Origin of the sequence: Pseudomonas laurylsulfativorans, from assembly GCF_002906155.1 — a bacterium.
Classification (GTDB): Bacteria; Pseudomonadota; Gammaproteobacteria; order Pseudomonadales; family Pseudomonadaceae; genus Aquipseudomonas; species Aquipseudomonas laurylsulfativorans.
Genome location: NZ_MUJK01000004.1, coordinates 284309 through 340059 on the forward strand (window position 1 = coordinate 284309; position 55751 = coordinate 340059).

Consider the following 55751-nt stretch of genomic DNA (forward strand, 5'->3'; position numbering starts at 1 on the left):
ACAGAATTGCTATGAAAACGAGAGCTTCGACGAATCCGGTCCAGCCGCTTTCGCGGACGGACACAGACCATGCAAAGAGAAAGAGGGCTTCGATATCGAAGATCACGAAGAGCATCGCGACCAGATAGAATTTGGCTGAGAGCCGCAAGCGGGCGCCACCTGTAGGTAGCATGCCGGACTCGAACGGTTCGTTTTTGCTGCGGCCCCAGGCTTTTGACCCGAGGAGGCTGGAAACGCCCAGCATGAAGGCGCAGAGGCCGACGACGCCTAGAAGGAAAATGGCAAAGCCCCAGTTGTGGGCCATGAGTCCTGTCGCTTCGGGCATGCTGGTAATCCTTAACAGAGAGCAAGGGTCTCTGAGCTTGAAAAGAAACAAAAGCAGTGACGATATGTCGCAGCAATCAATCCCGCTGATTTTATGGCTAAACACCCGGCAAGTAAAATTCCTATAGCGAAATTATTTATAGGAATAAGGACGTGGCGCGCGTGAAAACCCCTGCAGGCCTTGCGCCTTGGGCGTTAGCCGGCATTTCGTCAATTATGTTTTGTAGGGAATGTAATGAACATAGTTGCAGCTAAATGATAATCAATATTGTTTGCCGTGGTTTTTAAACTGCTTATCCTTCGGATGCTCGGGAAGTTGTCTTATTTGTGCGTTACAGCAAGTAGCGGCGGTGAGCGTTTTAGCGGATTTTCGGACGGTGGATGACGCGCTGGATCAATGTTTTTGTCGAGGCTGCCGCCTATCCTTGTAGGAGCGAGCTTGCTCGCGATGGTCGCGAACGATAACGCGCAAAACCTGACTCCCAGTGGTGCTCTTGAGTTTTTCGCGAGCAAGCTCGCTCCTACAGAGGGGCGTTCATTGAATCGCGCGCAAAAAAAACGCCCCGAACCAGGCGGTCGGGGCGTCAGATGTGCGGCGTTGCAGTTTCTAATCGGTCCGCAGCGGCCGTTTACTCAGGCGAAGCAGATCAGTGGAACTGTTCTTCTTCGGTCGAACCGGTCAGCGCGGTAACCGAAGACGAGCCACCCTGGATCACGGTGGTCATGTCGTCGAAGTAGCCGGTGCCCACTTCCTGCTGGTGAGCCACGAAGGTGTAACCCTTGGCGGCGTCAGCGAATTCCTGCTCTTGCAGCTTCACGTAGGCAGTCATGTCGTTACGGGCGTAGTCGTGCGCCAGGTTGAACATGCTGTGCCACATGTTGTGAATGCCGGCCAGGGTGATGAACTGGTGCTTGTAGCCCATGGCGGACAGTTCGCGCTGGAACTTGGCGATAGTCGCGTCGTCCAGGTTTTTCTTCCAGTTGAAGGAAGGCGAGCAGTTGTAGGACAGCAGTTGGTCCGGGTATTCCTTTTTGATCGCTTCAGCGAAGCGACGAGCCTCGTCCAGGTCTGGCTTGGCGGTTTCGCACCAGATCAGGTCGGCGTATGGGGCGTAGGCCAGGCCGCGAGCGATGGCCTGGTCCAGACCGGCGCGCACTTTGTAGAAGCCTTCCTGGGTACGTTCGCCAGTCACGAATGGCTGGTCGTACGGGTCGCAGTCGGAAGTCAGCAGGTCAGCGGCGTTGGCGTCGGTACGGGCCAGGATGATGGTCGGCGTGCCGGCGACGTCAGCTGCCAGACGGGCAGCGGTCAGCTTCTGTACGGCTTCCTGGGTAGGAACCAGTACTTTACCGCCCATGTGGCCGCATTTCTTCACGGAGGCCAGTTGGTCTTCGAAGTGAACGCCGGCGGCGCCTGCTTCGATCATGCTCTTCATCAGCTCGTAAGCGTTCAGTACGCCGCCGAAACCGGCTTCAGCGTCAGCCACGATTGGCGCGAAGTAGTCGATGTAACCAGCGTCGCCCGGGTTCTTGCCGGCTTTCCACTGGATCTGGTCGGCACGACGGAACGAGTTGTTGATGCGCTTGACCACGGTTGGAACCGAGTCCACCGGGTACAGCGATTGGTCCGGGTACATCGATTCGGCGGAGTTGTTGTCCGCAGCCACTTGCCAGCCCGACAGGTAGATCGCCTGGATACCGGCTTTGACTTGTTGAACAGCCTGGCCGCCAGTCAGGGCACCCATGCAGTTGACGAAATCTTTCTCAGGACGGAAGGCCGGCTTGGCACCCTGGGTGACCAGGTTCCACAGCTTCTCGGCGCCCATTTTTGCAAAGGTGTGCTCAGGTTGAACCGAGCCACGCAGGCGGACGACGTCAGCAGCGGAGTAAGTGCGTGTCACGCCTTTCCAGCGCGGGTTTTCAGCCCAGTCTTTTTCGAGGGCTGCAATTTGCTGTTCGCGTGTCAGTGCCATGGGAGATAAACCTCGTCGCGTCTTTATGAAAAGTTGTTCTGCGGTGGAAAATTCCTGCGCTCGCTGACCAGAAGCTTTGATGGTCAAGTCGGATTCGGCGGGGAGGGCGACGGGATGAACGATGGGCTCGAGGGGAAGTGAGCAGGTAAAGGCGAACTGCGGGCGCATTCGGGCGTCGTGGGCCTTGGTACGAACATCAGTGTGCTGCCGGGTTACCTAATTACGCTTCCGTCCCTCGGGACAACTTCGTTCCAGTCGACAACCTCGTCAAACACACCTTGTGGGCGGTACAGACACGAAGCGGTTCGCGGGGGTAGGTTGCGAACATCGCCTCGAAGGCCCTTGCCAGGGCCCCTGATTAGCGGGAGCGAGGCCATCATGCCTTCGCTTTTTTGGCTCGTCAAACGTTTTGTAGTGCTTTTTTTCAGGCACTACATCTTTGGTCTAATACGACTCGTCAGTCAGTTTTTGGTGCTTTAGTCCAAGGTGTCGACTTTCACACGCAAAGTCATGTCGTTGCGGCTCTGGGTTGAGTAGCTGCGGGTCTGGCTCTGTTTGTCGGCCTGGGTCTGGCCATTCACCCCGGCCAGCAGGATCCACTCGCCAAGGTGGCCAGTGACAGTTGTGTCGGTACTTTGTACGTTCACTACATCGGGACGTTCCTGGCTCATGCGGTCACGGTTAGTGCTGATCGACAGGTGAACGATATCGCCGGTGACGTTTGCGGTGACGTAGAAACCCTGGGTGACATTGCGGTATTCAGTCTGGCTGCGCAGGTCGCCGTAGGAGTCGGTTTGCGAACTGGTCAAAGGCACGCTCTGGCCAACCTGGATCAGCGCCGGTGCGCCTTCGCTGGCCTGTACCTGCTGGATGCCGCCGTCACGACTGTCGGTGCTGTAGTTGATGATGCGGGTCTGGCTGGGCTTGGCGCCGTTCACCGAATAACCCTGGTCGCCCTGGAAGTTATTGTCGCTGGTATCGACAGTGATCAGCAGGCGCTTGGGTGCTGTATCGAGTTGCGAAAGAAGAGCTTTAAGTTCGTCGATCTTGCGTTGATCGGCGTTGACGATCAATTGATTGCCGTAGGCGCTGACCTGTCCGTCCTTGCCGATGAAGTCCTGCGCTACCGGCAGCAGGTCGGCACTGGTGTGGTAGTTCAGGGTCACGATTTCGGTGGCTGCCATGGCCGAAAAGCTGCAGGCCACCAGCAGGGTGCTGAGCAGGGTGCTGAGCAGGGTGCGTAGGGACATATCCGTTATCTCCGGCATTATGATTTGTGTAGGAGCGAGCTTGCTCGCGATGGTCGTCAACGATAATGCGTGAAGTCTGACACCCCGCGTCGCCCTCAAGTCCATCGCGAACAAGCTCGCTCCTACAGGTGTTGATAGTGCCAGTTTGTCGGCCCAGGGTGGCACTAGTTGAATCGTAGACAGCAAAACGCCCCGGCATCCGAAAATGGCGGGGCGTTTTGTGGTGTTTGCATGCAGCTTTTGTGGTGAAGGAGCAAGCTCCTTTACCACAAAATCTCAAGCGGAATGGCGAACCATGTCCACATGCGGAATCCCGGCTTCCAGGAACTCCTCACTGACCATGTTGAAGCCCAGGCGCTCATAGAACGCCGTGGCTTGTACCTGGGCGCTGAGCATCTGCTGCTTGAGTCCGCGCTCTTCGGCTTCGCCGATGACCGCTTGCATCAGTGCATCGCCGACCTTCAGGCCGCGCCAATCCTTGAGCACCGACACTCGGCCAACGTGGCCGTCGGGCAGCAGGCGGGCGGTGCCAATCGGAAAGTCACCTTCGTAAGCGAGGAAATGCACTGCATCAATGTCATCGGCATCCCATTCCAGTTCAGGTGGAACTGACTGTTCGGCGACGAACACCGCTTCACGAATGCGCCGGATTTCGGCGTTGTCCTTTTGCCAGTCTGCGACACATACGTGAATCTTATTCATCGGCAAACCCCAGGCTTCCTTGCTTGACCAGTTCGCACAGCAGGCCGCGGCCGTCTTCATCTTTCAGCCATTCGCCGAGGTTGTCGGCGTGCAGCGCGTCGGCGGCGCAGATCATCTTCAACAGTTCGCGCAGTTTGCCAGGCAGATAACGGCTCTGGCCGCTGGCAAATAGCAGCAGGTCGTCGTCGACTTCGGACCACGCCAGGCGTGCACTCGGGTTGCGAATCAGGATCGCGCCTTGCTCCAGCTCGTTCATGAAGTCTTCTTCTTCGACTTCTTCCGGGCCCACCACCAGTTCCGGGTAGCGTGGCTCGGTCATGAACTGGCCGAACCAGGTCAGCAGCAGGCGTTCGTCGCTCATATGCTCGGCCAGCAGGCCTTTCAAGCGGTCGAGTGCGTCGCGCTGGATCTGGTGAGGATCGGCTGTCGGCACCGCGTCGGCGTCGGTGTAGCGTTCTTCGTCCGACAGGAACTGGCTGAGGAAGTCAGTGAAGTGGGTCAGCACTTCAGCAGCGCTCGGCGCACGGAAACCGACGGAGTAGGTCATGCAGTCATCGACGGCGACGCCGCAATGAGCCAGGCGCGGTGGCAGGTACAGCATGTCGCCCGGTTCCAGCACCCATTCGTCAGTCGCTTCGAATTCGGCGAGGATGCGCAGGTCGGCGTGAGCCAGCAGCGGGCTTTCGGTGTTGCACATCTGGCCGATCTTCCAGTTGCGCTTGCCGTGGCCTTGCAGCAGGAACACGTCGTAGTTGTCGAAGTGCGGACCGACGCTGCCACCTGGCGCTGCGTAGCTGATCATCACGTCGTCAATGCGCCAGCTCGGCAGAAAGCGGAAGTTTTCCAGCAGTTCGCTGACTTCCGGTACGAACTGATCCACGGCTTGAACCAGCAGGGTCCAATCACGTTCAGGCAATTTGCTGAATTCATCTTCGGCGAACGGGCCGCGACGCAATTCCCATGGGCGCTCGCCATTCTCGATGATCAGGCGCGATTCGACTTCTTCTTCCAGCGCCAGGCCGGCCAGTTCGTCGGCGTCGATCGGGCTTTCGAAATCAGGAATTGCCTGACGGATCAGCAGCGGCTTTTTCTGCCAGTAGTCGCGCAGGAATTCCCGTGCCGTGATGCCGCCCAGAAGTTGAAGAGGAGTGTCAGGATTCATGTGTAACCTATTGAAAAAATGCACTTTTCATACGGGAATAAAAACGCCCGGCGCTGCCGGGCGTCTTAAAAGGGTCTAGCGGTCGATCAGATGCGTTTGGCTTGCGCTACAGCGTTGCCGATGTAGTTGGCCGGGGTGAGCAGCTTCAGCTCGGCCTTGGCGGCGGCTGGCATGTCCAGGCCGTCGATGAAAGTCTGCAGCGCTTCTGGGCTGATGCCCTTGCCGCGGGTCAGTTCTTTCAGCTTTTCGTACGGGTTTTCGATGTTGTAGCGACGCATCACGGTCTGGATCGGCTCGGCCAATACTTCCCAGCAGGCGTCCAGGTCAGCGGCAATCTTCTGCTCGTTGAGCTCAAGTTTGCTGATGCCCTTGAGGCTGGCTTCGTACGCGATCACGCTGTGGGCGAAGCCGACACCGAGGTTGCGCAGTACGGTGGAGTCGGTCAGGTCGCGCTGCCAGCGGGAGATCGGTAGCTTGCTCGCCAGGTGCTGGAACAGTGCGTTGGCGATGCCCAGGTTGCCTTCGGAGTTTTCGAAGTCGATCGGGTTGACCTTGTGCGGCATGGTCGACGAACCGATTTCGCCAGCGATGGTGCGCTGCTTGAAATAACCCAGGGAGATGTAGCCCCAGATGTCGCGGTCGAAGTCGATCAGGATGGTGTTGAAGCGCGCGATCGCGTCGAACAGCTCGGCGATGTAGTCGTGCGGCTCGATCTGCGTGGTGTACGGGTTGAAGCCCAGGCCTAGCTCGTCTTCGATGAAGGCGCGGGCGTTGGCTTCCCAGTCGATCTCGGGGTAGGCCGACAGGTGTGCGTTGTAGTTGCCAACAGCGCCGTTGATCTTGCCCAACAGCGGCACGGCAGCGACTTGGGCGATTTGACGCTCCAGACGGTAAACCACGTTCGCCAGTTCTTTGCCCAGGGTGGTCGGCGAGGCCGGTTGACCGTGGGTGCGCGACAGCATTGGCACGTCGGCGAAGCGGATGGCCAGCTCACGGATGGCGTTGGCGGTCTGGCGCATTAGCGGCAGCATCACGTCATCACGGCCTTCGCGCAGCATCAGGGCGTGGGACAGGTTGTTGATGTCTTCGCTGGTGCAGGCAAAGTGGATGAATTCGCTGACCTTGGCCAGTTCCGGCAGCTTGGCCGCCTGCTCTTTGAGCAGGTATTCAATGGCTTTGACGTCGTGGTTGGTGGTGCGCTCGATCTCTTTGACGCGCTCGGCGTGCTCCAGAGAGAAGTTTTCCGCCAGGGCGTTCAGCACGGCGTTGGCTTCGGCGGAGAACGCCGGCACTTCGCTGATGGCAGGGTGAGCGGCCAGGCGCTGGAGCCAGCGCACTTCAACCAGGACGCGGGCACGGATCAGGCCGTACTCGCTGAAAATTGGGCGCAGGGCCTGGGTTTTGCCGGCGTAGCGGCCGTCAACAGGGGAAACCGCAGTGAGCGAAGAGAGCTGCATGGGGTGTTCTCGGACAGTCGGGCAACGAAATGGGGCGCGTATCATACATGAAAAAATCCGCCGGTCCGTCGCCAACTGACCGGCGTATTACGCGTATTGCAAAGTTCGGTGCTGTCGATGCGGGTTATTCGTTACGCATCAATGGGTAAAGCTCTTTCAGCAATTTGCGGCGGCTGATCACCAACTGCCAGCGATGACCGCCCAATTGCCGCCACAGGCGTGCCGAACGGATGCCGGCCAGCAGCAGGGCGCGAATTTTCGAGGCGTTGCTCGGTTGTTGCAGGTTGCGCATGTCACCGTGCACCTGGATGCGTTGGCGCAGGGTGCTCAGGGTGTCCTGATACAGCGCGCCGCAGGCGGCGATCACGTTTTCGTGGGCCGGGCCGAAGTGTTCGACCTGGGACTGGATTTGCGGCAGGCGCTTGCCAATTACGTCCAGCATGTCGCTACGCTTGGCCAGTTGGCGCTCAAGGCCGAGCATGGCCAGGGCATAGCGCAGCGGTTCGCGTTGCAGGGCGCTTGGGTCGCGTTCGAGGGCGCCGATCAATGCGCGATAGCCTTCGCGCAGATTGATGTCGTCGCCACCGTAGACTTCCAGCGTGTCCTTGGGGTCGCGAATCAGCAGGCTGCCGAGCATGCAGGTCAGGCCGGCCTCGTGGGTCTGGCCGGTCTTGGCGATCCTGTCCACCAGCACGGCGGCGAGAAACACGCCACCCAGTGCTGTCAATTGCTCCTGGATCGGGCTCATGGGTGCTCGCCTTCGGGAATGTCCTTGCTGGTCCATGGTTCGGCCACTTCGATCACGCCGCCGCCGAGGCAGATTTCACCGTCGTAGAACACCACGGACTGTCCCGGAGTGACCGCGCGCTGCGGATCATCGAAGGTTGCGCGATAACCGGTGGCGGTTTTTTCCAGGGTGCAGGGCTGGTCGCTCTGGCGATACCGCACTTTCGCGGTCAGCTTGCGTGGCTGGCTCAGGTCGACCGGGTTGACCCAGTAGATATCCGAAGCGAGCAGGGCGCGGGAGAACAGCCATGGGTGATCGTTGCCCTGGCCAACGATCAGCTCGTTGTGTTCCAGGTCCTTGATCAACACGTACCACGGCTCGTCGCTGGCGTCTTTCAGCCCGCCGATGCCCAGGCCCTGGCGCTGGCCGATGGTGTGGTACATCAGGCCGTGGTGACGGCCGATGATTTCGCCTTCGGTGGTCTTGATCTCGCCCGGTTGCGCCGGCAGGTACTGCTTGAGGAAGTCGCTGAAGCGGCGCTCGCCGATAAAGCAGATCCCGGTGGAATCCTTCTTCTTTGCGGTCGCCAGCTCGTATTTCTCGGCGATGGCACGCACTTGTGGCTTTTCCAGTTCGCCAACCGGGAACAGGGTCTTGGCGATCTGTTCGCCGCCGACGGCGTGCAGGAAATAGCTCTGGTCCTTGTTTGGGTCCAGGCCCTTGAGCAGTTCGGTGCGCCCATCGATGTCGCGGCGACGCACGTAATGACCGGTGGCGATCAAGTCGGCGCCAAGCATCATGGCGTAGTCGAGGAACGCCTTGAACTTGATCTCGCGGTTGCACAGGATATCCGGGTTCGGCGTGCGCCCGGCCTTGTATTCGGCCAGGAAGTGTTCGAATACGTTGTCCCAGTACTCGGCGGCGAAGTTGGCGGTGTGCAGCTTGATGCCAATCTTGTCGCAAACAGCCTGAGCGTCCGCCAGGTCATCCATGGCGGTGCAGTATTCCGTTCCATCGTCTTCTTCCCAGTTCTTCATGAACAGGCCTTCCACCTCATAGCCCTGCTCGATCAGCAGGAGGGCGGAAACGGAAGAGTCCACGCCGCCGGACATGCCGACAATGACGCGCTTCTTTTGTGTGTCAGAAGGAGCTGGATCACGCATAGGAATTCGATGAGTGTCTTGAAAAAGGACGCGATTCTAACAGGGTCAGGCCCGCAAGGCTAAAGAGAAGGACGGATCAATTCGAGGTCGAAGTGAATGCCTGCCAGATAGTCGTCGATGCAACGGATGATCAGCTCGCTGCGCCAGTTGTCGCGCTGCTCGATTAATTCTTCACGGGTCAACCACTTGGCGCCGACGATGCCGTCGTCCAGTTGATAATCCGCGTGGTGTTTGATCGCTTTGGCGATGAAGCAGACCCGTTGGTAGGTCACGCCGTTGCTCGGGGCAGTATAGAGATAAATGCCCAGTACGCCGGTTGGTTCGACGTCCCAGCCGGTTTCCTCGAGGGTCTCGCGCACGGCGGCTTCGGTCAGGGTTTCATGCGGGTCCAGATGGCCGGCGGGCTGGTTGAGCACCACGCGCCCGTGCTTGAGTTCTTCGACCATCAGGAAGCGGCCGTTGTCTTCGACGATGGTGGCGACGGTGATGTGGGGTTTCCAGTCCATAAAATGCCCTCGATGTTGAAATGCGATCCCTGTAGGAGCCGGCTTGCTGGCGATAGCGGCGTATCAGTCAATGAAGATGTTGAATGATAAACCGCATTCGCGAGCAAGCCCGCTCCCACATGGGATTTGTGTAAGGTCTGAAAACACAAACCCCGGCACAGGGCCGGGGTTTGTGATGTTCCCTTACAACCTTAAACCAGCGCAGCGACAGCCGCGTTGAAGGTTGCGCTTGGGCGCATGGCCTTGCTGATCAGTTCGGCGTCGGCGTGGTAGTAACCGCCGATGTCCACTGGCTTGCCCTGAACGGCGTTGAGTTCGGCAACGATGGTCGCCTCGTTCTCGGTCAGGGTTTTGGCCAGGGTCGCGAACTGCGCTTGCAGTGCAGTGTCTTCGGTCTGGGCGGCCAGGGCCTGAGCCCAGTACAGCGCCAGGTAGAAGTGGCTGCCGCGGTTGTCGATGTTGCCGACTTTGCGCGATGGCGACTTGTTGTTGTCCAGGAACTGGCCGGTGGCCTGGTCCAGGGTCTTGGCCAGAACCAGCGCCTTTGGATTGTTGTAGTTCACGCCCAGGTGTTCCAGGGACGCGGCCAGGGCCAGGAATTCACCCAGCGAATCCCAGCGCAGGAAGTTTTCTTCCAGCAGTTGTTGAACGTGCTTGGGTGCCGAACCGCCGGCGCCGGTTTCGAACAGGCCACCGCCGTTCATCAGCGGCACAATCGACAGCATCTTGGCGCTGGTGCCCAGTTCCATGATCGGGAACAGGTCGGTCAGGTAGTCGCGCAGTACGTTGCCGGTTACCGAGATGGTGTCTTTACCTTCGCGGGTGCGCTGCAGGGTGTACTTCATTGCGTCGACAGGCGACATGATCTGGATGTCCAGGCCGGCAGTGTCGTGATCCTTCAGGTAAGCCTGAACTTTCTCGATCACCACGCCATCGTGGGCGCGCATTGGGTCCAGCCAGAAAATCGCCGGGGTCGCGCTTGCACGGGCACGGTTGACGGCCAGTTTGACCCAGTCCTGGATCGGCGCGTCTTTGGTCTGGCACATGCGGAAGATGTCGCCGGCTTCGACCGACTGCTCCAGCAGCAGGTTGCCCTTGCTGTCGGTGACGCGAACAACGCCGTCAGCCTTGATCTGGAAAGTCTTGTCGTGGGAGCCGTACTCTTCGGCTTTCTTCGCCATCAGGCCAACGTTTGGCACGCTGCCCATGGTGGTCGGATCGAACGCCCCGTTGGCCTTGCAGTCTTCGATGACTGCCTGGTAGATGGTGGCGTAGCAGCGATCCGGGATCACGGCCTTGGTGTCGTGCAACTGGCCGTCGGTGCCCCACATCTTGCCGGAGTCACGGATCATCGCCGGCATCGAGGCGTCGACGATTACGTCGCTCGGCACGTGCAGGTTGGTGATGCCTTTGTCGGAGTTGACCATCGCCAGGGAAGGGCGAACGGCGTAGACCGCCTGGATGTCGGCTTCGATCGCAGCTTGCTGCTCGGCAGGCAAGGCCTTGATGCGGGCGTACAGGTCGCCGATGCCGTTGTTCAGGTTAAAACCGATCTGTGCCAGCACGTCAGCATGCTTGGTCAGTGCGTCTTTATAGAACTCGGCAACGATCTGGCCGAACATGATCGGGTCGGAGACCTTCATCATGGTGGCTTTCAAGTGAACCGACAGCAGCACGCCTTGGGCCTTGGCGCTTTCGATTTCAGCGGCAATGAAGGTGCGCAGGGCGTTCTTGCTCATGACTGCGCAATCGAGGATCTCACCGGCTTGTACGCTGGTCTTTTCCTTCAGGACGGTGGCGGTGCCGTCTTGAGCGATCAGTTCGATTTTCACGGCGTCAGCGGCGTCGATCAGGGCAGCTTTTTCGCTGCCGTAGAAATCGCCGGCGCTCATGTGCGCGACGTGGGACTTGGAGTCCTTGGCCCAGGCGCCCATTTTGTGCGGGTGCTTGCGTGCGTAGTTCTTGACCGACAGCGGTGCGCGGCGGTCGGAGTTGCCTTCACGCAGAACCGGGTTCACGGCGCTGCCCTTGACCTTGTCGTAGCGCGCCTTGGCTTCTTTGTCGGCGTCGCAGGTCACGGTTTCAGGGTAGTCCGGCAGGTTGTAGCCCTGGGCTTGCAGCTCTTTGATCGCGGCTTGCAGTTGTGGAACCGAAGCGCTGATGTTTGGCAGCTTGATGATGTTGGCTTCAGGCGTAACGGCCAGCGCGCCCAGTTCGGCGAGGTGGTCGGCTACGGCTTTGTCGCCCAGTTGCTCGGGGAAGCTGGCCAGGATGCGCCCTGCAAGAGAGATATCGCGGGTTTCAACGGCGATATCGGCCGAAGCGGTGTAGGCCTCGATGATAGGCAACAGTGAATAGGTGGCGAGGGCTGGGGCTTCGTCGGTGAAGGTATAGATGATCTTCGAGCGGGTGGGCATATTCGGATTAACTCTCTCTTCTTTGCTAAAGCGTGCGCAGAAACTCGAGGGCGCCGGGTAAGCGCGTTCGTTCAAAGTCATCCATGAGCCGAATATCGAGGTTTCGTTGCTGTGATGTTGGGTGCATCAGTAGGGTGTCAAGTGGCCGGGCTGCGGTAACAGACCGGTCTAACTGGCGGAAATGCTCGTCGTAGAGCTGTTCAACCTGACGTGACCCTTTAGTCAGCGGCGGCATTATACATAGGAAGCTGGCAATCTGCCGATGGTTCATACGCAACGAATGTCGTCCATTGGTCTAAAGGTCGCAGGGGCGAACAGGGCGTAAGGTCATTCGTCGTGCTTGAGTTTGGCGTTTTTCCCTTTGCTTTCAGGCTTGTAGCTCACGACTTTCAGGGCTTTGCGGCAGTTGAGCGGAACATAGGGTTTGCGCGCCGATTCAACTGGGTTACGCTCGAACCAAGCCAGATGTTCAATCCAATCAATGGAGTTCAGCATGGGTTACAAGAAGATTCAGGTTCCAGCCGTCGGCGACAAAATCACCGTCAATGCAGACCATTCTCTCAATGTTCCTAATAACCCGATCATCCCCTTCATCGAAGGCGACGGCATTGGTGTCGACATCAGCCCGGTCATGATCAAGGTTGTCGATGCTGCTGTTAAGAAGGCTTACGGTGGCGAGCGCAAGATTTCCTGGATGGAAGTGTACGCCGGGGAAAAAGCGACTCAGGTTTACGATCAGGACACCTGGCTGCCTCAGGAAACCCTGGATGCAGTCAAGGATTACGTAGTTTCCATCAAGGGCCCGCTGACCACCCCGGTCGGTGGCGGCATCCGTTCCCTGAACGTGGCCCTGCGCCAGCAACTCGACCTTTACGTCTGCCTGCGTCCGGTGCGCTGGTTCGAAGGTGTACCTAGCCCGGTCAAGAAGCCAGGCGATGTCGACATGACCATCTTCCGCGAGAACTCTGAAGACATCTACGCCGGCATCGAGTGGAAGGCGGGTACGCCCGAAGCCACCAAGGTCATCAAGTTCCTTAAAGAAGAAATGGGCGTTACCAAGATCCGTTTCGATGAGAACTGCGGTATCGGCGTCAAACCGGTTTCCCTGCAAGGCACCAAGCGTCTGGCGCGCAAGGCCCTGCAATATGTTGTCGACAATGATCGCGACTCGCTGACTATTGTGCACAAAGGCAACATCATGAAGTTCACCGAAGGTGCCTTCAAGGAATGGGCTTACGAAGTGGCGGCTGAGGAGTTCGGCGCGACCCTGCTCGACGGCGGTCCATGGATGCAGTTCAAGAACCCGAAAACCGGCAAGAACGTTGTCGTCAAGGATGCCATCGCCGACGCCATGCTCCAGCAGATCCTGCTGCGCCCGGCCGAGTACGATGTGATCGCGACCCTGAACCTGAACGGCGACTACCTCTCCGATGCCCTGGCGGCGGAAGTGGGTGGTATCGGTATCGCGCCAGGTGCCAACCTGTCCGACACCGTGGCCATGTTCGAAGCCACCCACGGTACGGCACCGAAGTACGCCGGCAAGGACCAGGTCAACCCCGGTTCGCTTATTCTGTCTGCTGAAATGATGCTGCGCCACATGGGCTGGACCGAGGCAGCCGACCTGATCATCAAGGGCACCAATGGCGCGATTTCCGCCAAGACCGTGACCTATGACTTCGAGCGCCTGATGGAGGGTGCGAAACTGGTTTCGTCTTCCGGCTTCGGTGATGCGCTGATCTCGCACATGTAAAAAACGCGAGCACACAAAAACCGCCTGATTCAACAAGTTGAGTCAGGCGGTTTTTTTATGACTGGATGACGTTGCGGCGTTAAACCGTAACGGTCTGATCAGTGGCGGATGTCGTTGCTTTTGAAGCATCCACTGGGTTGCCGATGTTGACCGCGTGCAGGCCTTTGGGGCCCTGGATGATGTCAAATACGACAGCTTGCCCGGCTTTCAGGGTTTTATAGCCATCCATTTTAATGGCCGAGTAGTGGGCAAACAGGTCTTCTGTCTTGCCTTCCTCATTGATGAATCCGTAACCCTTGGCATTGTTGAACCACTTCACCTTGCCGACTGCCATACCCAACTCCCTCTGCAACAGACTCCATCACTGGAGTATCATCCAGTACATCCGCAGTCGAATCTGTAAATAAGATTGACTCCGCGGACCTTTTTTACCCACTGTGGGCTCTATTGGTTGTAACACCGTTTTGCCGATAGTCAAGCTGACCCGGCAGTCGGAGTTGAAATCGCTGATAGCCGCCCCCACCAATGTATTTGAACAACTGACGAACCTTTCTTTCCATGCATGCAATCAGCCAGATTCGACTAACATTCAATCAGGATCGCCCTGATTTACACGACGACGATTCCGCAGGCATTGCAGTTCAGGAGGCAAAGCCTGCACTTCAGGCGCCGCCGATGTACAAGGTGGTTTTGTTCAACGATGACTACACACCGATGGATTTCGTCGTCGAAGTGCTCGAGGTGTTTTTTAACCTGAATCGCGAGCTGGCGACCAAGGTCATGCTGGCCGTCCATACAGAAGGACGGGCAGTATGTGGAGTGTTTACCCGCGACATCGCCGAGACCAAGGCCATGCAGGTCAACCAGTACGCCAGGGAAAGCCAGCATCCGCTACTCTGTGAAATCGAGAAGGACGGTTAATCGCCGGACACTTGGGTATGAGGTGAAGCTATGTTAAACCGCGAGCTCGAAGTCACCCTCAATCTTGCCTTCAAGGAGGCCCGTTCGAAGCGTCATGAATTCATGACCGTCGAACACCTGCTGTTGGCCCTATTGGACAATGAGGCTGCCGCCACCGTTTTGCGTGCGTGCGGCGCGAACCTCGACAAACTCAAGCATGACCTGCAGGAGTTCATCGACTCCACCACGCCATTGATCCCCGTGCATGACGAGGATCGCGAAACCCAGCCAACCCTGGGCTTCCAGCGTGTCCTGCAACGTGCTGTGTTTCACGTACAGAGCTCGGGCAAGCGCGAAGTGACTGGCGCCAATGTGCTGGTCGCGATCTTCAGTGAGCAAGAGAGTCAGGCGGTGTTCCTGCTGAAACAGCAGAGCGTTGCCCGTATAGATGTCGTCAACTACATCGCCCATGGCATTTCCAAGGTGCCGGGGCATGGCGATCACTCTGAAGGTGAGCAAGATATGCAGGACGACGAGGGCGGTGAGTCTTCTTCCTCAGGCAATCCGCTGGATGCTTATGCCAGCAACCTCAATGAACTCGCGCGCCAGGGTCGTATTGATCCGTTGGTGGGCCGTGAGCTGGAAGTCGAGCGTGTTGCGCAGATCCTGGCGCGTCGTCGCAAAAACAATCCGCTGCTGGTGGGCGAGGCTGGCGTGGGTAAAACCGCGATTGCCGAAGGCCTGGCCAAGCGCATTGTCGACAACCAGGTGCCGGACCTGCTGGCCAACAGCGTGGTTTACTCCCTTGACCTGGGTGCCTTGCTGGCCGGTACCAAGTACCGTGGCGATTTCGAGAAGCGCTTCAAAGCGTTGCTCAATGAGCTGAAAAAACGTCCGCAGGCGATCCTGTTCATCGACGAGATCCACACCATCATTGGTGCGGGTGCCGCATCCGGTGGCGTCATGGATGCTTCGAACCTGCTCAAGCCACTGCTGTCCTCGGGTGATATCCGTTGCATCGGCTCGACTACCTTCCAGGAATTCCGCGGCATCTTCGAGAAGGACCGTGCCTTGGCCCGGCGCTTCCAGAAGGTCGATGTGTCTGAGCCTTCGGTGGAAGACACCATTGGCATTCTGCGCGGCCTGAAGGGGCGTTTCGAAAGCCATCACAATATCGAATACAGTGATGAAGCCCTGCGTGCCGCCGCTGAACTGGCTTCGCGCTATATCAATGACCGGCACATGCCGGACAAGGCGATCGATGTGATCGACGAGGCGGGTGCCTACCAGCGCCTGCAACCGGTCGAGATGCGTGTCAAACGCATCGAAGTGCCTCAGGTCGAGGACATCGTCGCGAAAATCGCGCGGATTCCACCAAAGCACGTCACCAGTTCCGACAAGGAGCTGCTGCGTAACCTTGAACGAGACCTGAAGTTGACCGTGTTTGGTCAGGATGCCGCGATCGATTCGCTGGCCACCGCGATCAAGCTGTCCCGTGCCGGCCTCAAGTCCCCTGACAAACCTGTCGGTTCGTTCCTGTTCGCCGGGCCTACCGGTGTCGGTAAAACCGAAGCGGCGCGCCAGTTGGCCAAGGCGCTGGGTGTCGAGCTGATTCGTTTCGACATGTCCGAGTACATGGAGCGCCACACCGTATCGCGTCTGATCGGTGCGCCTCCGGGTTATGTCGGGTTCGATCAGGGCGGCCTGCTGACCGAGGCCATCACCAAGCAGCCACACTGCGTGCTGTTGCTCGATGAGATCGAGAAGGCGCATCCGGAAGTCTTCAACCTGCTGCTGCAGGTGATGGACCACGGTACGTTGACCGATAACAACGGGCGCAAGGCGGATTTCCGTAACGTGATCGTCATCATGACGACCAACGCCGGTGCCGAGACCGCAGCCCGCGCTTCGATCGGTTTCACCTATCAAGATCATTCGTCCGATGCGATGGAGGTGATCAAGAAGAGCTTCACGCCGGAATTCCGCAACCGTCTGGACACCATCATCCAGTTTGGTCGCCTCAGCCATGAGGTCATCAAAAGCGTGGTGGACAAGTTCCTTACCGAGCTTCAGGCGCAGCTGGAAGACAAGCGAGTGTTGCTGGAAGTCACCGACGCGGCCCGCAGCTGGCTGGCCGAAGGTGGTTACGACGCGGCGATGGGGGCTCGCCCAATGGCTCGCCTGATCCAGGATAAGATCAAGCGTCCGCTGGCGGAGGAGATCCTATTTGGCGAACTGGCCGAGCATGGCGGTGTGGTGCACATCGACATCAAGGACGGCGAACTGACCTTCGAGTTCGAGACCACGGCCGAGATGGCCTGACGTTCAGAAGCAAAACAAAAAGGCGCCGAGAGGCGCCTTTTTGTTGTCTGCAGGTCATGCACAAATCCAGTGTGGGGGGGGGGGCGCGAAAGCGTCGGCATATCCAGCATCCTTGTGTCAGCCGGATCGCATTCGCGAGCAAGCTCGCTCACATTGTCCGAGTGCGGCAGGTAAATCGCAGACAAACAAAAACGCCCGGCATAAGCCGGGCGTTTTGTGTTGACTAGATTAGTGAGCCGGCCCTACGCCTGTAGGAGCGAGCCTGCTCGCGATGTTCGTCAACGATGAAGCGGGGACTCTGACTTGACGCGGTGCTCTCAGGTTTTTCGCGAGCAAGCTCGCTCCTACCTTAGCGGGCGCGGTAAGTGATGCGCCCTTTGCTCAAGTCATAGGGAGTCAGCTCGACGCGCACTTTGTCGCCGGTAAGAATACGGATGTAGTTCTTGCGCATCTTGCCGGAGATGTGCGCGGTTACGACGTGCCCATTTTCCAACTCCACACGAAACATGGTGTTGGGCAGGGTGTCGACGACAGTGCCTTCCATTTCGAAGCTGTCTTCTTTCGACATGCAGTAAAGCCCTCGGTGTCCAATGAATGGCCCGGTGCAACTGCGCCAGGCAAAAGCGGCGTGCATTGTGCCCGAAAAGTGGGGTTTAAGCCAAGGGGTTTAGGGCCGGCTCTAGTTTAGAACCACCCAGCGCTGATTAATCAGCAACTCAATGGGGCGATATTGAGTCTTGTAGTTCATTTTTTTGCAGTTTTTGATCCAGTAGCCGAGGTAGACCGCTTCCAGTCCCAGCCGTCTGGCCTCGGCGATTTGCCAGAGGATTGCGAAACGCCCAAGGCTGCGACGCTCTTCGGCAGGCTCGTAAAAGGTGTAAACCGCCGAAATACCGTTCGGCAGTAAATCGGTGACAGCGACGGCCAGCAACTGGCCGTTCAGGCGGAACTCATAAAAGCGTGAAAACGGCAGGTCCCGCACCAGGAATGTGGAAAACTGGTCGCGACTTGGCGGGTACATATCGCCATCGGCGTGACGCTGCTCGATATAGCGCTGGTAAAGGTCGAAGTACTCTTCGCTGAAGCAGGGCTTGGCCGGACGCACCTGCAGATCCGCGTTGCGCTTGAAGATGCGTTTCTGTTGGCGATTGGGCGTGAACTGCCCCACGGGAATGCGCGCCGGAACGCACGCATTGCAGTTCTGGCAATGCGGCCGGTAGAGATGGTCGCCACTGCGACGAAAACCCATCTCCGACAGGTCTGCATAGACATGCACATCCATGGGCTGGCTAGGGTCGAGGAACAGGGTTGTGGCCTGCTCCTCGGGCAGATAACTGCAAGAGTGCGGCTGAGTGGCATAGAACTTCAAACGCGCCAACTCGGTCATGATCAACCCTCGGGATAATGCTTTTGAATAAGTGTAAGCCACGCGCGCAAATGTCGCTCAGCAAACCCAGGTGGCAGTGTTGGGTTGGTCCAGGTGCCTGGCCAAATAGTTGGCAAACTCGCGGCGGGGTATCGCCCGGGCACCCAGGCTGTGCAGGTGGTCGGTAGGCATCTGGCAATCGATCAGCACAAAACCCGAGTCTTTCAGATGCCGGACCAATGTGGCAAAGCCGAATTTCGAGGCGTTGTCAGCGCGGCTGAACATGGACTCGCCAAAAAACAACTGGCCCATCGCCAGGCCATACAACCCGCCAACCAATTCGTCCCCGTCCCACACTTCCACCGAGTGCGCGTGTCCGCGCCTATGCAGTTCGATGTAGGCATCCTGCATCGCCTCGGTGATCCAGGTGCCGTCGGCGTAATCCCGGGGCGCGGCACAGGCACGGATGACGGCGGCGAAGTCCTCGTCAAAGGTCACTTGATAGCGTTGCTGGCGCAGCAGTTTGTTCAGGCTGCGCGAGACGTGCAATTCGTCGGGAAACAAGACCGTGCGCGGGTCCGGAGACCACCACAAAATTGGCTGGCCTTCGGAAAACCAAGGGAAGCAGCCGTGGCGATAAGCCGAGATCAGCCGATCGGCGGACAGATCACCACCGGCAGCCAGAAGCCCGTTGGGGTCGCGCATGGCCTTTTCCAGCGGTGGGAAATGCAAGGTACTGCGTTGTAACCAAGTCAGCATGGCATCCGGGCTTGCAGAAGGGGAGGGCGGTGGCGGGTGTTGGCCCGCCGTAAAGTTTGCCTTCAAACGGCAGGAATGTCGTCGAGGTATTTTTCGGCGTCCAGTGCCGCCATGCAACCGGCCCCGGCAGATGTAACGGCCTGGCGATAAACGTGGTCGGCCACGTCTCCGGCGGCAAACACGCCTGCAATCTCCGTAGCGGTGGCATCGCCTTCGCTGCCACCCTTGACCAGCAGATACCCGTCGCGCATTTCCAGTTGGCCGGTGAACAGGTCGGTGTTGGGTTTATGGCCGATGGCGATAAACACCCCGGCCAACTGCAGCTCCCTGGTTTCGCCGGTGTGGCTGTCGCGCAGGCGGGCGCCGGTCACGCCGCTGGCATCGCCGAGCACTTCGTCCAGATTCTGGTTCCAGTGAAGACGGACATTGCCGCTGGCGGCTTTTTCGAAGAGCTTGTCCTGGAGGATTTTCTCCGAGCGCAGTTTGTCGCGCCGATGAATCAGGTGCACCTCCTTGGCGATGTTCGACAGGTACAGGGCTTCCTCGACCGCCGTGTTGCCGCCGCCGACCACCGCAACCACCTGATTTCGATAGAAGAACCCGTCACAGGTCGCGCACGCCGAAACCCCTTTGCCCGCGAAGGCTTCTTCCGATGGCAGGCCCAGGTATTGCGCGGAAGCGCCGGTGGCAATGATCAGTGCGTCACAGGTATAAGTTGCGCCATCGCCAATCAGTTCAAATGGCCGTTGTTGCAACTTGGCCGTATGGATGTGGTCGTAAACGATCTCGGTGGCAAAGCGTTCGGCGTGTTTTTGCATGCGCTCCATCAGCACCGGTCCGGTCAGGCCTTCGACGTCACCTGGCCAGTTATCGACTTCGACGGTGGTGGTGAGCTGGCCACCTGCCTGTATGCCGGTAATGACAACGGGCTTGAGGTTGGCGCGGGCGGCATAAACGGCTGCGCTGTAACCGGCAGGGCCGGAGCCCAGGATAATCAGGCGGGAATGCTTCGCTTCGCTCATAAAAACACCTCATAAGCCTTTGTCACAAAAGAGAATGCATGCTCAAATTGAACAGCATGTCATGTGCTGTTGACTATGCTACACCCAAGGGTCTCAAGCATGGCGTCGTGCGCACAAACCCGTACAATGCCCTGCGTGTTACATATATTCAGTGCGCGCCGTGTTTATAAAAACCGAAGCGCAGTGTTAAAAGTAGTCCCGGTTACACGTGTTAACTTTTTTACCTGCCTGGATTGGGCGGTTTTTGGCAGTTTTTATAGACATTCACCAGATGGACGCGCCTATGGCGCAGGAAAAGAAGCGTTTTGAAGAAATCCACCGCAGCACCTAAACCAGCCGTCGTTCCGCTCTGGCGCCAGCACTTGCACTACCGACTCAAGGAAGGTGCGCTGATCGCCATCGGTGCCTTGTGCCTGTTCCTGATGATGGCCTTGTTGACCTATGGCAAGGACGATCCGGGCTGGAGTCATAACAGCAAGATCGACGACGTGCAGAACTTCGGTGGGCCAGCGGGCTCCTACAGCGCCGATATCCTGTTCATGGTGCTGGGTTATTTCGCCTACATCTTCCCGTTGCTGCTGGCGATCAAGGCGTACCAGATCTTCCGCCAGCGTCACGAACCGTGGCAGTGGAGCGGCTGGCTGTTCTCCTGGCGCCTGATCGGCCTGGTGTTCCTGGTGTTGTCGGGTGCGGCCCTGGCCCATATCCATTTCCATGCCGCGACAGGTCTGCCGGCCGGGGCGGGTGGTGCGCTGGGCGAAAGCCTCGGCGAACTGGCCAGGAACGCCCTGAATATCCAGGGCAGCACGCTGTTGTTCATTGCGTTGTTCCTGTTCGGCCTGACTGTGTTTACCGACCTGTCTTGGTTCAAGGTGATGGACATCACCGGCAAGATCACCCTCGACCTGTTCGAACTGTTCCAGGGCGCGGCCAATCGCTGGTGGGCGGCCCGTACCGAGCGTAAACAACTGGTTGCCCAGTTGCGTGAAGTCGACAACCGTATGGATGAAGTGGTCGCGCCGACTGTCACCGACAAGCGCGAGCAGGCCAAGGTCAAGGAGCGGTTGATCGAGCGTGAGCAAGCCCTGAGCAAACACATGTCCGAGCGCGAGAAGCAGGTGCCGCCGGTGATTGCTCCCGCGCCGCCCAAGCCTGCCGCACCGAGCAAGCGCGTCGAAAAAGAGAAGCAGGCGCCGCTGTTCGTCGACAGCGCCGTGGAAGGCACCTTGCCGCCGATCTCGATTCTCGATCCGGCGGAAAAGAAACAGCTCAATTACTCGCCTGAATCCCTGGCTGCGGTTGGCCACTTGCTGGAAATCAAGCTCAAGGAATTCGGCGTTGAAGTCGCGGTCGATTCGATTCACCCAGGTCCGGTGATTACCCGTTACGAGATCCAGCCGGCGGCCGGCGTCAAGGTCAGCCGTATTTCCAACCTGGCCAAGGACCTGGCCCGCTCCCTGGCCGTGACCAGCGTGCGCGTGGTGGAAGTGATTCCGGGCAAGACCACGGTCGGTATCGAGATCCCCAACGAAGACCGGCAGATCGTGCGTTTCTCCGAGGTGTTGTCGACCCCCGAGTACGACAACTTCAAATCCCCGGTTACCCTGGCCCTGGGCCACGACATCGGCGGCAAGCCGGTTATCACCGACCTGGCGAAGATGCCCCACCTGCTGGTGGCCGGTACTACCGGCTCCGGTAAGTCGGTGGGTGTGAACGCGATGATCCTGTCGATCCTGTTCAAGTCCGGCCCGGAAGACGCCAAGCTGATCATGATCGATCCGAAAATGCTGGAACTGTCGATCTACGAAGGCATTCCGCACCTGCTGTGCCCGGTGGTCACCGACATGAAGGACGCCGCCAACGCCCTGCGTTGGAGCGTTGCCGAGATGGAGCGACGCTACAAGCTGATGGCCAAGATGGGTGTGCGAAACCTCTCGGGCTTCAACGCCAAGGTCAAGGAAGCCCAGGACGCCGGCACGCCGTTGAGCGATCCGCTGTACAAGCGCGAGAGCATCCACGACGAAGCACCACTGTTGCAAAAACTGCCAACCATCGTGGTGGTGGTCGACGAATTCGCCGACATGATGATGATCGTCGGCAAGAAGGTTGAAGAACTGATCGCCCGTATCGCGCAAAAGGCTCGTGCCGCCGGTATCCACTTGATCCTTGCAACCCAACGTCCGTCGGTGGATGTGATCACCGGTCTGATCAAGGCCAACATTCCGACCCGTATGGCATTCCAGGTATCGAGCAAGATCGACTCGCGGACCATCATCGACCAGGGCGGTGCCGAACAACTGCTGGGCCACGGTGACATGCTCTACATGCCGCCGGGTACCAGTCTGCCGATTCGTGTTCACGGTGCTTTCGTGTCCGACGATGAGGTTCACCGGGTAGTGGAAGCCTGGAAGCTGCGTGGCGCACCGGAATACAACGACGACATCCTCAATGGCGTCGAAGAGGCCGGCAGCGGCTTCGAAGGCAGCAGCGGTGGTGGCGACGGTGATGATCCTGAGGCCGACGCGCTGTACGACGAAGCGGTCCAGTTCGTCCTGGAAAGCCGTCGCGCCTCCATTTCCGCGGTTCAGCGCAAGCTGAAGATCGGCTATAACCGCGCCGCGCGCATGATCGAAGCCATGGAAATGGCCGGGGTCGTGACGTCCATGAACACCAACGGTTCGCGAGAAGTCCTGGCCCCGGGCCCGGTGCGCGACTGACCCGAGTTTGAAAGGGGTGGCGTCCATTGGCGCCACCCGCACTCCCACGAATGTTATGAGGACTCCCATGCGTCTGATCCGCATGCTGTTGCTGCCGGTACTGGCTCTGACCACGCTCCAGGCTAACGCCGATGACAAGGACGTGGCGCGCTTGACCCAATTGCTGGAAAAATCCCAGACCCTGACCGCACGTTTCTCGCAACTGACCCTTGATGGCACCGGCACCCAGTTGCAGGAAACCGCCGGCGACATGTCCCTGCAGCGTCCGGGCTTGTTCTACTGGCACACCGATGCGCCGGCCGAACAGACCATGGTTTCCGATGGCAAGAAAGTCACCCTGTGGGACCCGGACCTGGAACAGGCCACCATCAAGAACCTCGACCAGCGCCTGACCCAGACGCCGGCCTTGCTGCTGTCCGGTGACGTGTCCAAAATCAGTCAGAGCTTCGACATCAGCGCCAAGGAAGCCGGCGGCGTGATCGACTTCACCCTCAAGCCGAAAACCAAGGACACCTTGTTCGACAGCCTGCGCCTGTCGTTCCGCAACGGTCTGGTCAATGACATGCAACTGATCGACAGCGTCGGCCAGCGCACCAATATCCTGTTCACCGGGGTGAAGGCCAACGAGCCGATCCCGGCGTCCAAGTTCAAGTTCGACATCCCCAAGGGTGCGGACGTGATCCAGGAGTAACACGCAGAACCTGTGGGGGCGGGCTTTTGTGGCGAGGGGGCTTGCCCCCGTTGGGTCGCGAAGCGACCCCAAAACCTGCTATTGCGTTGTATCAGGCATACCGAATGCAGAATTTTACGACTGCTTCGCAGCCGAACGGGGGCAAGCCCCCTCGCCACAGGGTCTTTGCCAGGCTTTGAGATTTAGTTAGTCACCCGAGGTTTTAAACGTACGCCATGGATCTGTTTCGCAGCACCCCGATCGCCCAGCCCTTGGCCGCCCGCCTGCGCGCGGCCAACCTGGACGAGTACGTCGGTCAGGAACACGTGCTCGCTCGCGGCAAGCCCTTGCGCGAAGCGCTGGAGCAGGGTGCCCTGCATTCGATGATTTTCTGGGGGCCGCCGGGTGTGGGCAAAACCACTCTGGCGCGATTGCTCGCGGAAGTCTCTGATGCGCACTTCGAAACGGTCTCGGCGGTGCTGGCCGGGGTCAAGGAGATCCGTCAGGCGGTGGAAATCGCCAAGCAGCAAGCTGCGCAGTATGGTCGTCGCACCATCCTGTTTGTCGATGAAGTGCATCGCTTCAACAAGTCGCAGCAGGATGCGTTCCTGCCCTATGTCGAAGACGGCACGTTGATTTTCATCGGCGCGACCACGGAAAACCCCTCGTTCGAACTCAACAACGCCTTGCTGTCGCGGGCGCGGGTCTATGTGCTCAAAAGCCTCGACGAAGCGGCCCTGCGCAAACTGGTACAGCGCGCGCTGACCGAAGAACGGGGCCTGGGCAAACGCAACCTGACCCTCAGCGACGAAGGTTTCCAGATGCTGCTGTCGGCCGCCGATGGAGACGGCCGGCGCTTGCTCAACCTGCTGGAAAACGCCTCGGACCTTGCCGAGGACAACAGCGAAATCGGCACCGAGCTCCTGCAAAGCCTGCTCGGTGATACCCGGCGGCGTTTCGACAAGGGCGGCGAAGCCTTTTACGATCAGATATCGGCGCTGCACAAATCGGTTCGCGGCTCCAACCCCGACGGCGCGCTGTACTGGTTCGCGCGCATGATCGATGGCGGCTGCGATCCGCTGTACCTGGCCCGCCGCGTGGTGCGCATGGCCAGCGAAGACATCGGCAATGCCGACCCGCGCGCCCTGAGTCTGTGCCTGGCGGCGTGGGAAGTGCAGGAGCGCCTCGGCAGCCCCGAGGGTGAACTGGCGGTGGCCCAGGCCATCACCTATCTGGCTTGTGCGCCAAAGAGCAACGCGGTGTACATGGGCTTCAAGACGGCATTGCGCGCCGCCGCCGAGCACGGTTCGCTGGAAGTGCCGCTGCACCTGCGCAACGCGCCGACCAAGTTGATGAAGCAGTTGGGCTACGGCGACGAATACCGCTATGCCCACGATGAGCCAGACGCCTACGCTGCGGGGGAAGACTATTTCCCGGAGGAGCTGGACCCGATTCCGTTCTATCAGCCTGTGCCCCGTGGGCTGGAATTGAAGATCGGTGAAAAACTCAATCACCTGGCAAAACTCGACCGTTCAAGCCCTCGGCAGCGGAGAAAATAGTGCTTCCTTTGATCGTTGCGGTTTCCGTCGGCGGGATGGCCGGTACGTTATTGCGCTTTGCCACGGGCAACTGGATCAACGCGAATTGGCCTCGGCACTTCTATACCGCGACGCTGGCCGTTAATATCGTGGGCTGTTTGCTGATCGGTGTTCTATACGGTCTGTTTTTGATACGCCCGGAGGTGCCTATTGAGATTCGCGCCGGGTTGATCGTTGGCTTCCTCGGGGGGCTGACGACTTTTTCATCCTTTTCACTGGATACGGTGCGCCTGCTGGAAAGTGGGCAAGTGCCGCTGGCCCTGGGCTATGCGGCGCTCAGCGTATTCGGCGGGCTGCTTGCCACCTGGGCCGGCCTGTCCTTGACCAAACTTTGATAAACGAGAAACCGACATGCTCGATTCCAAACTGTTACGTAGCAACCTTCAGGACGTAGCGGACCGCCTGGCATCCCGTGGCTTTGTGCTGGATGTTGAGCGCATCGAAGCGCTGGAAGAACAGCGCAAGACCGTCCAGACCCGCACCGAAGCACTGCAGGCTGAACGTAACGCGCGCTCCAAATCCATCGGCCAGGCCAAGCAGCGCGGCGAAGACATCGCGCCGTTGATGGCGGACGTCGAGCGCATGGCGAGTGAATTGAGCGCCGGCAAAGTCGAACTTGACGCGATCCAAACCGAACTGGACTCGATCGTGCTGGGTATCCCCAACCTGCCGCATGAATCCGTGCCGGTTGGCGAAAACGAAGACGGCAACGTCGAAGTGCGTCGCTGGGGCACTCCGACGGCCTTCGACTTCCCGGTTCAGGACCACGTGGCCCTGGGCGAGAAGTTCGGCTGGCTGGACTTCGAAACCGCCGCCAAGCTGTCTGGCGCCCGTTTCGCCCTGCTGCGCGGCCCGATCGCCCGTCTGCACCGCGCCCTGGCGCAGTTCATGATCAACCTGCACGTCACCGAGCACGGCTATGAAGAGGCCTACACGCCTTATCTGGTCCAGGCCCCGGCGCTGCAAGGCACCGGTCAACTGCCGAAGTTCGAAGAAGACCTGTTCAAGATCGCGCGCGAAGGCGAAGCCGACCTGTACCTGATCCCGACCGCCGAAGTGTCGCTGACCAACATCGTGGCGGGCGAAATCGTCGATTCGAAACTGCTGCCGATCAAGTTTGTTGCCCACACTCCGTGCTTCCGCAGCGAAGCCGGTGCGTCGGGTCGTGACACCCGCGGCATGATCCGCCAGCACCAATTCGACAAAGTTGAAATGGTACAGATCGTCGAACCGTCGAAATCGATGGAAGCGCTGGAAGGCCTGACCGCCAACGCCGAGAAAGTCCTGCAACTGCTGGAACTGCCTTACCGTACCCTGGCGCTGTGCACCGGCGACATGGGCTTCAGCGCGGTCAAGACCTACGACCTGGAAGTGTGGATCCCGAGCCAGGACAAGTATCGCGAAATTTCGTCGTGCTCCAACTGCGGCGATTTCCAGGCCCGTCGCATGCAAGCGCGCTTCCGCAACCCGGAAACCGGCAAGCCGGAACTGGTGCACACCCTGAACGGCTCCGGCCTGGCAGTGGGCCGTACCCTGGTGGCGGTGCTGGAGAACTATCAGCAGGCCGACGGTTCGATCCGCGTGCCGCAAGTGCTCAAGCCGTACATGGGTGGCCTTGAGGTCATCGGCTAAATGAAATATCTGCCGCTGTTTCACAACCTTCGCGGCAGTCGTGTGTTGGTCGTCGGCGGGGGGGAAATTGCCTTGCGCAAATCCCGCCTGCTGGCCGATGCCGGTGCGCTGCTGCGGGTGGTTGCACCTGAAATCGAAGCGCAACTGCGCGAGCTGGTTACCGGCAGCGGTGGCGAGTGCCTGGTGCGTGGCTACGCCGAAGCGGATCTGGACGGTTGCGGGCTGATCATTGCCGCCACCGACGACGAGGCGCTGAACGCACAAGTCTCCGCCGATGCCCATCGGCGTTGCGTGCCGGTCAACGTGGTGGACGCGCCAGCCCTGTGCAGCGTGATATTCCCGGCCATCGTTGACCGCTCCCCGCTGATCATTGCAGTGTCCAGCGGCGGCGATGCGCCGGTGCTGGCGCGTTTGATCCGCGCCAAGATCGAAACCTGGATTCCTTCCACCTACGGTCACCTGGCTGGTTTGGCGGCGCGTTTTCGTCATCAGGTCAAAGGCCTGTTTCCGGATGTGCAGCAGCGTCGGGCTTTCTGGGAAGACGTTTTCCAGGGGCCGATTGCCGACCGACAATTGGCCGGGCAGGGCGCTGAAGCCGAGCGCTTGTTGCAAGCGAAGATCGATGGCGAAGCGCCAGTGGCGACCGGTGAAGTCTATCTGGTGGGTGCAGGACCAGGTGACCCCGATCTGCTGACGTTCAAGGCATTGCGACTGATGCAGCAAGCCGATGTAGTGCTGTACGACCGTTTGGTGGCGCCGACGATTCTCGAACTGTGCCGTCGCGACGCCGAACGGGTTTACGTCGGTAAGCGCCGTGCCGATCACGCTGTGCCGCAGGACCAGATCAACCAGCAATTGGTGGACCTGGCCAAACAGGGCAAGCGTGTGGTGCGGTTGAAGGGCGGCGATCCGTTCATCTTCGGTCGTGGTGGTGAAGAGATCGAGGAACTGGCGGCCCATGGCATCCCGTTCCAGGTCGTGCCGGGGATCACGGCGGCCAGTGGTTGCGCGGCCTATGCCGGGATTCCGCTGACCCACCGCGATTATGCGCAATCGGTTCGTTTCATCACCGGCCACCTCAAGGACGGCTCCAGCGATTTGCCATGGGCCGACCTGGTCGCGCCAGCGCAAACCCTGGTGTTCTACATGGGGCTGGTGGGCTTGCCGATCATCTGCGAACAGTTGATCAAGCATGGTCGCGCCGCCGATACCCCGGCGGCACTGATCCAGCAGGGCACCACGGTCAATCAGCGGGTGTTTACCGGCACCCTGGCGGACCTGCCACGGCTGGTGGCGGAGCATGAAGTGCATGCGCCGACATTGGTGATCGTCGGTGAAGTGGTGCAGCTGCGCGAGAAACTGGCGTGGTTCGAAGGGGCTCAGGGGCAGGTCTGATTTGTGGCGAGGGGGCTTGCCCCCGTTGGGGCGCGAAGCGGCCCTGAAACCAGAGAATTAGATCTTGTTGAAAGATCGCGTTCGCTGATTTTACGTCTGCTTCGCAGCCGAACGGGGGCAAGCCCCCCTCGCCACCATTGATCTTGGCCACTTTCAAAATTCAGATCATATTCAGGCCTTGCGCCAAACCCCTTTCCCGCTCAACCGCTCCCGATCATGGGGCGCGGTGAAGTCCTGTGCCGGGCCTTTGGGCACCACACCCGTCGGGTTGATGGTGCGGTGGCTGGCGTAGTAGTGGTACTTGATGTGGGTAAAGTCCACCGTCTCGGCAATGCCCGGCCACTGATAGATCTCGCGTAGCCAGTTCGACAGGTTCGGATAATCCGCAATCCGCCGCAGATTGCACTTGAAGTGCCCGTAGTACACCGCGTCAAAACGAATCAGCGTGGTGAACAGGCGGATGTCCGCTTCGGTCAGGTACTCGCCTGCCAGATAGCGATTGGCGCTTAGCAGCAGCTCCAGGCGGTCCAGTTCGGCAAACACCTCATCGAAGGCTTCTTCATAAGCCTGTTGCGACGTGGCAAACCCGGCGCGGTACACGCCGTTGTTCACCGCCGGGTAGATCCGCTCGTTCAGCGCATCAATCTCGCCGCGCAGTGGCGCCGGGTAGAAGTCCAGGTCATTGCCGGTCAAATCATCGAAGGCACCGTTGAACATGCGGATGATTTCCGCTGATTCATTGTTGACGATGCGCTTTTGCTGTTTGTCCCACAGCACCGGTACGGTGACGCGGCCGGTGTAGTCGGCAGTGTCGGCGGTGTAGCGCTGGTGCATGAAGTCAAAATGGTCGAGTTTGTCGCCGGTCGAACCGAGGTTCTGGTCGAAGGTCCAGCCGTTTTCCAGCATCAACCAACTGACCACCGAGACGTCGATCAGGCTCTCGAGGCCTTTGAGTTTGCGCAGGATCAGCGTGCGATGGGCCCATGGACAGGCTAGGGACACGTACAGGTGATAGCGCCCGGGTTCGGCGGCGAAACCACCGACGCCGGTTGGTCCGGGCTTGCCGTCAGCGGTCAACCAGTTGCGGCGTTGCGCCTGTTCACGCTGGAACGCGCCGTCCTTGCTGCTTTCGTACCACTTGTCCTGCCAGCGGCCATCGACTAACAAACCCATGTTCAAGACTCCCGAAAACCAATAATCGTTGGAGTCGAGTCTATTCCGATGAGTTCGAACAAAAAGCGCAAAGATCGGGCGTGAATGATCGGTTAAATCGATTTATTCCGTGCGGCCCAGTATTGCTCGGCGGTTTCGAATGCCTGTTCGCGGCTCTGTCCGAGACCGCGCAGGGCCAGGGCCATGGTCGAAATCAAGGCCATTTGCGGGTAGCTGTCGACCACGTCGCCACGCCATACCGCTTTCAAGTGCTCGGGATCGAGCGCGGCAGGTTTGACATGACGTTGCGCGGACAATTGCGGCCATTCTTCGTCCCAGCTCTCGCCGCCGGTGGTGCCGTACAGGTGGCTGTCGGCATCCGGATTGATCTCGATTTCACCGCCATCGCCCTTGATCACGATGGCCGTATCACCGAGCAGTCCGCTGGCGTCACGGTGCACGGCTTGATAGCCAGGGTGGAAAATACTCTGCAGGCCGCAGCGCGCGCCCAGTGGATTGAGAATCCGCGCCAGCGAGTGGATTGGCGAGCGCAGGCCGAGGGTGTTGCGCAGGTCGATCATCCGTTGCAGCTGCGGCGCCCAGTCCATCAATGGCATGAAGGCCAGCCCGCCGTTATCCAGTGCCGAACCCACTTGTTGCCAGTTGCGGCACAGCGGAATGTTCAATTCGCCCAGCAGTTGCTCGCTGTACAAGCGACCGGCCGTGTGGGCGCCGCCGCCGTGCATGAAAATCCGCACGCCGTTTTGTGCCAGGCACTTGGCCGCCAACAGATACCACGGCAGATGGCGTTTCTTGCCGGCATAGGTCGGCCAATCCAGATCCACCGCCAGTGCCGGAGGGTTCAGGCGTTCGCGCAAGGCCTCGGTGAAGCCCGCCATCTCCTCGAAGCTTTCTTCCTTGTGCCGCAACAACATCAGGAACGCGCCGAGCTGGGTCTGCTCGACCTTTTCATCGAGCACCATGCCCATGGCTTCGCGGGCCTCATCGCGGGTCAGGTCGCGGGCGCCGCGTTTGCCTTTGCCAAGGATCCGCACGAACTGGGCGAACGGATGCTCGGCGGGCGTTTCGAGTGTCAGTGCTGGGTAATCGGTCATAAGCAATTCGTCGGTTTGGGCAGGCCCGCCAGTTTCGCGGCGAGTTTGGCGGGAGTGCCTTTGAACAGTCGGTTCAGGTGCAGGCTGTTGCCTTTTTCCGGGCCGAGTTTCAGGGCGGTGTACTTGATCAATGGGCGGGTGGCCGGCGACAGCTGGAACTCGGCGTAGAAGCTGCGCAGCAGTTCGAGCACTTCCCAATGTTCGGGCGTCAACTCGATCTCTTCGGCAGCCGCCAGGGCACTGGCCACATCGGCAGACCAGTCACTCAGCTCGACCAGGAAACCATCCTTGTCCAGCTCGATGGCGCGGGCGCCGACCGTCAATGCATTCATAGCCAACTGTTGACCTTGTCGTAGTGAATCGACAGTTCGACGAAGGCCGGGTAATCGATGGCCTTGGCCCAATCTGGAACCGCAAGCGCTCGGGCCTGGGCATCTTCGGCCAGGACGAACAGGTTCAGGCCGCGGGTGCTGAGCGCCGTGAACGGCGCGGTGCCTGGCTGCAACGCATAGGCCGCATCACCGGACAGCAGCAAGCCATCGTTGGCGCCGATCACGCGCAGGCAACTGGTCAGGCGTTCGTCGCCGAACGGGGAATGAGACAACACATGCAAAGTCGACATCAGAGGGTGATCACTTGGTCGTAACGGTCAATGAGGGCGGTGATTTCGTGGGCGGCCAACACCCGGGCCTCTTCCAGCGACAGGCCGCTCGGGTCGAGGCCGCGTTGGGTGAGGCTGTCGCCACAGGCGAACAGCTCCTCGACACCGAACATCGGCAGGGCTTGCAGGTTGGCGCTCAGGTCTTTCTGTTGCAGGGCCTTGGCGTTCTGACCGGCGGCCAGCTGGAACACGCCGTCGTCGAGAAACAACAGACCAATCGGCAAGTCGAAGGCGCCGCCGGCCAGCACGATATCCAGCGCTTCCCGCGCGCTCGGGCCGGACCATGGCGACTGGCGGCTGATGATCAACAAGGATTTGGCCATGTCATGCGCCTCCGAAACAGATCAGGCGGTCGGCATCCTGCGCCGCGTCATGCAATTGGCCGAGGCCGGACAGTTCCCACGGCGCACCGACGGCTACCGCCTCGCGTTGATAGCGCTTGGCTTCTTCCTCGTTCAATACGCCACGACGCAGGGCAGCGGCGATGCACACCACGCCATCGAGTTGATGGTCGCTGACGAATGTACGCCATTGTTTGGGCAGGTCCAGTTCATCCTGGGGCGTGACCACGCTGGCGGATGCGTTGTAGACACCGTCCTGATAGAAAAACAGCCGGACAATCTCGTGCCCGCCGGCCAGCGCCGCTTGGGCGAACAGCAGGGCGCGGCGCGAGGAGGGCGCGTGGGCGGCGGAAAACACGGCGATGGCGAATTTCATGGAGCACTCGATCAGCAAAACTGCGGCCATGATAATGCTTTATCGGCGGTGCGGCTAAAGTGATGTTGTCTGGGCGGGCCTCATCGCTGGCAAGCCAGCTCCTACAGGGTATACGTCGGTCACAGAACCTGTAGGCGCTGGCTTGCCAGCGATAGCGGCCGAACAGGCGATGTAAGTCTCAGCGCGGCATATATCCCAACTGCCAGCGCCGCGGGATCTTCAACGACAACACTCCGAGCGCGGCAGCCAGCAGGCCGCTGGCAAACAACGCCTTTAGCCCCAGGTGATGTTCCAGCACGGCACCGAGCACCGCGCCGGCGAACATGCCGGTCCAGGGGATCAATTGCACGCGCCAGCCGTTACGGCGCTCGCCGAGCATCCAGCGTCCCAGTCCGCGGCCGAAACGCGACAAGGCACCGGTGACGTAGGTCAGGCCTACTGGCAGGCCGTTCACTTCTTCCACCGCGGCGTTGAGCATGCCCATTGCAATGATCGCCGCCAGCAGGGCGGGCAGCTGCGCGTCGAAAGGCCAGGCTGCGGCGGCGCACAGCAGGGTGGCGATGCACAGCAACAAGGGCAGGGCCCGACGGCCACCCAGGCGGCTGACGATAATGCCCAGCGCGTTGCCGACGATGAAGGTAGCGACAAGGATCACCAGGCGCAGGGTCAAGCCAAGGTCGCCAGCGCTGATGGCGACAGCCATCCGGGTGGTATTGCCGCTCATGAACGAGACGAAGTCGCCGCTGGCCATGAAGCCGATGGCGTCGGTCATGCCAGCGAGAACCGAGAGCATGGCCACCAGGCTCAGGCCAATGCGCCCGCGCCATTTCTGCGTGTGCAAATGACCGGGGCTGGCGTGGGTCCTGGTGGTGTTGGGCAGCATCGGTGACGGGGTCCTTGAACAGTGCTTACGGTTTTATCCCATACAACTCGCAATATTCCAGCCAGTCCATACCGGCCATTTCTGCCACTTCCCGGTGCACTTCAAGGCGCTGCGCTTCGTAGTCTTCGGCTGTAGCAGCCGTCAGTTGCAGCGTCAGCTCCCAGGCGAACAGTCCGAGGCGCTCGGCTTCGGCTTCGAAAGCCTCATGCAAGCGTTCGTCGCGGTACTGCGCCTGGGTTTCACCCTTGGCCTGGGCCAGCAACGGGTTGAGATTGTCGAGGTCGTGGCGCAACTGGGGGCGTTCGTCGAGAAAACGCTTCAGTGCCTGCTCATGCTGCTGTTCGCTTGCCGCCATGGTCACTCCTTGAGTGGGGATTACGAAGACTGCTTCTTGCTGGCCTTGGCCGCTGCTGCCAGGCATTCGAGAGCAAACTGCTCGGTGTAGGTCATCTGGATCGGCGTGGTTTCACCTTTGACGGTTCTTTCGCCGTCGAGGATGTACTTGATCCGCTTGTCGGTGACGCCGATTCGCTTGGCGATCCAGGACGGCGTCTGACCGATCTGGCTGATCAGCTTGTCGGCATATTCGGTGGTCGGTTTGTAGAACTCGGCGTTGGGTGTCATCAGGTTTCCAGTCATGTGTGCGATGCGCTGCTATTGGCGCGACAGGGTGCGCGAATCGTCGCGTCATGTCGCGGTATAAATGAAGTAAAGCAGAACGATACGGGCTGCCGGGGTGATAAAGTCCGCTTTTTCCTGATGAGTGTATGCAATGCGAATTCTGATGGTGGCGCTGGCCGTGACTTTGCTGGCGGGATGCGCGGGCTCGGCGATGAACGATGCCCGCACCAAGGCCCCGTACAAGACCCTGAACTCGGAAAAACCGGCAAAAGACGTTGCCCAGTGCGTGCAATTTTCCTGGCAGGACGAGGCTGTGTTCGGCGTCGATGCCGCGGCCTATCTGGAGCCTGGCTCGAAGGGCGGCACGACCGTTTATACCCGTTCGGCAGAGTCGTTTGTGGACGTGACCACCGATGCCTCGGGCACAGTGTTGAGCTACTACGCACAAACGGATGATTTCGTGGCCAAGCGCCGGTTGGCGGCGTTGGCGACTTGCCTGTGACCTTGTTGACTGGCGCATAACCCCTGTAGGAGCCCGGCTTGCCGGCGATGGCGTTTACGAATTCGCCATCGCCGGCAAGCCGGGCTCCTACAATGTCATGCGATGTAGCTCAGGCGCTTCTGGAAAAAGAAGTGCTTGTGCCCCGGCGGGTAATCGGCAATGTGCCCGATCTCGCTGTAGCCGCATTTCTTGTAGAACTCCGGCGCCTGGAATTCAAAGGTGTCGAGCCACAGCCCGACGCAGCGTCGTTCCCGCGCCAGGTCCTCGGCCATCTGCATCAATTTCGAACCCAGACCCTGTCCCCGCGCCTGTTCCGGCACCACCAGCAAGTCGATGTACAGCCACTGGTAAAACAATCGGCCATGCAGGCCGCCGAGGATCTCGTCGTTGTCATCGCGCACCAGCAAGGCGATGTGCTCAGGCACGTTACCTTCGGCCTTCGAGCCGTTATAGGCGCGCAAGGGTTTGAGGATGGCCTGGCGTTGTTCATCCGTGGGGTTTTGCGACAGTTCGATACGCAGGTTCATGGCTATATCCATATGGCATTGAAGCCGCAGCCTATCCCGGTTGCAGCGATTGTTCCATCCCCGGAAAAGTTGAACCGTCGCCAATACGCAGCTGTCATTCCTTAAGACGCGTCACTCCAGGACGCAGCTGATGAGGAGAACGCCCGGTGAACATTTTTGAAGCCTTGCGTGAAAGCCACGAACGCCAACGGACCTATGCCAAAGCCCTGATCCACACCAGCGGGGACAGCCCTGAACGCGTCGAGGCCTACAAACAACTCAAATCTGAATTGCAGGCTCACGCCACGGCCGAAGAGCGGCATTTCTACATCCCGCTGATGGAGTTCGACAACGGGGTCGACCTCAGTCGCCATGCCATCTCCGAACATCACGAAATGGACGAAATGATGGAGGAGCTGGACAGCACCGAGATGTCCAGCCCGGCTTGGCTGGCGACCGCGAAGAAACTCTCGGAGAAGGTGCATCACCATCTCAAGGAAGAGGAGCAGAAGTTCTTCCAGATGGCCGGCAAACTGCTCGACGACGAACAGAAAGAGACGCTGGCCGGGCAGTATGAGAAGGAGTTCAAGGCGCAGCTTGCTTGAGGGGGCCTTTATTCACCTAACATGTGCACCCTCTGACAAAAAACAGGATGCGTTGTCATGTCGAACACGGCCGAGCGGGTCAACATCGTCGAGTCTCAGGTGTTGTCCCACGACTGGTACCTGCTCAAGAAAATCACCTTCGATTACCAACGCAACAACGGCGAGTGGCAACGCCAGACCCGCGAAGTCTACGACCGGGGCAATGGCGCGGCGATTCTCTTGTACAACCGCGAAAAGAGAACCGTGGTACTGACCCGGCAATTTCGCCTGCCGGTGTTCGTCAACGGACACGATGGTCTGTTGATCGAAGTGGCGGCGGGGCTGCTGGAAGGCGCGGCACCTGAAGACCGCATCCGCGATGAAGCGGAGGAGGAGACCGGTTATCGCGTGCACCATGCGCAAAAGGTATTCGAGGCGTACATGAGCCCCGGTTCAGTGACGGAAAAACTGCATTTCTTCATTGCCGAATACGACGCCAGGTCGAAAGTCAGCGCCGGTGGTGGGCTGGAGGCGGAAACCGAGGAACTGGAAGTGCTGGAGTGGGCGTTCGAGGACGCGCTCCAAGCGTTCGACCGTGGCGAAATCTGCGACGCCAAGACCATCATGCTGTTGCAGTATGCGGCGATGAAAAACCTCTTCGCCCAATCCTGACAAACACGAACCTGTAGGAGCCGGCTTGCCGGCGATGGCGTCCTCAATTGCGATGCTGCACTCAAGACCGCCATCGCTGGCAAGCCAGCTCCTACAGGATCACAAGCCTGGCAGTCGTGCGGTGCCAGGCCAGTGCCCGCCCTCCAGTGTCAGCAACAACTCCTTCGCCTCAAGCCCCCCGGCAAACCCGGTGAGCTTGCCCGAAGCACCAATCACCCGGTGACACGGCGCCACGATCGAAATCGGATTCTTGCCATTCGCCGCACCCACCGCCCTGACCGCTGCCGGGTTGCCGATCTGCTCGGCGATCTGGCTATAGCTGCGGGTCTCGCCGAACGGGATGGTCAGCAGCGCCGCCCAGACCTTCTTCTGAAATTCCGTGCCGGCAAAATCCAGTTCCAGTTCGAAGCGATCGCGGGTACCGGAAAAATATTCGCGCAACTGCGCGGCGGTACGCACCAGGATCGGGTTATCCGGCGCCTCGCTCATCGGGCCGAGGCGCACTCGCCCGAGTTTGTCGTTTTCCCAGAGGATGGCTGCCAGTCGTGAACCGTTCGCCACCAGCTTCAGCTGGCCCACGGGTGAAGCCACGGTGGTGCAGGTATAGGTCATGTCAGGGCACGCGTGAAATTGCTGAACAGGTGTTAAGGATACTGTCTCGACAGGGAGGCGCAATACGTAATCCCGACCATACTTGGCTACGGCTTTTGAAGCGTTTTCCTACGTAATAACAAGAAGAGACCGACTCATGAAGTACGAACCTTTTGCCAAATCGCTGATTGCGACCGCATTGGCACTCAGCTGCCTGACTGCTCACGCCGCCTCTGTGGCCCCGGCGACGGGGGAAAACGGCATGGTGGTCACGGCCCAGCACCTGGCCAGTCATGTGGGCGTGGATGTGCTCAAAAATGGCGGCAACGCCGTGGATGCGGCGGTCGCGGTCGGCTATGCGCTGGCGGTTGTATACCCCGCGGCAGGCAACCTCGGCGGCGGCGGTTTCATGACCATTCAGCTGGCGGACGGGCGCAAGACCTTCCTCGACTTCCGCGAAAAAGCACCGCTGGCCGCCACCGCCAACATGTATCTGGACAAGGAAGGTAACGTCGTTCCTGACTTGAGTACCCGTGGCCACCTGGCCGTGGGCGTGCCGGGCACCGTTTCGGGCATGGAACTGGCGTTGTCCAAATACGGCACCAAGCCGCGCAAGGAAATCATCGCCCCGGCCATCAAGCTGGCTGAAGACGGTTTTGTGCTGGAGCAGGGCGACGTCGATCTGCTGGACTACGCCACCGACATGTTCAAGAAGGACATGAAGGATTCCGGTTCGATTTTTTTGAGTAACGGCGAGCCGATGCAGGTCGGCCAGAAACTGGTGCAAAAAGACCTGAGCAAGACCTTGCGGGAAATCTCCGAGAAGGGCACCGACGGTTTCTATAAAGGTTGGGTGGCCGATGCCATCGTCACCTCCAGCCAGGCCAACAAGGGCATCATCACCCAGGCCGACCTCGACAAATACAAGACCCGCGAACTGGCGCCCATCGAGTGCGACTACCGTGGCTACCACGTGGTCTCGGCGCCGCCACCGAGCTCCGGCGGTGTGGTGATCTGCGAGATCATGAACATCCTCGAAGGCTATCCGATGAAGGACCTGGGCTACCACTCGGCCCAGGGCATGCACTATCAGATCGAGGCGATGCGCCACGCCTATGTGGACCGCAACAGCTACCTGGGCGACCCGGATTTCGTGAAGAACCCGATCGCCCACCTGCTGGATAAAAACTACGCGACCAAGCTGCGCGCAGCCATCAATCCACAGAAGGCCGCGGTATCCAGCGAACTCAAGCCCGGTGTAGCGCCCCATGAAGGCAACAACACCACCCATTACTCCATCGTCGACAAGTGGGGCAACGCGGTGTCGGTGACCTACACCCTCAACGACTGGTTCGGTGCCGGCGTGATGGCGAGCAAGACCGGGGTCATCCTCAACGATGAAATGGACGACTTCACCTCGAAAATCGGCGTGCCGAACATGTACGGCCTGGTACAGGGCGAGGCCAACGCCATCGCACCCGGCAAGGCACCGCTGTCGTCCATGAGCCCGACCATCGTCACCAAGGACGGCAAAGTGGTGATGGTGGTCGGTACGCCGGGTGGCAGCCGCATCATCACCGCGACCTTGCTGACCATGCTCAACGTGATCGACTACGGCATGAACATCCAGGAAGCGGTCGATGCGCCGCGTTTCCACCAGCAGTGGCTGCCGGAGGAAACCAACCTGGAAGCCTTCACCACCAGCCCGGACACGGTGAAAATCCTCGAAAGTTGGGGCCACAAGTTCGCCGGTCCCCAGGACGCCAACCACCTGGCGGCGATCCTGGTCGGCGCGCCGTCCCTGGGTGGCAAACCGGTGGGCAACAACCGTTTCTACGGGGCGAACGACCCACGGCGCAATACCGGGTTGTCGCTGGGTTATTGAAGGTTGTGTCCGAAGGGGGACGGGCTTATGTTCGTCCCCTGATCCCTCGACATTTCAAGGAAGGAAATCATGACCACTGCGTTGTTAATCATCGACGTCCAACAGGCCTTGTGTTCTGGTGAGTACGAGTGCTTCGATATCGTACGGGTCATCAACACCATCAATGACCTTTCTGCCCGGGCGCGCCGGGCCGGCATTCCCGTGGTGCTGATCCAGCATGAAGAAGCGGGCAGTCCGCTGGCCCACGACGCTGCCGGCTGGCAACTGGCCGAAGGGCTGGAAACCTCGCCCAAGGACCTGCGCGTGCGCAAGACCACGCCGGATTCGTTCTACCAGACCAACCTGCAGAAGCTATTGCCGAAAGAGGACTTCGAACGCCTGGTCATCTGCGGCCTGCAGACCGACTATTGCGTCAATGCCACCGTGCGCCAGGCGCTGAAACTGGGCTACGACGTGGTGCTGGCAGGCGACGCACATTCCACCGTCGACAACGGCAACCTCAGCGCCGAAGACATCATTGCCGAGCACAACAAGGACCTGGCGCACCTGACAGGTTCCGTGGCGCGGATCGATGTGGTCCCGGCTGCTGAAATCTGCTTCTGATAACACCATTGCGCCCCCTTGTAGGAGCGAGCCTGCTCGCGATGGACGTTGACGATAACGCGGGGGGCCAGATACCCAGCGGTGCCCGGAAGTCCATCGCGAGCAGGCTCGCTCCTACAAGGGTGAACCGAAAATCTCGATCAGTTCGTTCAGAAACGCACTCACCAGGTCCCGCTGGCGTGAGGAATGCCGCACGGCGGCATGAAAGCTGACCTCATAACGCAGCAGGTCCGGGTTCAGCGGGTGCAACTGCCCCAGCTGTTCATGCCGGGTTGCGTAGTGCTGTGGCAGAAACCCCAGGTGCTGGCCGGACAGGATCAGCAGGGCTGCGCCGTCCATGCTGTCGGTGAGTACGGTCAGGCGTTCGATGGACGTGGGGGCCGGCATTTCCGGCAGCGGATGGCTCGGCCAGACCCAGTCAAACCCGCTGACATCTTCACGGGTCAGCGCGCCGACCTGGTCGAACAGCGGATGGGAAGGCGCGCAATAGGCAATCTGGGTTTCCGGGAACAGCGGGAAGTAATCGATGTTGGGCAAGCGGTGCCAGAAGTAACCGATGGCCAGGTCGATATGGCCGTTGATGATTTTTTCTTCCAGCAGCGACGACGACAGCTCGGTGAAATGGAAGTACAGCCCCTCGTGCCGGGCCCGCAAGCGGGCAATGGCCTGGCCGATTTTCTTGTTCGCCACCGGATCGATTTGCCCCAGCAATCCGATGTTGATACTGCCCGAGACCTTGCGGTTGATGTGCTGCACTTCGACCCGGAAACCCTCGGCCGCCGCCAGCAAGCGCCGGGCTGCCTCGATGAACTGAGTGCCTTTGGGCGTCACCGAAAATCCGCCGCGCCCGCGCTCGCACAAGCGGAAACCGACCCGGGCTTCCAGCGTCGCCAGTTGCGCGCTGATCGTGGGTTGCGTGGTGTTGAGGGCGGTTTGTGCCGCCGAGATACCGCCCGCTTCGACGACGGTCAGAAATACCCGGATCAGACGCAGATCCAGCTCCGTTACAGTTCCCAGCATGGGGGCTCCCGATTCTCGCTTACATAGATACCGGTCTATGTGAACAGTGTGCCTGCGATATTTTACTGCCCGGACTCACGCCCTACATTGCCGTGAAACCAGCGTCATCGTCAGCTTTTTATGGAGTTTCACCTGATCTGGACATCGTAGCGAGCGCTGCACCTACAAAAACAACAAACAACAGCATAGGAACAATCGTATGTCAGGTTCCCCAGTGTCTGCGCACGCCGCCGAGGCGAGCGGCGGGTTGGCCATCGAAGGCCATTCCATCGACTACATCCCGGAAAACGAACGCCACGCCAAACTCAGCAGCCAGGGGCCATTCTGGTTCCTCGGCAATTTCCACTTCTTCACCATCTCCATCGGCTTTGTCGGCCCCAGCCTCGGCTTGTCCGCGCTGTGGACCCTGCTCGCCGGGGCCCTGGGCATCATGTTCGGCACCCTCTTCATGGCGTTTCACGGCTCCCAGGGTCCGGAAATGGGCCTGCCGCAGATGATCCAGTCCCGCGCCCAGTTCGGCTATCGCGGGGTGATCCTGGCGTTGATGGCGACGATGTTTGTGTTCGTCGGCTTCAACGTGGTCAACATCTCGTTGATCATGAACGGCCTTGAGCATGTGTTCGGCATCGACCCGACCATCGTCGCCGTGGCCGTGGTGCTGATCGGCGCGCTGTTGTCGATCTACGGCCACGACCTGATGCACAAGGCCTTCAAGTGGGCCTTGCTGGCGACCTTGCCGCTGTATGCACTGGTGACCATCGCCCTGATGTTCGGCGCGGGTTCCGAAGGCGTCACCCCGGCGACCGACCTGGGCTTCAACTGGGTGGCCTTCGCCACGTTGTTCGCCATCGGTGCCAGCTACAACATTTCCTATGCGCCCTATGTGTCTGACTATTCCCGTTACCTGCCGAAAAACACCAGCCGGGCGAAACTGATTGCGGCGGTGTTCATCGGCGCCTCGTTGTCCGGCAGCTGGATGATCGGCCTTGGCGCCTGGCTGGCGCAGGAGTTGAAAGCGGCGGATGCGCTGGTGGCATTGAACCAGGTCGGCTCCTCGATGGTGCCGGGGCTGGGCAATCTGCTGGTGATTGTCTCGGTGGCGGGTTTCCTGCCGATCATCGCGCTCAACACCTACAGCGCCATGTTGACGCTGCTGACCGGTGTCGACTCGATCAAGAAAATCACTCCGACACCCCGTGCCCGTGTGCTGTCTATCAGTGTGATCAGCGTCATTCTGTTGACCTGCGTGCTGTCGATCAAAGGTGACGGCATCGCGCTGTTGAACACTTTCCTGGTGTTGTTGCTGTACTTCCTCGTGCCCTGGACCGCCGTCAACCTGGTGGACTACTTCTTCGTGCGCAAGGGCCGTTACGCGATCCCGCATTTCTTCACGCCGAAGGGCATCTACGGCGCCTGGCAATTTCGCGGCATCGTTTCGTACCTGATCGGCTTCGCTTCGATGGTGCCGTTCTTCTACATCTTCGATGCCGCTGCCGGCAAAGAGGTGTTCGTCGGCCCGCTGGCGCGGGTGCTGGAAGGCGTGGACATCGCCTGGCTGGTGGGCCTGGTGGTTTCGGGGCTGACCTACTACCTGCTGAGCCGCTCGATCGATCTGGCTGCCGAACGCCGGGTGATCGACGCGCTGAGCGAAAGCGACATCGTCGCCATGACCCATTCATCTGCGGAGGCAGGGCGTTGAGCAGCGTTAAAAATACCGTGGTCGCCTGTTGCCAACTGGCGCCGAAAATCGGTGACCTGGCCCACAATCGCACGCTCACCGAGCGCGCGATTCGCCAGGCAGCCTTTCAGGGCGCGCAAGTCATCGTGTTGCCCGAGCTGGTGCAGAGCGGCTATCTGTTTGCCGACCGCTTTGAGGCGCTGAGCCTGGCGGAAACCGTTGACGGGCCGACCTTGCAACTGTGGCAGGCCCTGGCCCGTGAGCTGAACCTGGTGATCGTCGGCGGCTTCTGCGAGCACCTGCCCGGTGATGAGCTGGCCAACAGCGCGGCGATGATCGACGCCAATGGCCTGCGCGCGGTGTACCGCAAGGCACATCTGTGGGATGCCGAGAAGGACATTTTCACCGCCGGCGATGCTCCACCGCCCGTGGTCGAGACGGTGCACGGACGGCTTGGCATGCTGATTTGCTACGACCTGGAGTTTCCCGAGTGGGTGCGTCTTCCAGCGCTGGCCGGGGCCGATCTGCTGTGTGCGCCGGTCAATTGGCCCGACGGCCCGCGGCCGCAAACCGAGCGCCCGGCCGAAGTGCTGCGGGTGCAGGCCAACGCTTCGGTAAACCGCATGTTTATCGCCGCCTGTGATCGCTATGGCCATGAACGCGGAGTCGGCTGGGTCCAGGGCTCGATCATCGTCGATGCCGACGGCTACCCGTTGGCCGGGCCGGCGGAGCAGGGTGGCGAGCAGATGTTGCTGGCCACGCTGAACCTTGCCGAGGCGCGCAACAAGCGCATCAGTGCCCGCAATGACCTGCATCAGGACCGCAGGCCGCAGTTGTACGGGCTGCACAGCACTTTGTAACCGATGATGTCATTGCGTGCTGGACGCCCATCACGGGCCTATGGCATCGTCGAAACGAAAGGCCATGCAGTGAACGGGATCGCCATGATGGAGGAGGGGAACAAGATAGGCGACGACGGGTCGTTGGCCACGCTGAAGGCGTTCAATCATTGCGTATTGCACCTTGGGCGGCTGGCGCGGGAGAGCGGGGCGTCGCGGTTCATCGCCGAGGGTCTGCAGGCATTCGGTCAACTGGTGCCCTTCGCATCTGCCTGGTGGGGCGAAATGTCTGCACCAGGTCCTGAGGTGCCCATGCAAAGCTGGATGCATGGCAGCATCAATCTTCCTGAATCCTTTGCCGCCGAATGGCATCCGGTGGCGGCCAACGATCAGTTCTCCTACGCCACGCTCAATCGTCCCGGTGAGGTGGTGTGCGACACGGGTTTCAACGACCCTTGCGAGGCGGTCAATGATTTCGCCCGGCGCTTCGATCTCTATCACTTGATGAGCATCACCTACGAATTGCCCGAAAGCGGCCTGATGTTTTTCGTCTGCCTCTACCGGGGGCAGGATGAACAGGCGTTCGAGGAGAACGAAGCCGGGCTGTTTTCGGCGTTCTGCGATCACCTGTTCCAGCTGTGGCGGTTTCAGGTGCAGGACATGATTCGCTTCGACAGCGAAAACGGGGCGAGTGATTTTGGCGTCGCGCGCATGGACGGTAGCCTGCTCTATGTGGGGGCCAGGTTGTGCGTCGCCATCCAGCGCGAACTGCCCGGCTGGAGCGGTTCCACGCTGCCACCAGAGGTGATCACGCAATTGTCCAAGGCTCCCTGCGTGATCCGTCTGGGCCGCTGCGCTCTGACCCTGAGCCCCAACGCCGAACACGTCATCCTGTCCCTCGAAGCCCCCTCGGGCGGGGACGGCCTGGCACCGCGGGAGCGCACGGCGGCGATGCTGTTCGCCGCTGGCCACTCCTACAAGGAAATCGCCAGAATGCTCGCCTTGAGCCCGTCGACCGTGCGCACCTACCTGCGCAATTGCTACTTGCAACTCGGTGTGAAAAGCAAGGTGGAGCTGGGTTCGGTCCTGCGTACGCCGGGCGCGCTGGCGGAGTCCGTGCGCCGGGATTAATCCCCGCCGTTTCAACTATTTGCCTGACCCCTCCTCATTTGCAGAGGTCCAATCGAGCGCCGCGCCCTATAGGGTAGGCCCTGTCTATACAAGGGCTTGTGCAGCCGCTCGGGCCGCTTCAAAACAATAAGAACAGGGGTGAGGCATTTGAGACTTTCCAGGTTGTTCATCGCCGTTGCATCGGCAACGGCATTTTCCTGCGTTGCATTGGGCGCGACACCCGCCGACACGGTCATGCGCAATGGCTACGTCTACACGGTCGATGGCCAGAATTCCGTGCAGCAGGCCATCGCCATTTCGGCCGGCAAGATCGTTTATGTCGGCAGCGATGCCGGGGTCGACGGCTACATCGGCAAGCAAACACAACTGATCGACCTCGCCGGGCGCATGCTGATGCCGGGCTTCGTCGACGCGCACATGCACCCGGGGGATGGCGGTCGCGCCATGACGTTGTGCGACCTGAAATACCAGACCATGACCCGCGCGCAGTTTCAGGCAAGCATCCAGGCCTGCCTCGATGCCGAAAAGGACAAGGGCCCGGACGTCTGGCTGGAAGTCGGCAGTTGGGATCGCATGGGCATGACCGGGCTCGACGGCGATGCCGACAAGTCGACCCTGGACGCGCTCAAGACCAAGCGCCCGATCCAGGTGCGCTCCACCGACTTCCACACCGTGCTGACCAACTCTCGCGGCCTGGAACTGGCCGGGATCAACAAGAACACCGCCGATCCCGAAGACGGCAAATACCGCCGCGACAGCGCCGGCAACCCGAACGGTATCTGTGAAGATGGCGCCGCCGAGTCGCTGGCCGCCGTGGTGCCGCCTGCGACCGACGCAGAAAAACTCAACCAGATGCGAGCGGCCCTCGACGCCATGCGCCAGCAAGGCATCACCAGTTTCTTCGATGCGCTGGCGGGGCCGGAAAACGGCAAGGCCTTCACCACTCTGCAAAAGTCCGGCGAACTGACTGCCCGGGCCTTGCTGGCGATCAAGCTGGACCCGGCCGCCGCTGCCGCCGACCCGGTGAAAACCATCGCCGAGGCCAAGGCCCTGGCCAGCACCTACGACCAGGGTGAAGTGAAGGTCGCGCCCGGCGTGAACATGCGCCACGTCAAACTGTTCATGGACGGCATCATCAACGCCCCGGCGGACACCGGCGCCATGTTGACCCCGTACCTGCACAACAGCGGCACCGACCAGGCGCCGAAGTGGACGCCGGGCAAGAACCTGGGCGAACTGTACTTCCCGCCACAAGTGCTCAATCCGCTGGTGCTGCAAGCGGTCAAGGCCGGTCTCGATCCGCACCTGCACGCCACTGGCGAACGCGCGGTGCGCGATGCACTGGACAGTGTCGCCTACGTGCGCAAGGAGCTGCCCGGACAAGACTTCCGCCCGGCCATCGCTCACGCCGAATCAGTCGACCCTGCCGACTATTCACGCTTCAAGGCGCTGGACGTCACGGCCACCATGTCGTTCCAGTGGGCGCAGCAGGCACCGTCCACGGTTGACGGCACCAGTGATCACCTCGGTGCCGAGCGATTCGAGCGCATGGAACCCTCGGGCAGCATCGCCCGTGCCGGTGGTCGCGTGGCGTTTGGCAGCGACTGGCCGGTCGATCCGCTGGATGAGTTCCTCGCGTTGAAAGTCGGCGTCACTCGTTCGGGCGATCCGACCAATCCGCACAGCTATGGGCCCAAGTATGCCGGGCGACTCAACACCGATCCGGCGCTGTCGCGAGCCGAGGTGCTGCGCAGCATCACCCTCAGTTCCGCCGAACAGCTGAAGCTGGACGCGGTGCTGGGCTCGGTCGAAGTCGGCAAGTTGGCTGACCTGATCGTGCTCGACAAGAACTTCATGCAGGTGCCCGAGGAGGAACTGGGTCGCAATGACGTGCTGCTGACGTTGGTTGGCGGCAAGGTCGTGTGGGCCAAAACGCCGTTCCTCGGTTTTGCGCCAAACGTGGTTTCCCAGGCAGTTACTTCCCGATCCGCCCAATAAAAACTAGAGAGCGTTCCGATGCGATTCATTCCAAACCTGTTGGCCGCCGCGCTGGCATTGTCCTCGGTACAAGCGATGGCCGCCGCTGACCTGGTGTTGTTCAACGGCAAAGTGTTCACCGCCGAACCCGGCCAGGCGCTGGTGCAGGCTGTTGCGGTGCAAGACGGCAAGATCCTGAAAGTGGGCAGCGATGCCGAAATCAATGCCCTGGCCGACGCCAAGACCCAGCGAATCGACCTGGCGGGCAAGGTATTGATGCCAGGCATGATCGACACCCACAGCCACCCGGTGGTGGGTGCGTTCGACAGCATGAAGGCCAACCTGCTGGACGAGGTCAAACCCTTGCCGGAACTGGAGCAATGGTTGATCGAAGAAGACAACGCCGGGCGTGCCCGGGCCGGTGATGTGATCAGCGTGGCCGGGGTCAGTTCGGCCTACTGGGAGAAAAGCCGTGAGCTGGGCAAGGTGTTCAACCAGGGCCGCTGGGCGGATCAACCAATTGTCTTCAGCGGCATCGACGGCCACACCGGTTGGGCCAACAACGCGATGCTCAAACGCTTGAACATCGACTCGGCACTGGTGAAAAGCCTGCCGGAAAAAGAGCGCGGCTACATCGGCCATGAAGCGGACTTCACCCCTAACGGCTACTTTGCCGAGTCCCGCTGGGACGTGGTGCGCAACGGTATTCCGGCGCCGAGCCCGGAGGCCATGCTCAAGGCCGCTCGCGAGGCGGTGAAGATCAACAATCAATTCGGCGTCACCGCCTGGATGGACGCGGCGGCGAACGGCGGCAGCGAAGATTCGCTGTTCGATTTCCATGCCACTGCGGAAAGTGTCGGCGTGCTGCCGCTGTACAAGGAACTGGCGCAGAACGGCGAACTCAGTGCCCACGTCGCCGCGTTGATGGTCACCAATCCGAAGAGCAAACCCGCCGACCTGGAAGTGATCGCCACGGTGATGAAGCAATTCGAGGGCGTGCCCAACCTGACGTTCCCCGGCATCAAGGTGTTTGTCGACGGCATTCTCGAATTCCCCGGGCAAACAGCGGCGGTTGTCGTGCCGTACAAGAACAGCCACAAGAACGGCCAATTGCTGACCGACCCGGCGCACTTCGGCGAACTGGTGGTGGCGGCGGAAAAACGCGGCTGGATCGTGCATATGCATGCCGTCGGCGACCGCGCGGTGCGTGAAGCGCTCAATGGCGTGGCCTATGCGCGCAAGCTCAGCCCGACGCCCGTGCCGCACAGCATCGCGCACTTGCAACTGGTCAATCCCAAGGAGTTTCCGCGCTTCAAGCAACTGGGCGTGATCGCCTCGATGCAACTGCTGTGGGCCACCGGCGAGTCCTACACCGTCGAGCTGGTCAAGCCTTACATCAGTGCCTTTGCCTACGGTTACCAGTATCCCGCGCGGTCCTTGCATAACGCCGGCGCGACAATTGCCGGTGGCAGCGACTGGCCGGTGTCGAGCGCCAATCCGTTCAACGCCATTGCCCAGGCCAGCACGCGCAAAGGCCCCTTGGGCGTGCTCAATGCCAAGGAAAGCATCGACCGCCAGACCATGTTCTATGCCTACACCCTCAACGCGGCGAAAACCCTGCGCCTGGACAAGCAGATCGGTTCGCTGGCACCGGGCAAGCAGGCTGACCTGATCATCCTCGACCGCGATGTGTTCAAGGTCAGCGATGACGAACTGTTCGAAACCAAAGTCCTGAACACCTTCTTCGCCGGCAAGCAGGTCTACGCCCCCGCGTCCTGACCTGCGTACATCCGACCCACGTAATCAACGGCCAGCCCCTCGTAACGCGAGGGGTGTGGCATCGCCATGCCTGAAATTCCCCCGTACGCCATAACAACAAGAGAACTGTATGAACGCATTTTCAGCATTGACCCTCGCCGCACTGGCACTGGCCCCCCTGACCAGCCAGGCCCTGACCCTCAACGATGATTTCAGCCTGGACATGACCCTGGGCGTCGTCAGCGATTACCGCACCCGGGGCATCTCGCAGACCCTGGGCGATCCGGCGGTGCAGGGCGGCGCAACGCTGTTGCACAGCAGCGGCCTGTACATCGGTGCCTGGACCTCCAACGTCGATTTCGGCGGCGGCTTTGACACCCGGCAGGAGCTTGAGTACTACGCCGGTTACTACTGGCAGGCCACGGACGCGATCAGCCTGGACCTGGGCTACATCAAGTACGACTACCCGAAAAATTCCGAATTCAACCTGAGCGAAATCTACGCCGTTCTCGACCTGTACGGCGTGAAGCTGGGTGCCTCTTACTCCAAGGACACGCCGAACTTCTTCGGCGAGGACCAGGACACCCTTTACACCTACCTGGGCTACACAATCGATTTGCCGGCCGAAGTCGGCCTGGACCTGCGCTTTGGGCGCAACGATGTGAATGACCCCGCGTTCTGGTCCGCCAGTGGTGATAACCGCGAGTCTTACTACGAGTGGGAAGCCAAGCTGACTCGTGACTTCGTCGGCGTGACCTGGGGGCTGAGCTATGTCGACACCGACTTGTCGAAAAGCGAGTGCAGCAGTTGGTACGGCTATGACGACCTCTGCTCGGCGACGGTTGTAGCCAGCGCCACCAAGACCTTTTAATTTCCGTCCCTGACAACAAAAACAGTTCCTCAAAGGAAACAACGCCATGAGTGCGCAACGCAGTCCCCTGATCGAGACTCGCTCGATCGATTTCATTCCCGAGTCTGAGCGTCACGGTAGTCTCTATAGCCAGTTCACCCTGTGGCTCGGCGCCAACCTGCAGATCACCGCCATCGTCACCGGCGCCCTTGCCGTGGTACTGGGCGGCGATGTGTTCTGGTCGCTGATTGGCTTACTGATCGGGCAGGTGCTGGGCGGTGCCGTGGTGGCGCTGCACGCGGCGCAAGGGCCGAAGCTCGGGCTGCCGCAAATGATCTCCAGCCGAGTGCAATTCGGGGTGTATGGCGCGGCAATCCCGATTGTCCTGGTGTGCCTGATGTACCTCGGTTTCAGCGCCACCGGCGCGGTGCTGTCGGGGCAGGCGATTGCGCAATTGATCAGCGTCAGCGACAGCGCCGGCATCCTGATTTTCGCCGCGTGCATCGCGTTCCTGACGATCTTCGGTTATCGGGTGATTCACCTGGTCGGGCGGGTGACCAGCGTGCTGGGCATCATCGCGTTCGCGTACTTGTTCACCCGGTTGATGACCCTCAACGACATCGGCCTGCTGCTCGACAATCGTCATTTCGCCTGGAGCACCTTCCTGCTGGCAGTGTCCCTTTCCGCGTCTTGGCAGATCGCCTTCGGCCCTTACGTGGCGGACTACTCGCGCTACCTGCCGAGCAAGACCTCATCGTGGAAAACCTTCGCCGCCGTGGGCCTGGGCACAGTGCTGGGGGCTCAGGCATCGATGGTGCTGGGCGTGTTCGCCGCCGCACTGGCCGGGGCGAATTTCCGAGGTCATGAAGTGGCGACCATTGTTGGCCTGGGCAGCACCGGGGTGATTGCGTCCTTGCTGTACCTGAGCATTGTCTTCGGCAAGGTCACGGTGTCCACCCTCAACGCCTACGGCAGTTTCATGTGCATCGCCACCATCATCAGTGGCTTTCGTCGTCGCCTGGAAATCACCGCCCGCCAGCGCATGCTGTTTGTGCTGCTGATTGTCGCGGCGTCCACCACGCTGGCGTTGCTGGGGCAGTACTCGTTCCTCAACTCGTTCAAGTACTTCATCCTGTTTTTGCTGACGTTTTTCACCCCGTGGAGCGCGATCAACCTGGTGGATTACTACTTCATCAACAAGGAGCGCTATGACATCCCGGCACTGTCCGACCCGAGCGGGCGCTACGGTCGCTGGAACGTGCTGGGGATCAGCGTCTATGTGATCGGCGTGCTGATCCAATTGCCATTTGTCGACACCCATTTCTACTCCGGGCCGATGGTTGCGCAACTGGGCGGGGTAGATATTTCCTGGATCGTCGGGCTGCTGGTGCCGGGGGTGATCTATTACGCGCTGGCCAAGCCGTCGATGAGTGGCGTGGTGGTTGAGCGGGGTTAATGCCCGCACCTGTGGCGAGCGAGCTTTTGTGGCGAGGGAGCTTGCCCCCGTTGGGGCGCGAAGCGGCCCTAAAAGATGGGCCTGCTGCGCAGTCCAACGGGGCGATGCGGCGTTCCGGCAAGCCCCCTCGCCACAGGGTTAGCGCTCAGGCAACTTCCAACGCTCACGCAACTGCTCGTACTGCGCTTGCGGCAGTTGCACCAGCACCGGGGATTTGCCCGGGTCCAGCCAGTTGAACAGCCGTGCGATGTTCGCCGGTTCCATGGCCGTACAGCCACGGGTCGGCGCGGTGGGGCCGCGCCAGATGTGGAAGAAAATGCACGAGCCGGCAGATGGAGAGGCCGGTGTGTTGTGCTGAATGACAATGCCTTGGCGGTACAGCTCATCCGTGCGGCGCATCCGTTCGGAGCTGCTCCAGTCTTTGTCGACGACGGCTCCGTCGACCAGTTCGTTGTAGCGTGCCGAGTCGCTGTCATCCACGCATTCGATGGTCGGCGTCAACGGTAGATAAGGCAGGAGGGTTTCGGCCGAAGGCTCATAACCGAACGCCGTTCCCAGCTTGAACATCCCGGCCGGCGCCTTGCCATCGCCTTCCTGTTTGACCGGTCCTTCAGGTTGCCCGATATCGAGCAGCCCCTTGCCCCAACCCATGCCGTTCTTGCCCAGCACCACGGCAAACGGCGCTTCGAATTTTTCAAAGGTCTTGCCGCGCCGTTCATAGCGCTGGGCTGTGGCCTGAATGGCATCCCAACTGTTGCTGGTGACCACGATCAGTTGGTCGCTGCCGTCGAGTCCCTGGGCCATTGCGACCAGTGGAAAAAACGCGACCAACAGGGTCTTGAGCAGAATGTTCATGGCGCCGACGGTGTAACGGGGAAATCCATGACGTCCGGCTTCTGCGCATTCCCGCTGTACGTGAAGTGCCACCACTCGGCCGAATAACCTACAAAGCCTTCCTTGGCCATGGCATGGGTAAGCCGCTGGCGATTGGCTTTGGCCGTGGCGTTGATCAGCGCCGAGTCGGTGTGCGCCCGCTCATCGAAGCAATCGAAACCGGTGCCCATGTCGAGGGCACCGTCGCGCCAGCGCTGGCCGTAAGGGGCGGTGCAATCCACTGGCGTGGCCGAAGGTGTCCAGGTGTCGGCGGGCAGGGCGTCGGGGCTGGTCAGGGTCAGGTCGACGGTGTTGCCCCGGGAATGATTGGACACCCGGGCCACATAACCCAGGCGCCAGAAGTCCTGCTTGTCGACCCGTGGATAGAACTCGGTCTTGAGCGGGTCGCCGGGTTCGCTGGCGAATCGGCCCATGTCCGCCACCGCGCGGGTCGGGCGATAGCAATCGAATACCTTCAAACCGTAGCCCTCGGCCTTGAGTGCCATTTGCACCCGGGCCAGGGCGCTGGCTGCATCCGCCGACAGCAGACATTCTGCCGCCTTGTAGCCGTCGAGCGGGTGCCCGGTGAAGTTGTGGGCGCTGGCGTAGCGGATGTCCTGCTCGATGCCCGGGTCGACGCTGCGCACATACACCATGTGCCCGGGTTTCGACTCGGCGGCCATGCACGGCAGGGCAAGACTCAGGTACAGCATCAACAGGCAGGGTGAACGCGACATCGGGAACGGCTCCATGCATGACCAGTCGACTCATGATGGCTTGAAACCGTCCGTACCTCCATGAAGTTGTTGATCGGCGTGATAGGACGAACGCACCAGTGGGCCGGATGCCACGTTCTTGAAGCCCATGCGCGTACCTTCCTCGGCGAACCAGGCAAAGGTGTCCGGGTGCACGAAGCGCTGCACCGGCAAGTGACTGCGCGAGGGTTGCAGGTATTGGCCGAGGGTCAGCATGTCGATGTCGTGCTCGCGCATGCGCTGCATGACCTCGATGACTTCCTCGTTGGTTTCGCCCAGGCCCAGCATCAGGCCGGATTTGGTCGGCACACGGGGCACCGATTGCTTGAATTTCTGCAGCAGGTCCAGCGACCACTCGAAGTCCGACCCCGGCCGCGCGGCCTTGTACAGGCGCGGTACGGTTTCCAGGTTGTGGTTGAACACATCGGGCGGTTCAGTGGCGGTGATCGCCAGGGCCACGTCCATGCGTCCGCGATAATCCGGCACCAGGGTTTCCAGTTGAATGCCGGGGGACAGCTTGCGGATCTCACGCAAGCAATCGACAAAGTGTTGGGCGCCACCGTCGCGCAAATCGTCGCGGTCTACCGAGGTGATCACCACGTATTTCAGGCGCAGCTCGGCGATGGCCACGGCGAGGTTCATCGGCTCGTTTGCGTCCAGCGGTTTGGGCCGGCCATGGCCGACATCGCAGAACGGACAGCGCCGGGTGCAGATGTCGCCCATGATCATGAAGGTCGCCGTGCCACCGGAAAAACATTCACCAAGGTTCGGGCACGAGGCTTCTTCACAGACGCTGTGCAGCTTGTGCTTGCGCAGCAGTTGCTTGATCCGCTCGACCTCGGGAGAGATCGGCATGCGCACGCGAATCCAGTCGGGTTTGCGCGGGAATTCATCCGTGGGAATGATCTTCACCGGAATCCGCGCGACTTTTTCCGCGCCGCGCAGTTTGGTGCCGACCTCTACTTTGGCCGGGTTAATGGCATTCATCGTTATTTCCTTGTGCACAGACCTGTAGGAGCGAGCTTGCTCGCGATGGTCGCCAACGATTACGCGCGCATTCAGGATTAACGCGGTGTCTTTGGGTTCTTCGCGAGCAAGCTCGCTCCTACAGGGGGTTTGTGTTGTGTGGTCAGTCGCGGTAGACCGGGAAGTCGGCACACAGGGCGGCCGCTTGTCGTGCGACATTGGCCTCGATGTCGGCATCGCCGAGGTGATCGAGGATGTCGCAAATCCAGCCGGCCAGGGCAATGCTTTGCGCTTCCTTGAAGCCACGGCTGGTGATTGCCGGCGTGCCGATGCGCAGGCCAGAGGTCACGAACGGCGACTGCGGATCGTTGGGCACCGCGTTCTTGTTCACGGTGATGCCGGCGCGACCGAGTGCGGCGTCGGCGTCCTTGCCGGTCAGGCCCTGGCGGATCAGGCTGACAAGGAACAGGTGGTTGTCGGTGCCACCGGACACCACGTCATAACCGCGCTCGATAAACACCTGCGCCATGGCCTGGGCATTGCGGATCACCTGCGCTTGATAAGTCTTGAATGCCGGCTCCAGCGCTTCCTTGAAGCACACGGCCTTGGCGGCGATCACGTGCATCAGCGGGCCGCCCTGACCACCGGGGAACACTGCGGCGTTGAGCTTTTTCTCCAGCTCCGGGTTGGCCTTGGCCAGAATCAATCCGCCACGCGGGCCGCGCAAGGTCTTGTGCGTGGTCGTGGTGACCACGTCGGCGTAGGGCAGGGGGTTGGGGTACAGACCGGTCGCTACCAGCCCGGCGACGTGGGCCATGTCGACGAAAAAGTATGCGCCGACCTTGTCCGCAATCTGCCGGAAGCGCGGGAAGTCCAGGGTTTTCGAATAGGCCGAGAACCCGGCGATGATCATCTTTGGCTTGTGCTCGAGCGCCAGGCGCTCGACTTCGTCGTAGTCGATCAGGCCGGTGGTGGTGTCGATGCCGTACTGCACGGCGTTGTACAGCTTGCCGGAAAAGCTGACTTTGGCGCCGTGGGTCAGGTGCCCGCCGTGGGCCAGGCTCATGCCGAGCACGGTGTCGCCGGCCTGCAGCAGGGCCAGGTAAACCGCTGCGTTGGCCTGGCTGCCGGAGTGCGGCTGGACGTTGGCGTAGTCGGCACCGAACAGCTGTTTGGCGCGATCGATGGCCAGTTGCTCGACCACATCGACGTGTTCGCAGCCGCCGTAGTAACGCTTGCCCGGATAACCTTCGGCGTACTTGTTGGTCAGGCCGCTGCCTTGGGCTTGCATGACCCGCTGGCTGGTGTAGTTTTCCGAGGCGATCAGCTCGATATGGTGTTCCTGCCGCGCATCCTCGGCGTTCATCGCCGCCAGCAGTTCGTCGTCATAGCCTTTGATCTGGTCGTGCTTGCTGAACATGGTGTGGTCCTTGTGTGGAAGGGTTGGGCTTCAAGCGTCGGCGTGTTCTGCGGTCAGGCGTTCATAGGCGTCTTGATCCAGTAGATCGCTCAGCGCCTCGATGTCGACCGGTTTGAAGCGAAAGAACCAGCCTTCGCCCAATGGGTCTTCGTTGACCCGTTCCGGGGTGCTCTCCAGCGTCGCGTTGATCTCGACCACTTCACCGTCCAGCGGCATGCCGATACTGCTGGCGGCCTTCACCGATTCCAGCACCGACACTTCAGCGCCTGCATCGAAGGCACCCAGTTCAGGCACCTGAACAAACACCACATCCCCCAGCGCTTGCTGGGCAAACGCCGTGATGCCGACGGTGACCAGGCCATTGCTCTCAAGGCGCAACCATTCGTGATCGACGGTAAAACGCAATTGGCTCATCTCAACTCCTTATTGTTTTAAGGCTCGTGGCGGGGCGACGAGCGGGGTTGGAGGAGTGATAGCAAGGGCGGTGCCAATGTTTTTTATTTGTTTTAAATCAATGGTTTGGAGTTACTTTATTAAGTGCGAGAGATTCTAGCTGTATTGAAATCAATACAGGCAAGCAGGGCTTTGGGCGCAGACGCCGTGATTGCAGGTGGGAAAGGTTTTGTCTTGATTTCGCTACGCTGTATCGATTTACGAACGGTGATCTCGCGCATGACTCAGTCCCACACGGGGGGCAGTATTGCCAGGTAGGATTGGGTCACAGCAAGTTCAGGGCTTGCCGGGAATCCCATACTTGCGCAACCGAATCGCAATCGCGCTATGGGACGTCTGCAACCGCGCCGCCAGCAAGCGGCTGGACGGATAGCTGCGATACAGCTGTTCCAGCAGGTTCTTCTCAAAGTCGCCCACAGCCTCTTCCAGGCTGCCGACTTCGCCGTCGTTTTGCCGCTCCACGGCGGTGCGGGCGATGTCCAGGTCGTCGATGTCCACCAGCGGATTTTCACAGATCGCCGCCGCGCGAAAGATCACGTTCTGCAGTTGCCGCACATTGCCCGGCCAACGGTTGCCGAGCAGGGCGCTGAAGGTGCTTGGCGCCAAGCGACACGTCGGTCGCTGGATCTGCGCGCAGGCCTGTTGCATGAAGTGATTGGCCATTAGCAGGATATCGTGGCCGCGCTCGCGCAGCGGCGGCACTTGCAGGTTGAGCACGTTGAGGCGGTAGAACAGGTCTTCACGAAAACGCCCTTCGGCGACCATTTTTTCCAGGTCGCGGTGGGTCGCGCTGAGCACCCGCACGTTGACCCGCACTTCCTTGTCGCCACCGACCCGTCGGAAGCAACCATCGCTCAAAAACCTCAGCAGTTTGGCTTGCAGATAGGGCGACATTTCCCCCACTTCATCGAGGAACACCGTGCCCTGATCCGCCAGTTCCAGCAGGCCCAATTTGCCGCCCCGTTGCGCGCCGGTGAAGGCGCCGGGGGCGTAGCCGAACAGTTCGCTTTCGGCGAGGCTCTCCGGCAGGGCCGCGCAGTTCAGGGCCAGAAACGGCGCGTCGTGCCGTGGGCTGATGGCATGACAGGCGCGGGCCACCAGCTCCTTGCCGGTGCCGGTTTCACCCTGGATCAACAACGGCGCATCAAGGGCTGCCACCCGTTGCGCGCGCGCCTTGAGTGCGCGGATCGGCGCTGATTCGCCAAGCAATGCATCGAAGCCTTCGGCGTGGTCATGGTGCAGCGCCGACAGGCGTTCACCGATGCGATTGGGTTGGTACAGGGTGAGCAGAGCGCCGGCGTCGGTGATCGGCATCGCGTCGAGGAGCAAGGTCTGGCCGCCGAGGCTGACCTCGTGCATCGGCAGGCGGAAATGGTGAGCGATCAGGGTGCGCTGCAAATCGGCATCGTCGAACAGCGCGGTCAGCGATTCGCCGGCCGGTTCGCGACCGCACAGGGCGATCAGCGCCGGGTTGGCCAGCAGCACATGACCTCGGTCATCCACCGCCAGCACCGGATCGGAACTGGCTGCCAGCAACGCATCCAGTTGCAGGCGCCGCCGTTGCCCCGGAAGGATGTCGACCATGGTCACCGCCTGCACACCACGCACGCCGAAAAGTGCCTCGCGCAACTCCTCCAGCACCTCGGCACCGAGGGTCGGCGCATCGATGTAGACATTCGGCGGCACCATCTCCACGGCGTCCAGATTGAAGCTGCGCCCACCGAGCAGGGCCAGCACTTCCTGGGTGATGCCGACGCGGTCGATGAAGGTGACGTGGATGCGCATGACGGGCCTGCAAGGTTGGCGAACTAAAATCAGTATGCCCGGCAAAATTTGAATTTGGCGAGCGTCACATCACGGCGTGCCGGTTTGACGGGCGCTGGCGGCCAGGTCCTCAAGGAACGCCTGCAGGATCGGCGGCGGTGCCGTGCCGCGCCGGGTGATCACGTCGAACGGCGATTTCAGACGCAAGCTCCCCGGGGCCAACTGGTGCATCTCGCCGCTCTTGACCCACTGGGCGGCGAAGTGCTCAGGCAGAAAACCCAGGTAGGCACCGGAGATGATCAGGATCGCGGTGGCTTCGATATTGTCCACGGTGGCGGCCGCCTTGCTGACGCCCAGGTGTTCCAGGTCGTATTGCTGCATGTAGCCGCGCACGACGATCCGCCCCGCAGCGACTTCTTCGAGCAGCTCCTCACCTTCGGCCTGGCTGCCGTACAACGGGTGACGCCGGCCGCAATACAAGCCCAGGGCTTCCTGGTACAGCGGTGA

56 protein-coding genes (2 of these 56 running past the window's edge) are annotated in these 55751 nt (G+C 60.3%); 21 read left to right on the forward strand and 35 right to left on the reverse strand.

From position 1 onward, the window contains the following. From B0D71_RS15145 to B0D71_RS31475, 11 genes are all read right to left on the reverse strand, one after another. On the reverse strand, positions 1–325 hold the 5' portion of the coding sequence (locus B0D71_RS15145) for an NADH-quinone oxidoreductase subunit A (protein WP_003223812.1). Its footprint begins 89 nt before the window's first position; the window shows 325 of its 414 coding nt (coding positions 1–325); it begins with the start codon at positions 323–325; the stop codon falls past the left edge of the window. A gap of 646 nt (positions 326–971) precedes the next feature. Beyond that, positions 972–2297 (reverse strand): isocitrate lyase, encoded by a 1326-nt coding sequence (gene aceA / locus B0D71_RS15155; protein WP_007970439.1) that lies wholly within the window; start codon positions 2295–2297, stop codon positions 972–974. Positions 2298–2773: 476 nt separating this feature from the next. Next, positions 2774–3547, reverse strand: a complete 774-nt coding sequence (locus tag B0D71_RS15160) for a secretin N-terminal domain-containing protein (RefSeq protein WP_103395479.1) — start codon at positions 3545–3547, stop codon at positions 2774–2776. 276 nt (positions 3548–3823) lie between these two features. After that, positions 3824–4249 (reverse strand): GNAT family N-acetyltransferase, encoded by a 426-nt coding sequence (locus B0D71_RS15165; protein ID WP_103395480.1) that lies wholly within the window; start codon positions 4247–4249, stop codon positions 3824–3826. Further along, entirely contained in the window at positions 4242–5411 is a 1170-nt protein-coding gene (locus tag B0D71_RS15170; protein WP_103395481.1) for a ribosomal protein uL16 3-hydroxylase, read from the reverse strand. Before B0D71_RS15170 ends, B0D71_RS15165 begins: the two co-directional genes overlap by 8 nt. 86 nt (positions 5412–5497) lie before the next feature. After that, the gene (purB, locus tag B0D71_RS15175) at positions 5498–6868 is read right to left on the reverse strand and encodes an adenylosuccinate lyase (RefSeq protein WP_103395482.1); all 1371 of its coding nucleotides are present in this window, start codon (positions 6866–6868) and stop codon (positions 5498–5500) included. 124 nt (positions 6869–6992) lie between these two features. Continuing rightward, positions 6993–7616, reverse strand: a complete 624-nt coding sequence (hflD, locus tag B0D71_RS15180; protein WP_103395483.1) for a high frequency lysogenization protein HflD — start codon at positions 7614–7616, stop codon at positions 6993–6995. Further along, on the reverse strand, positions 7613–8758 hold the full coding sequence (gene mnmA / locus B0D71_RS15185; protein ID WP_103395484.1) for a tRNA 2-thiouridine(34) synthase MnmA: 1146 nt from the start codon (positions 8756–8758) through the stop codon (positions 7613–7615). The genes hflD and mnmA overlap by 4 nt, the downstream gene beginning before the upstream one ends. Positions 8759–8817: 59 nt before the next feature. Further along, the gene (locus tag B0D71_RS15190; protein ID WP_103395485.1) at positions 8818–9264 is read right to left on the reverse strand and encodes an NUDIX hydrolase; all 447 of its coding nucleotides are present in this window, start codon (positions 9262–9264) and stop codon (positions 8818–8820) included. A 191-nt stretch (positions 9265–9455) separates the two neighbouring features. Next, positions 9456–11681 (reverse strand): NADP-dependent isocitrate dehydrogenase, encoded by a 2226-nt coding sequence (locus tag B0D71_RS15200; protein WP_103395486.1) that lies wholly within the window; start codon positions 11679–11681, stop codon positions 9456–9458. A 327-nt stretch (positions 11682–12008) separates the two neighbouring features. Continuing rightward, positions 12009–12176 carry a hypothetical protein gene (locus B0D71_RS31475; RefSeq protein WP_165798722.1) on the reverse strand — a complete coding sequence of 56 codons (168 nt, stop codon included), beginning with the start codon at positions 12174–12176 and terminating at the stop codon, positions 12009–12011. Between B0D71_RS31475 and icd the strand changes: the two genes are divergently transcribed. Continuing rightward, positions 12175–13431, forward strand: a complete 1257-nt coding sequence (gene icd / locus B0D71_RS15205; protein WP_057399856.1) for an NADP-dependent isocitrate dehydrogenase — start codon at positions 12175–12177, stop codon at positions 13429–13431. The two genes, B0D71_RS31475 and icd, sit on opposite strands and share 2 nt — an antisense overlap. A gap of 79 nt (positions 13432–13510) precedes the next feature. On the opposite strand, the gene cspD is transcribed toward icd, so the two are convergent. Next, entirely contained in the window at positions 13511–13765 is a 255-nt protein-coding gene (gene cspD, locus B0D71_RS15210) for a cold shock domain-containing protein CspD (RefSeq protein ID WP_103395487.1), read from the reverse strand. A 224-nt stretch (positions 13766–13989) separates the two neighbouring features. On the opposite strand from cspD, the gene clpS reads away from it, so the two are divergent. Both clpS and clpA read left to right on the forward strand, forming a co-directional pair. After that, positions 13990–14352 (forward strand): ATP-dependent Clp protease adapter ClpS, encoded by a 363-nt coding sequence (clpS, locus tag B0D71_RS15215; RefSeq protein WP_015094394.1) that lies wholly within the window; start codon positions 13990–13992, stop codon positions 14350–14352. Between the two features lie 30 nt (positions 14353–14382). After that, positions 14383–16653 carry an ATP-dependent Clp protease ATP-binding subunit ClpA gene (clpA, locus tag B0D71_RS15220; RefSeq protein ID WP_103395488.1) on the forward strand — a complete coding sequence of 757 codons (2271 nt, stop codon included), beginning with the start codon at positions 14383–14385 and terminating at the stop codon, positions 16651–16653. A gap of 349 nt (positions 16654–17002) precedes the next feature. Here the strand turns inward: clpA and infA are convergent, their stop codons facing one another. The 4 genes from infA to trxB all read right to left on the reverse strand — a co-directional run bounded on the left by infA (position 17003) and on the right by trxB (position 19800). After that, entirely contained in the window at positions 17003–17221 is a 219-nt protein-coding gene (gene infA / locus B0D71_RS15225) for a translation initiation factor IF-1 (RefSeq protein WP_002553999.1), read from the reverse strand. Between the two features lie 111 nt (positions 17222–17332). After that, positions 17333–18040 (reverse strand): arginyltransferase, encoded by a 708-nt coding sequence (locus tag B0D71_RS15230; protein ID WP_103395489.1) that lies wholly within the window; start codon positions 18038–18040, stop codon positions 17333–17335. Positions 18041–18097: 57 nt separating this feature from the next. Next, positions 18098–18778 (reverse strand): leucyl/phenylalanyl-tRNA--protein transferase, encoded by a 681-nt coding sequence (aat, locus tag B0D71_RS15235; protein ID WP_103395490.1) that lies wholly within the window; start codon positions 18776–18778, stop codon positions 18098–18100. Between the two features lie 62 nt (positions 18779–18840). After that, positions 18841–19800, reverse strand: a complete 960-nt coding sequence (trxB, locus tag B0D71_RS15240; protein ID WP_103395491.1) for a thioredoxin-disulfide reductase — start codon at positions 19798–19800, stop codon at positions 18841–18843. Positions 19801–20105: 305 nt separating this feature from the next. Here trxB and B0D71_RS15245 point away from each other — a divergent pair, with 305 nt between their 5' ends. From B0D71_RS15245 to cysG, 6 genes are all read left to right on the forward strand, one after another. Beyond that, a complete protein-coding gene (locus B0D71_RS15245) occupies positions 20106–22517 on the forward strand; it encodes a DNA translocase FtsK (protein ID WP_103395492.1) in 2412 nt (803 codons plus the stop codon). Between the two features lie 67 nt (positions 22518–22584). Further along, positions 22585–23208 carry an outer membrane lipoprotein periplasmic chaperone LolA gene (gene lolA / locus B0D71_RS15250; protein ID WP_095966491.1) on the forward strand — a complete coding sequence of 208 codons (624 nt, stop codon included), beginning with the start codon at positions 22585–22587 and terminating at the stop codon, positions 23206–23208. A gap of 215 nt (positions 23209–23423) precedes the next feature. After that, the gene (locus B0D71_RS15260) at positions 23424–24746 is read left to right on the forward strand and encodes a replication-associated recombination protein A (RefSeq protein WP_103395493.1); all 1323 of its coding nucleotides are present in this window, start codon (positions 23424–23426) and stop codon (positions 24744–24746) included. Next, complete coding sequence (gene crcB / locus B0D71_RS15265) at positions 24746–25120, forward strand: fluoride efflux transporter CrcB (RefSeq protein WP_103395494.1); 375 nt, start codon at positions 24746–24748, stop codon at positions 25118–25120. The genes B0D71_RS15260 and crcB overlap by 1 nt, the downstream gene beginning before the upstream one ends. A gap of 16 nt (positions 25121–25136) precedes the next feature. Further along, positions 25137–26417 (forward strand): serine--tRNA ligase, encoded by a 1281-nt coding sequence (serS, locus tag B0D71_RS15270; protein WP_103395495.1) that lies wholly within the window; start codon positions 25137–25139, stop codon positions 26415–26417. Continuing rightward, on the forward strand, positions 26418–27812 hold the full coding sequence (cysG, locus tag B0D71_RS15275; protein WP_103395496.1) for a siroheme synthase CysG: 1395 nt from the start codon (positions 26418–26420) through the stop codon (positions 27810–27812). Between the two features lie 171 nt (positions 27813–27983). Here cysG and B0D71_RS15280 read toward each other — a convergent pair whose 3' ends face one another. The 9 genes from B0D71_RS15280 to B0D71_RS15320 form a co-directional block, all read right to left on the reverse strand. Beyond that, complete coding sequence (locus B0D71_RS15280) at positions 27984–28985, reverse strand: glutathione S-transferase family protein (RefSeq protein WP_103395497.1); 1002 nt, start codon at positions 28983–28985, stop codon at positions 27984–27986. A 92-nt stretch (positions 28986–29077) separates the two neighbouring features. Next, positions 29078–30079, reverse strand: a complete 1002-nt coding sequence (locus B0D71_RS15285) for a glycosyl transferase family protein (RefSeq protein WP_103395498.1) — start codon at positions 30077–30079, stop codon at positions 29078–29080. Next, a complete protein-coding gene (locus B0D71_RS15290) occupies positions 30076–30411 on the reverse strand; it encodes a TusE/DsrC/DsvC family sulfur relay protein (protein ID WP_103395499.1) in 336 nt (111 codons plus the stop codon). The genes B0D71_RS15285 and B0D71_RS15290 overlap by 4 nt, the downstream gene beginning before the upstream one ends. Continuing rightward, entirely contained in the window at positions 30408–30701 is a 294-nt protein-coding gene (tusB, locus tag B0D71_RS15295; RefSeq protein ID WP_103395500.1) for a sulfurtransferase complex subunit TusB, read from the reverse strand. Before tusB ends, B0D71_RS15290 begins: the two co-directional genes overlap by 4 nt. Beyond that, complete coding sequence (tusC, locus tag B0D71_RS15300; protein WP_103395501.1) at positions 30701–31063, reverse strand: sulfurtransferase complex subunit TusC; 363 nt, start codon at positions 31061–31063, stop codon at positions 30701–30703. The genes tusB and tusC overlap by 1 nt, the downstream gene beginning before the upstream one ends. A gap of 1 nt (position 31064) precedes the next feature. Continuing rightward, entirely contained in the window at positions 31065–31457 is a 393-nt protein-coding gene (tusD, locus tag B0D71_RS15305; RefSeq protein ID WP_103395751.1) for a sulfurtransferase complex subunit TusD, read from the reverse strand. 178 nt (positions 31458–31635) lie between these two features. Then, positions 31636–32340 (reverse strand): YoaK family protein, encoded by a 705-nt coding sequence (locus B0D71_RS15310; protein ID WP_103395502.1) that lies wholly within the window; start codon positions 32338–32340, stop codon positions 31636–31638. Positions 32341–32365: 25 nt separating this feature from the next. Continuing rightward, the gene (locus tag B0D71_RS15315; protein WP_103395503.1) at positions 32366–32695 is read right to left on the reverse strand and encodes a DUF6388 family protein; all 330 of its coding nucleotides are present in this window, start codon (positions 32693–32695) and stop codon (positions 32366–32368) included. Between the two features lie 20 nt (positions 32696–32715). After that, complete coding sequence (locus B0D71_RS15320) at positions 32716–32964, reverse strand: hypothetical protein (RefSeq protein ID WP_103395504.1); 249 nt, start codon at positions 32962–32964, stop codon at positions 32716–32718. A 148-nt stretch (positions 32965–33112) separates the two neighbouring features. Between B0D71_RS15320 and B0D71_RS15325 the strand changes: the two genes are divergently transcribed. After that, positions 33113–33463 (forward strand): hypothetical protein, encoded by a 351-nt coding sequence (locus B0D71_RS15325; RefSeq protein ID WP_103395505.1) that lies wholly within the window; start codon positions 33113–33115, stop codon positions 33461–33463. Positions 33464–33558: 95 nt separating this feature from the next. Here B0D71_RS15325 and B0D71_RS15330 read toward each other — a convergent pair whose 3' ends face one another. Continuing rightward, positions 33559–33990 (reverse strand): GNAT family N-acetyltransferase, encoded by a 432-nt coding sequence (locus B0D71_RS15330; RefSeq protein ID WP_103395506.1) that lies wholly within the window; start codon positions 33988–33990, stop codon positions 33559–33561. A gap of 146 nt (positions 33991–34136) precedes the next feature. On the opposite strand from B0D71_RS15330, the gene B0D71_RS15335 reads away from it, so the two are divergent. Both B0D71_RS15335 and B0D71_RS15340 read left to right on the forward strand, forming a co-directional pair. After that, positions 34137–34574 (forward strand): hemerythrin domain-containing protein, encoded by a 438-nt coding sequence (locus B0D71_RS15335; RefSeq protein ID WP_103395507.1) that lies wholly within the window; start codon positions 34137–34139, stop codon positions 34572–34574. Positions 34575–34631: 57 nt separating this feature from the next. Next, complete coding sequence (locus tag B0D71_RS15340; protein WP_103395508.1) at positions 34632–35225, forward strand: NUDIX domain-containing protein; 594 nt, start codon at positions 34632–34634, stop codon at positions 35223–35225. Positions 35226–35324: 99 nt separating this feature from the next. Here the strand turns inward: B0D71_RS15340 and B0D71_RS15350 are convergent, their stop codons facing one another. After that, positions 35325–35837, reverse strand: coding sequence for a methylated-DNA--[protein]-cysteine S-methyltransferase (locus B0D71_RS15350; RefSeq protein ID WP_103395509.1), 513 nt, complete (start codon positions 35835–35837; stop codon positions 35325–35327). A gap of 136 nt (positions 35838–35973) precedes the next feature. On the opposite strand from B0D71_RS15350, the gene ggt reads away from it, so the two are divergent. Together ggt and B0D71_RS15360 are read left to right on the forward strand one after the other, a co-directional pair. Beyond that, complete coding sequence (ggt, locus tag B0D71_RS15355) at positions 35974–37701, forward strand: gamma-glutamyltransferase (protein ID WP_103395510.1); 1728 nt, start codon at positions 35974–35976, stop codon at positions 37699–37701. A gap of 69 nt (positions 37702–37770) precedes the next feature. After that, positions 37771–38304, forward strand: a complete 534-nt coding sequence (locus B0D71_RS15360) for a cysteine hydrolase family protein (protein WP_103395511.1) — start codon at positions 37771–37773, stop codon at positions 38302–38304. Positions 38305–38418: 114 nt separating this feature from the next. On the opposite strand, the gene B0D71_RS15370 is transcribed toward B0D71_RS15360, so the two are convergent. Continuing rightward, the gene (locus B0D71_RS15370; RefSeq protein ID WP_103395513.1) at positions 38419–39324 is read right to left on the reverse strand and encodes a LysR family transcriptional regulator; all 906 of its coding nucleotides are present in this window, start codon (positions 39322–39324) and stop codon (positions 38419–38421) included. Positions 39325–39523: 199 nt separating this feature from the next. On the opposite strand from B0D71_RS15370, the gene B0D71_RS15375 reads away from it, so the two are divergent. From B0D71_RS15375 to B0D71_RS15405, 7 genes are all read left to right on the forward strand, one after another. Next, positions 39524–41023 (forward strand): purine-cytosine permease family protein, encoded by a 1500-nt coding sequence (locus B0D71_RS15375; RefSeq protein WP_103395514.1) that lies wholly within the window; start codon positions 39524–39526, stop codon positions 41021–41023. Beyond that, positions 41020–41862, forward strand: coding sequence for a nitrilase family protein (locus tag B0D71_RS15380; RefSeq protein WP_103395515.1), 843 nt, complete (start codon positions 41020–41022; stop codon positions 41860–41862). The genes B0D71_RS15375 and B0D71_RS15380 overlap by 4 nt, the downstream gene beginning before the upstream one ends. A gap of 87 nt (positions 41863–41949) precedes the next feature. Continuing rightward, the gene (locus B0D71_RS15385) at positions 41950–42972 is read left to right on the forward strand and encodes a helix-turn-helix transcriptional regulator (RefSeq protein WP_103395752.1); all 1023 of its coding nucleotides are present in this window, start codon (positions 41950–41952) and stop codon (positions 42970–42972) included. Between the two features lie 147 nt (positions 42973–43119). After that, entirely contained in the window at positions 43120–44970 is a 1851-nt protein-coding gene (locus tag B0D71_RS15390) for an amidohydrolase (protein ID WP_103395516.1), read from the forward strand. Positions 44971–44988: 18 nt separating this feature from the next. Next, positions 44989–46728: an amidohydrolase gene (locus tag B0D71_RS15395; RefSeq protein ID WP_103395517.1), complete on the forward strand. Its 1740-nt coding sequence runs from the start codon at positions 44989–44991 to the stop codon at positions 46726–46728. A gap of 109 nt (positions 46729–46837) precedes the next feature. Then, positions 46838–47578, forward strand: coding sequence for a TorF family putative porin (locus tag B0D71_RS15400; protein WP_103395518.1), 741 nt, complete (start codon positions 46838–46840; stop codon positions 47576–47578). 46 nt (positions 47579–47624) lie between these two features. After that, positions 47625–49013: a purine-cytosine permease family protein gene (locus tag B0D71_RS15405; protein ID WP_103395519.1), complete on the forward strand. Its 1389-nt coding sequence runs from the start codon at positions 47625–47627 to the stop codon at positions 49011–49013. A 138-nt stretch (positions 49014–49151) separates the two neighbouring features. On the opposite strand, the gene B0D71_RS15415 is transcribed toward B0D71_RS15405, so the two are convergent. The 7 genes from B0D71_RS15415 to B0D71_RS15445 form a co-directional block, all read right to left on the reverse strand. Continuing rightward, positions 49152–49868, reverse strand: a complete 717-nt coding sequence (locus tag B0D71_RS15415; protein WP_103395521.1) for a L,D-transpeptidase family protein — start codon at positions 49866–49868, stop codon at positions 49152–49154. Further along, positions 49865–50623: a M15 family metallopeptidase gene (locus B0D71_RS15420; protein ID WP_103395522.1), complete on the reverse strand. Its 759-nt coding sequence runs from the start codon at positions 50621–50623 to the stop codon at positions 49865–49867. Before B0D71_RS15420 ends, B0D71_RS15415 begins: the two co-directional genes overlap by 4 nt. Before the next feature lie 30 nt (positions 50624–50653). Continuing rightward, complete coding sequence (lipA, locus tag B0D71_RS15425; protein WP_103395523.1) at positions 50654–51628, reverse strand: lipoyl synthase; 975 nt, start codon at positions 51626–51628, stop codon at positions 50654–50656. Positions 51629–51770: 142 nt separating this feature from the next. Then, a complete protein-coding gene (gene glyA, locus B0D71_RS15430) occupies positions 51771–53027 on the reverse strand; it encodes a serine hydroxymethyltransferase (RefSeq protein ID WP_103395524.1) in 1257 nt (418 codons plus the stop codon). Between the two features lie 30 nt (positions 53028–53057). Then, complete coding sequence (gene gcvH / locus B0D71_RS15435) at positions 53058–53441, reverse strand: glycine cleavage system protein GcvH (protein ID WP_103395525.1); 384 nt, start codon at positions 53439–53441, stop codon at positions 53058–53060. A 315-nt stretch (positions 53442–53756) separates the two neighbouring features. Further along, positions 53757–55265, reverse strand: coding sequence for a sigma-54-dependent transcriptional regulator (locus B0D71_RS15440; protein WP_103395526.1), 1509 nt, complete (start codon positions 55263–55265; stop codon positions 53757–53759). Positions 55266–55334: 69 nt separating this feature from the next. After that, positions 55335–55751, reverse strand: the 3' end of a protein-coding gene (locus B0D71_RS15445) for a LysR family transcriptional regulator (RefSeq protein WP_103395527.1). The gene runs 498 nt beyond the window's last position; the window shows 417 of its 915 coding nt (coding positions 499–915); the start codon falls outside the window, past its right edge; the stop codon is at positions 55335–55337.

Excerpts from the sequence above, each read along its gene's own strand:
- aceA (WP_007970439.1), bottom strand. The coding sequence starts at position 2,297 with ATGGCACTGACACGCGAACAGCAAATTGCAGCCCTCGAAAAAGACTGG.
- B0D71_RS15160 (WP_103395479.1), bottom strand. The coding sequence starts at position 3,547 with ATGTCCCTACGCACCCTGCTCAGCACCCTGCTCAGCACCCTGCTGGTG.
- B0D71_RS15165 (WP_103395480.1), bottom strand. The coding sequence starts at position 4,249 with ATGAATAAGATTCACGTATGTGTCGCAGACTGGCAAAAGGACAACGCC.
- B0D71_RS15170 (WP_103395481.1), bottom strand. The coding sequence starts at position 5,411 with ATGAATCCTGACACTCCTCTTCAACTTCTGGGCGGCATCACGGCACGG.
- purB (WP_103395482.1), bottom strand. The coding sequence starts at position 6,868 with ATGCAGCTCTCTTCGCTCACTGCGGTTTCCCCTGTTGACGGCCGCTAC.
- hflD (WP_103395483.1), bottom strand. The coding sequence starts at position 7,616 with ATGAGCCCGATCCAGGAGCAATTGACAGCACTGGGTGGCGTGTTTCTC.
- mnmA (WP_103395484.1), bottom strand. The coding sequence starts at position 8,758 with ATGCGTGATCCAGCTCCTTCTGACACACAAAAGAAGCGCGTCATTGTC.
- B0D71_RS15190 (WP_103395485.1), bottom strand. The coding sequence starts at position 9,264 with ATGGACTGGAAACCCCACATCACCGTCGCCACCATCGTCGAAGACAAC.
- B0D71_RS15200 (WP_103395486.1), bottom strand. The coding sequence starts at position 11,681 with ATGCCCACCCGCTCGAAGATCATCTATACCTTCACCGACGAAGCCCCA.
- icd (WP_057399856.1), top strand. The coding sequence starts at position 12,175 with ATGGGTTACAAGAAGATTCAGGTTCCAGCCGTCGGCGACAAAATCACC.
- B0D71_RS31475 (WP_165798722.1), bottom strand. The coding sequence starts at position 12,176 with ATGCTGAACTCCATTGATTGGATTGAACATCTGGCTTGGTTCGAGCGT.
- cspD (WP_103395487.1), bottom strand. The coding sequence starts at position 13,765 with ATGGCAGTCGGCAAGGTGAAGTGGTTCAACAATGCCAAGGGTTACGGA.
- clpS (WP_015094394.1), top strand. The coding sequence starts at position 13,990 with ATGCATGCAATCAGCCAGATTCGACTAACATTCAATCAGGATCGCCCT.
- clpA (WP_103395488.1), top strand. The coding sequence starts at position 14,383 with ATGTTAAACCGCGAGCTCGAAGTCACCCTCAATCTTGCCTTCAAGGAG.
- infA (WP_002553999.1), bottom strand. The coding sequence starts at position 17,221 with ATGTCGAAAGAAGACAGCTTCGAAATGGAAGGCACTGTCGTCGACACC.
- B0D71_RS15230 (WP_103395489.1), bottom strand. The coding sequence starts at position 18,040 with ATGACCGAGTTGGCGCGTTTGAAGTTCTATGCCACTCAGCCGCACTCT.
- aat (WP_103395490.1), bottom strand. The coding sequence starts at position 18,778 with ATGCTGACTTGGTTACAACGCAGTACCTTGCATTTCCCACCGCTGGAA.
- trxB (WP_103395491.1), bottom strand. The coding sequence starts at position 19,800 with ATGAGCGAAGCGAAGCATTCCCGCCTGATTATCCTGGGCTCCGGCCCT.
- lolA (WP_095966491.1), top strand. The coding sequence starts at position 22,585 with ATGCGTCTGATCCGCATGCTGTTGCTGCCGGTACTGGCTCTGACCACG.
- B0D71_RS15260 (WP_103395493.1), top strand. The coding sequence starts at position 23,424 with ATGGATCTGTTTCGCAGCACCCCGATCGCCCAGCCCTTGGCCGCCCGC.
- serS (WP_103395495.1), top strand. The coding sequence starts at position 25,137 with ATGCTCGATTCCAAACTGTTACGTAGCAACCTTCAGGACGTAGCGGAC.
- cysG (WP_103395496.1), top strand. The coding sequence starts at position 26,418 with ATGAAATATCTGCCGCTGTTTCACAACCTTCGCGGCAGTCGTGTGTTG.
- B0D71_RS15280 (WP_103395497.1), bottom strand. The coding sequence starts at position 28,985 with ATGGGTTTGTTAGTCGATGGCCGCTGGCAGGACAAGTGGTACGAAAGC.
- B0D71_RS15285 (WP_103395498.1), bottom strand. The coding sequence starts at position 30,079 with ATGACCGATTACCCAGCACTGACACTCGAAACGCCCGCCGAGCATCCG.
- B0D71_RS15290 (WP_103395499.1), bottom strand. The coding sequence starts at position 30,411 with ATGAATGCATTGACGGTCGGCGCCCGCGCCATCGAGCTGGACAAGGAT.
- tusB (WP_103395500.1), bottom strand. The coding sequence starts at position 30,701 with ATGTCGACTTTGCATGTGTTGTCTCATTCCCCGTTCGGCGACGAACGC.
- tusC (WP_103395501.1), bottom strand. The coding sequence starts at position 31,063 with ATGGCCAAATCCTTGTTGATCATCAGCCGCCAGTCGCCATGGTCCGGC.
- tusD (WP_103395751.1), bottom strand. The coding sequence starts at position 31,457 with ATGAAATTCGCCATCGCCGTGTTTTCCGCCGCCCACGCGCCCTCCTCG.
- B0D71_RS15310 (WP_103395502.1), bottom strand. The coding sequence starts at position 32,340 with ATGCTGCCCAACACCACCAGGACCCACGCCAGCCCCGGTCATTTGCAC.
- B0D71_RS15315 (WP_103395503.1), bottom strand. The coding sequence starts at position 32,695 with ATGGCGGCAAGCGAACAGCAGCATGAGCAGGCACTGAAGCGTTTTCTC.
- B0D71_RS15320 (WP_103395504.1), bottom strand. The coding sequence starts at position 32,964 with ATGACACCCAACGCCGAGTTCTACAAACCGACCACCGAATATGCCGAC.
- B0D71_RS15325 (WP_103395505.1), top strand. The coding sequence starts at position 33,113 with ATGCGAATTCTGATGGTGGCGCTGGCCGTGACTTTGCTGGCGGGATGC.
- B0D71_RS15330 (WP_103395506.1), bottom strand. The coding sequence starts at position 33,990 with ATGAACCTGCGTATCGAACTGTCGCAAAACCCCACGGATGAACAACGC.
- B0D71_RS15340 (WP_103395508.1), top strand. The coding sequence starts at position 34,632 with ATGTCGAACACGGCCGAGCGGGTCAACATCGTCGAGTCTCAGGTGTTG.
- B0D71_RS15350 (WP_103395509.1), bottom strand. The coding sequence starts at position 35,837 with ATGACCTATACCTGCACCACCGTGGCTTCACCCGTGGGCCAGCTGAAG.
- ggt (WP_103395510.1), top strand. The coding sequence starts at position 35,974 with ATGAAGTACGAACCTTTTGCCAAATCGCTGATTGCGACCGCATTGGCA.
- B0D71_RS15360 (WP_103395511.1), top strand. The coding sequence starts at position 37,771 with ATGACCACTGCGTTGTTAATCATCGACGTCCAACAGGCCTTGTGTTCT.
- B0D71_RS15370 (WP_103395513.1), bottom strand. The coding sequence starts at position 39,324 with ATGCTGGGAACTGTAACGGAGCTGGATCTGCGTCTGATCCGGGTATTT.
- B0D71_RS15375 (WP_103395514.1), top strand. The coding sequence starts at position 39,524 with ATGTCAGGTTCCCCAGTGTCTGCGCACGCCGCCGAGGCGAGCGGCGGG.
- B0D71_RS15385 (WP_103395752.1), top strand. The coding sequence starts at position 41,950 with ATGGAGGAGGGGAACAAGATAGGCGACGACGGGTCGTTGGCCACGCTG.
- B0D71_RS15395 (WP_103395517.1), top strand. The coding sequence starts at position 44,989 with ATGCGATTCATTCCAAACCTGTTGGCCGCCGCGCTGGCATTGTCCTCG.
- B0D71_RS15400 (WP_103395518.1), top strand. The coding sequence starts at position 46,838 with ATGAACGCATTTTCAGCATTGACCCTCGCCGCACTGGCACTGGCCCCC.
- B0D71_RS15405 (WP_103395519.1), top strand. The coding sequence starts at position 47,625 with ATGAGTGCGCAACGCAGTCCCCTGATCGAGACTCGCTCGATCGATTTC.
- B0D71_RS15415 (WP_103395521.1), bottom strand. The coding sequence starts at position 49,868 with ATGAACATTCTGCTCAAGACCCTGTTGGTCGCGTTTTTTCCACTGGTC.
- B0D71_RS15420 (WP_103395522.1), bottom strand. The coding sequence starts at position 50,623 with ATGTCGCGTTCACCCTGCCTGTTGATGCTGTACCTGAGTCTTGCCCTG.
- lipA (WP_103395523.1), bottom strand. The coding sequence starts at position 51,628 with ATGAATGCCATTAACCCGGCCAAAGTAGAGGTCGGCACCAAACTGCGC.
- glyA (WP_103395524.1), bottom strand. The coding sequence starts at position 53,027 with ATGTTCAGCAAGCACGACCAGATCAAAGGCTATGACGACGAACTGCTG.
- gcvH (WP_103395525.1), bottom strand. The coding sequence starts at position 53,441 with ATGAGCCAATTGCGTTTTACCGTCGATCACGAATGGTTGCGCCTTGAG.
- B0D71_RS15440 (WP_103395526.1), bottom strand. The coding sequence starts at position 55,265 with ATGCGCATCCACGTCACCTTCATCGACCGCGTCGGCATCACCCAGGAA.